This is a genomic window from Nonomuraea sp. NPDC050451 (genome assembly GCF_044458585.1).
This window is the reverse complement of record NZ_JBITHZ010000008.1, coordinates 40,351-96,693: the sequence shown is the minus strand read 5'-3', so window position 1 is coordinate 96,693 and position 56,343 is coordinate 40,351. Positions and strand designations below refer to the sequence as shown.

The following is a 56,343-nucleotide window of genomic DNA, read 5'->3' as shown; positions in this document are numbered from 1 at the left end:
GTGTCTCCGCGGAGACCAGGGCGCGCATCCAGGCGATCGCCCAGGAGATCGGCTGGCGGCCCAACCTGGCCGCGCGCTCGCTCAGCGGCGCCAGGGCCGACGCCATCGGCCTGGTCCTGTGCCGCCCCGCGCGGTTCCTCGGCGTGGAGCCGTTCTTCATGGAGCTGATCAGCGGCATCGAGGGCGAGCTGGCGGCCAGCTCGTGCGCGCTGATGCTGCAGGTGGTGGCCGACCACGAGGCCGAGATCGCGGTCTACCGGCGCTGGTGGGGCGAGGGCCGGGTGGACGGCGCGATCCTGGTCGACCTGCACGCCGACGATCCCCGGGTGCCGGTGGTCGAGCGGCTGGGCATGCCGGCGGTGGTGACCGGGCACCCGTCGGGCGTCGGCTCGCTGCCCGCGGTGTGGTCGGACGAGGTGGCCGTGCTGCGCGAGGTGATCGAATATCTCGCGGCGCTCGGCCACCGGCACATCGCCAGGGTGGCCGGGCTGCCGGCGCTGCTGCACACCAGGATCAGGGACGAGGCGTTCGCGGAGATCTGCGCCGAGTCGGGCGTCGGCGAGCATCCGGTCGTCCACACCGACTACACGGGCGAGCAGGGCGCCCGCGCGACCAGGCGGCTGCTCAGCTCCCGGGCCAGGCCCACCGCGATCGTCTACGACAACGACATCATGGCGGTGGCCGGGCTGTCGGTCGCCCAGGAGATGCGCCTGGACGTCCCCGCCGAGCTGTCGATCGTGGGCTGGGACGACTCGCCGCTCTCCCAGGTGGTGCGGCCGTCGCTGACGGCGGTGACGCGGGACATCCCCGCCTGCGGCGCGCACGCCGCCCAGACCCTGCTCCGGCTGATCAGGAGCGGGGAGACGGGGAGCCTGGAGGGTCCGCCGGCACGCCTGCTGCCCCGGGGCAGCACCGCCCCCGCGGGCCGTGACCGAACCGTTTCACGGGCGATGTAGCCACAGGTCAGCGGCCCCATATGGGGAAACATTTCAGCAACCTCTAAGGCTGGCTATTGTAACTTACCCGTTTAAGTGGTGAGATCCCTACACCATTGATTTTGGGCGCCAGTCGTGGGGATGCCCTCGCACATCCGCACGCCCCTTCGCAGGGGAGTCCCGGCGCCCATCCGACCGATAGATCGGATAGCCCCATGCGACGAACGATGGCAGCGTGCAGCGCGGTCCTGCTGACGGTCCTGAGCGCGGCCTGCGCCACGAGTGGCCAGACCGAGACCAAGCAGGCAGACCAGAACGCCCCCGCGACCCTGTCCTTCTGGTCCACGGGCGGCGATGACGAGACCGCGACCTTCCAGAAGGCGGCCGACCTCTACCACCAGAAGCACCCCAACGTGACGGTCAAGGTGCAGACCCTGTCGTGGAGCGACGCGTACGCCAAGTTGCTGGCGGCGGCCACCAGCCGCAACGGACCCGACATCATCTCCGGCGGCATGACCTGGACCATCCAGTTCGGCACCAGGGGCGCCATGGTGGACCTGCGCAAGTACGGCGCCGACTCGCTCAAGGCACAGGCGCTGCCCGCCCAGTGGGAGTCGGCCATCTCCCCCGACGGCTCGGTGTACGGCGTGCCGCTGGACATGTCGACCCTCGCCCTCTACTACCGCACCGACCTGCTGGAGAAGGCCAAGGTCGAGCCGCCCAAGACCTGGGAGGAGCTGACCGCGGCCATCGACAAGCTCAAGGCGGCCGGCGTGAAGAAGCCCTACAGCCAGGACTGGGGCAACCTGGACTGGATCGGCTACTTCAACTACCTCTACCAGGCGGGCGGCTCGTTCTACACCGCCGACTGCAAGCCCTCGCTCAACACCCCGCAGGCCGAGCAGGCGCTCACGTACTGGGCCGACCTCTACAAGAAGCACGGCGCTCCCACCGCCACCGTGGAGGGCTCCGACGCGCTGGACACCGGCACCGCGATGGTGGTGGCGGGCAACTGGATCGCCAAGGGCATCGACATCAACAAGCCGAAGCTGAAGGGCAAGTGGGGGATGGCCACGATCCCCGCGGGGCCCGCCGGGCCGACCGCGTTCATCGGCGGCCGGGCGATCGGCGTGACCTCCTTCAGCAAGTACGTCGAGACGGGCGCGGACTTCGTCAAGTTCATGTACAGCGACGAGGCCATCGCCGCGATCTCGGACGAGGCCAGGAAGCGGAACATCTCCTACATCTCGCCGCGGGCCGACAAGATCGTGAACGGCTCGGTGTTCGCACCTGAGCAGGCTCAGGTGTTCGAGGCGTCGATCAAGACGGGCAAGGCCGCGCCGGGCTGCCCGGGCTGGGACGAGAGCGCGCCGGACGTGACCAAGCAGCTCCAGTCGGTCATCCTGGGCAAGTCGGATGCCAAGACCGCGCTTGCGGAGGCCGCCAAGGTCATGGAGCGCAACGCCGGTTAGCCGCTCGCCGGGACCGGCGCGGCCCGGTCCCGGCGCCGATGATCCAGGAGTCTGATATGGCCTCCCCCATCCCCCTGCGCAGCAGGCTGCGCCGCTACGGCACCTCGTACGCGATGCTGCTGCCCTTCCTCGCGCTGTTCGCGGGCTTTCTGATCTGGCCGCTGGCCAACTCTCTCTATCTGAGCTTCACGAAGTTCGACGGGATCAACCCCGCCGCGTTCACCGGCCTGGACAACTTCCAGCAGCTGGCCTCGGACGCCAGGTTCCGCCACGCGCTGGGCAACACGGCCCTGTACGTGGTGGCGTCGGTCGTGTTCGGCACGCTGCTGTCACTGGGCCTCGCCCTGGCCTTCAACGGCACCGGCTGGTTGCACCGGATCATGCGCACGGTGTTCTTCCTGCCGTCGGTGACCTCCTCCATCGCGCTCATGCTGATGTGGAAGTGGGTCCTTTACCCCAGCGACGTGGGCCTGGCCAACACCATTGTGAGCTGGTTCGGCGGCAAGGCGGTCGCCTGGCTGGCCACGCCGGGGCTGACGATCCCGATCCTGGTGGTGATGTCCGTCTGGGGCGGCATGGGCTACGGCATGGTGCTGTACGTGGCCGGCCTCGGCTCGATCCCCGAGGAGTACTACGAGGCGGCCAAGATCGACGGCGCCTCGACCTGGCATCGCTTCCGCCACATCACGCTGCCCCTGCTGCGCCCCGTCACCACGTACGTGGTGGTGACCGGCCTGATCGGCGCCTTCCAGGTGTTCGAGGCCGTCTACATCGTCTTCTCGACGGGCGCCAACACCATCGGCGGCGTGCTCGACTCGGGCCTGATGATCGTCCCCTACCTCTACGACCAGGGATTCACCCACTTCAGGCTGGGCTACGCCTCGGCGATCGCCTGGGTGCTCTTCCTGATCATCTTCGTGCTGAGCCTCGTCAACCTGCGCGTGGGCCGCGCCATGAAGGAGCTGTGATGGCCGTCGCCCCGATGGACACGATCGCCCCCGCGCCGCCGTCCCGGCACGCGGCCCCGGCAGGCGGCAACCGGCGTGCGAAGATCAACGGGCATCTGCTGCGCCTGCCGTTCTACCTGCTGGCGCTGACGATGATCGCGCCGTTCTACTGGCTGCTCATCACGGTGTTCAAGCCGCCGAGGGAGCTGGCCAGGACGCCGCCGTCGTTCGTGCCACAGGCTCCCACGGTGGCCAACTTCTACGACACGGAGTGGACGCCCAAGGGGATCAACCCCGGCCACCTGGCGGGCATCTTCCAGCGCTACCAGGTGGACCTGGGGTTCTGGCGATTCATGATCAACAGCCTCGTCATCACCACCGCCATCACCGTCGGGTCGCTGCTGATCTGCTCGCTGGCCGCGTACGTGATCTCCAAGCACGACATCAAGGGCCGCCGGACGATCTTCCTGCTGATCATCGCCTCGATGATGGTGCCCTGGCAGACGACGCTGATCCCCAACTACGTGATCATGCGGAACCTGGGCTGGCTGGACAACTACGCCGCCTACATCGTCCCGGCGCTGGCCAAGGCGTTCGTGCTGTTCTTCCTGGTGCAGTTCCTGCAGTCGCTGCCGAACGAGCTGATCCAGGCGGCCAGGGTGGACGGCGCCGGGGAGTGGCGGATCTGGTGGAAGATCGTGCTGCCGCTGCTGCGGCCGGCGCTCGCCGCGATGTCGATCTTCATCGTGCTCGCGGAGTGGAACAACTTCCTCTGGCCGCTCATCATCGTCCAGAGCGACGAGATGGCGAACATACCCGTCGCACTGGCCAGGCTCAACTCCTACTACGTGGGTCCCGATCACCAGGGCGCGATCATGGCGGGCGGGCTGCTCGCCTCGGTCCCGACGATCGTGTTCTTCGTGATCTTCCAGAAGTACTTCACCCGCGGCATCGCCCTCAGCGGCCTCAAGGGCTGACCCGGTGCGCCTGGAGCAGCTCCAGGAGATCCCTGTCGACCAGGAATCCGTCGAGCTGCTCGAAGCGCGCACCGGGCCGCCGGTGCCCGATCACCCCGAACGGCCCCTCGAACTGCCACAACGCGTACCCCCAGCCGAACGAGGCGAACACGCCGAGCACGTCGGACAGCCAGCGCAGCGCGACGTCGTTCGGCGTGTGGTCGTAGCAGCCGAACTCGCCCACGTGGACGGGCACGCCCTGCGCCGCCACCTCGCGCCACGGGGCGTAGAAGTCGCGCAGCGCGGCCCGGTCCCAGTGCCGCCCCTCGTAGTCGCAGGGGTAGGTGGGCTCGGCCAGGCCCTGTGAGCCCGGCCACCACTCGGCCCGGTAGTGGCTGACGCTCATCGGCGCGTAGCCGCGCGTGCTGTGGACGACGCCGAGGTCGGCCAGCTCCGGCATCGCCAGGTGGCCGCCGCCCAGCCCGTCGATCACGATCGGCCGGTCCGGGTCGGCCCGCCGGAGTTCCGCCACCACGCGGCGGATCACCGTCTCGTGCGCCGCCCTGGTGAACCCCCGCTCCCCCACGGAGGGCGGCTCGTTGACCAGGTCGAACGAGAGCTCGTCGCCGGGCACGCCCCGGTAGCGGCGGGCGAAACCGGTCCAGATGGCGGCGAAGCCATCCTGCGCCTCACGGTCGGCCCAGAGGTTGTGGTGCTCGCTCTCCCAGCCGGTGATGACGTAGCCGGGGGCGCGGTGGAGGTTGAGCGAGAGGTGCAGGCCGCGCTCGCGGCAGGCGTCGAGGTAGGTGTCCAGCACCTCGAGCACGCGCTCGTCGGGGTGGGCGTAGTCGAGCCCGTCGGTCCAGAAGCGGTAGTCGCACGGCATGCGCACGAAGTCGAAGCCCCACCCGGCGATCGCGTCCAGCACCCGCTCGTCGACGGGCGCGGGCTTCACCCCGGGGTCCTTCCAGAACATCCACTGCAGGTTGAACCCGTAACGCCTCATCACCATGCTCATTGCCTCCACTCCGTGGAGGCGGCTCGGTCGCCCTGGAGCCGCCGCCTTCCCTCGTCGCTCTGGTCGCTCCGCTCCCGCCGCTCCTCAGTCCGGGCGGCGGCGCTCCCTCGCACCACCACATCGTTGACACAGCGCAACACCGGCGCGCGTACGAGGGCCCGCTCGTCCAGGCCCGCCGTGCTGATCAGGAACTCGGCCCGCTCGCCCGGCAGCAGCGTGACGAGCTGGTCGTCGGCCTGGGCGGCCGGGTCCAGCCGGTCGGGGAAGACGGCCAGGTCGCGCAGGAGCGTGCGCGCGGTGACCGTCAACCGGAGCCCGCCGGGGGTGGCCTCGGCCGCGGTGTCGTAACGCGGCTCGGGCAGGCGCAGGTCCCGGTCAGGCGCGAAGAACCACAGCGCCCGACCCACCGCCGGGTCGCCACCGCCCGGCCCGGTGATCCCGGCGGTGATCGGCTCGCTCGCCCGGTCGTCCAGCCCGATGACCGTGGCGGTGATCAGCTCGCTCGCCGGGTCGCCCGGCTCGGCGACGGGCGCGGCCAGCGGGAGGGTGACGACCGCCCGGGGCGGCACGTCCAGCGCGAGGTCCTGCGCCGCGAGCGCGGTGCCGTCGAAGCCGTGCCGTGCGGCCCGCGCCGACGCCCGCCACGGCCGCGCGCTGTCGTTGACGGCGACCAGCGCGAGGCCGCCGTCGCGCGGCTGCACGGTCAGCAGCCGATCGGCGTACGCCCTGCGCAGCGCGTGGAACAGCGGCTTCCTGCGCCCGTCCCCGTCCACGGCCGACCACGACGTGACCGGCCAGCAGTCGTTGAGCTGCCACACCACGCTGCCCGCGCAGTGCGGCCACAGGGCCCTGAAGTGCTCGACCCCGAGCTGGATGGCACGCGCCTGGTTGACCTGGGTGAGGTAGTGCCAGTCGTCGAAGGTCCCGGGGACCGGGAAGTGCGGCTTGAGCCCGGCGGCCAGCTTGAGGTTGCCGTCGACGGCCTTCTGGTGGTGCAGCAGGCCCCGGGAGTCGGGCAGCAGCGGCTCGTCGCTGATGGCGCGGCGGATCGTGGCGTACGCGGCGGGCCCCTGGAAGCCGAACTCGGCGGCCATGCGGGGCCGGTAGCCGCGGTAGACGGTGTAGTCGCGCTCGTTCCACACGTCCCAGATGTGCATGGTGCCGCGGGCCGGGTCGTTGGGCGGCAGGTCCATGGACCCCGAGTAGGGGCTGCCCGGCCAGTACGGGCGGGTCGGGTCCAGCTCGGCCACGACGCGCGGCAGCGTCTCCAGGTAGAAGCCGCCTCCCCAGCTGCGTCCCTGGAGCGGCTCCTGCCAGCCCCAGTCGGCGTAGCCCTCGATGTTCTCGTTGTTGCCGCACCACAGGACCAGGCTCGGGTGCGCGCTAAGCCTGGCGACCTGCTCGCGCGCCTCCGCCTCCACCTCGGACCCGATCGGGTCCTCCTCGGGGTAGGCGGCGCAGGCGAACGGGAAGTCCTGCCAGACCATCAGGCCGAGCCGGTCGCACAGGTCGTAGAAGTCCTCGCTCTCGTACAAGCCGCCGCCCCACACGCGGACGAGGTTGACGTTCGTCTCGCAGGCCTGGGCGAGCCGGGCGGCGTAGCGGTCGCGGCCCACCCGGGTGGGGAAGCAGTCGTCGGGGATCCAGTTCACCCCTCTGACGAACACCTCGACCCCGTTGACGGCCAGGGTGAACGCGCCGTCCTCGGTGCGCAGGCGCACCTCGCGCAGCCCGATCTCGCGGCGCCACACGTCCTCGCCGGCCGTCACCTCGAGCTCGTAGAGCGGCTGCTCGCCGTACCCTCTCGGCCACCACAGCTCCGGGTCGGGCACCTCCAGCGTGAGCACGGCCTCGTCGCCGTCCTCGGGGATCACGGCGCTGACCGACACCCCCTTGATCGCCGCGCTCACCTCGGCGGCGCCCGTCTTCTCCACCCGGACGTGGACGTCCACCCTGGCCGTCCCGTCCTCGACGGTGACCAGCGGCCGGACCTCGGCGATCCTGGCCCCGCTCCACTCGTGCAGCCCGATCGGCCGCCAGATGCCCGCCGTGATCAGCGTCGGGCCCCAGTCCCAGCCGAAGTTGCAGGCCATCTTCCTGATGAAGTTGTAGGGCTGGGTGTAGGCGCCCGGCCGGTGGCCGAGCTCCTCCCGCAGCCGCTCGGCGTATTCGAGCGCCGAGGCGAACGTGACCGTCAGCCGGTTGCTCCCGGTCCGCAGCGCGTGGCGCACGTCGAACCGGTACGAACGGTGCATGTTCGCGGACTCGCCCACCCGGACGCCGTTGAGCTCGACGGCGGCCACGGTGTCGAGCCCCTGGCACACGAGGTCGACGTGCTCGTGCCCGGTGCCGTCCCACGAGAACTCCGTCTCGTAACGCCACTCGGTGCGCCCGATCCAGGCCAGGCGGGTCTCGTTGTCGTCGAGGTAGGGATCGGGGATCAGCCCCGCGGCGAGCAGGTCGGTGTGCACGCAACCTGGGACGGTGGCCGGGGCCCGCACGTCGCCGCTCGCGGAGCGGACGGTCCAGGCTTCATGAAGGGGGCGGAACGGGCTCATCAACCCTCCGGGCTCGAGCAGCGGGGAATTGTCATCGCATCACTAAACCCGTTTAGTTTCAATGTTTCCGGTCACTCACTGAACGGGTTCACGAACCGGGGCGGTGCTGCCCCTGCTGACCATGCGCGGGTTGGCCTGGCGCGCGTCGGCCACCTCGCGGCCCTGGACCAGGTCGAGCAGGGCGCGGGCGGCGTGGGCGCCGCAGGCGGCGATGTCCCTGCTGACCGCCGTCAGGTGCGGCCGGGCCAGCAGGCACAGGGCGGAATCGTCCCAGGCCACGACGGACAGCTCGCCGGGCACCGAGATCCCGGCCTCGCGGGCGGCGGCGGTGCCCGCGACCGCCATGACGTCGTTGTCGTACACGATGGCGGTGGGGCGGTCCGGCCCGCGCAGGAGGTCGAGCGTGGCGCGCTCGCCGCTCTCGCCGCTGTAGTCGGCGTACACGGTGACGCTCTCGACGCCCAGCCTGGCGGCGGTCTCCCGCATGGCGGCGGTCCTGACGCCGGTGTGCATGAGCTCCTCGGGGCCCGCGATCCTGGCGATCCTGCGGTGCCCCAGCCCGGCCAGGTGCTCGATCACGGTGGCGAGCGCGCCGCCGTCGTCGATCCACACGGCGGGCAGCCGCCCGGTCCCGCCGGGGCCGCCGATGACCACGGCGGGCAGCCGCAGCTCCTCCAGCACGGCGATCCTGGCGTCCTCGACCCGCAGGTCCACGACGAACACCCCGGCGACCCGGTGCTGGGCCCACCATTTCCGGTAGATCGAGATCTCGGCCTCGTGGTCCTCGGTCATCTGCAGCAGCAGCCCGACGGACGCGGCCGACAGCGTGGCCTCGATGCCGGAGATCAGCTGCATGAAGAACGGCTCCAGCCCCAGCGTGCGCGCCGGGCGGTCCACGACCAGGCCCAGCACGTCGGGCCTGCCGTCGAACAGCGCCCGCGCCAGGCTGTTGGGCTGCCAGCCCAGCTCGGCGGCGATGGCCTGGATGCGGCGGCGCGTCTCGCTGGAGACGCCGGGACGGCCGTTCAGGGCGAACGACACGGCCCCCTTCGAGACGCCGGCCCTGCGCGCGATGTCGTCGATCGTGGGTCGCTTCATCGGCCGCCCCTTGGATTTACCGGTTCATATATGCCGCCATGCGCGACTCTACGGCAAATGACACCGCCCGCCGCACCCCTTTCGGGGTCCGGCGGGCGGGTGGGAGATGAAGCGGCGGGTCAGCGCTCGAAGCGGCGACCCGAGTTGCGGCGGTAGCCGCCGCCGCCGTTGCCACGCTCGTCCGAGCGGCCGCCGCCGGAGCGGTAGCCGTCGCGCGGGGCGCGCTCGTCGGAGCGGTAGCCGCGCTCGCGGTCGGCCGAGAACGGGCGGCTGCGGTCGGAGGCGTAGCGTCCGCCCCGGTCGTCCGAACGGTAGGCGCCCCCACTGCGCTGGCCGCGGTCGTCCTGGCGGAACGGCCGGTCGTCCGAGCGGTAACCGCCGCGCGGCCGGCTGTCACGGCGCCGGTCGTCCCCGAAGGTACGCGGCTCCTGCGAGCGCCCGAACGGCCGCTCACCCTCGGCGTGCCGCCGGGGACGACGGTCCTCGCCGGAGTTGACGGGCCGCTCGCCGTCCTCGTAACGGCGCGGACGACGGTCGTCGCCCGAGCCGAAGGAACGCTCGCCGTCCTCGTGACGCCTCGGACGACGGTCCTCACCCGAGCCGAACGAACGCTCGCCGTCCTCGTGACGCCGGGGGCGGCGGTCGCCGTCGAAGTCACGGCGCGGGCGGCGGCCGTTGCGGCGCTCGCCCTGGCCGCCGCCGCCCTCACGGCGGGGGCGGAGAGGCTTGCGCACGTCCGGCTCCCAGACCGGGATGGCCTCGCCGCTCGGCGTGCGGGCGCCGGTCACCTCGGCCACCCGCGGGTGACCGGGCGCGGCCTTCAGGCGGAACGGGTGGATGCCGGCCCGCCGGGTGAGCGCGTCGGTGGAGCGGCGCTCGCTCGGCAGCACCAGCGTGACCACGGTGCCCTTCTCACCGGCGCGGGCGGTACGGCCGCCCCGGTGCAGGTAGCTCTTGTGGTCCTGGGGCGGGTCCACGTGCAGCACCAGGCTGATGTTGTCGACGTGGATGCCGCGCGCCGCGACGTCGGTGCAGACGAGCACGTTGATGGCGCCCTCGCGGAACTCGGCGAGGATGCGGGTGCGCTGGTTCTGGCGCTTGCCGCCGTGCAGGCCACCCGACTTGACGCCGACCCTGGCCAGCTGCTTGCAGAGCCGGTCGACGCCGTGCTGGGTGCGGACGAAGATGATCGTACGGCCCTCACGGTTGGCGATCTCGGCGACGACGTCGAACTTCTCGTCGCGCGTGACCTGCATCACGTGGTGCTCCATGGTGTCGACCGGCGAGGTCGCGGGGGCCACGGAGTGGGTGATCGGGTTCTTGAGGAAGCGCTGCACCAGCTTGTCGACGTCGCCGTCGAGCGTGGCGGAGAACAGCAGCCGCTGCCCGTCGGCCGGGGTCTGCGCGAGCAGGTCGGTGACGACGGGGAAGAAGCCGAGGTCGCACATGTGGTCGGCCTCGTCCAGGACGCTGACCTCGACGTCGGCGAGCGAGCACTCGCCCTGCCGGATGAGGTCGCCGAGCCGGCCGGGCGTGGCGATGACGATGTCGACGCCGCGCCGCAGCGCCTCGATCTGCTTGCCCATGGACATGCCGCCCACGACGACCTTCATGCGCAGCCCCAGGCCGCGGCCGAGCGGCTCCAGAGCGTCGTGCACCTGGAGGGCGAGCTCACGGGTGGGCACGAGGATCATCGCGCGGGGGTGGCCGGGAGCCGGCCGCACGCCCGCGAGGCGGGCCATGGTGGGCAGTCCGAACGCGAGCGTCTTGCCGGAGCCGGTCTGGCCGCGGCCGAGCACGTCGTTGCCGGCGAGCACGTCGGGAATCGTCGCGCTCTGGATGGGGAACGGGCTGTCGATGCCCTGCTTGGCCAGCCCGTTGATGAGCGGCTTGGGCAGGCCCAGCAGCTCGAACTCCGACGGCCTCGGGTCGGCGTCTCTGCCAGAGGCCGAGGCCGTGGGGCCGGAAGGGGCCGGCGAGTCGGAGGCCGCCGCACCGGCGGTCTCGTCGAACGCGGGCATGACAGCGTCAAGCATGGTCACGAAAGTCGTGCCTTTCCGTCGAAGTGGCACGTCACTTCTGCGAAAGGACGAGCCGGGACGTGCGGCGCACGCCGCACAGGGGTTCTGGTCACCCGCCGTACGGGCGGGTCAAATCATTTAAGGGGGGAACACACCGGGCACCGGCCGCAGGCGATGCAGACGCGCGATGAGACGTCAGGTGCGTTTGGTACCAACGCCGGGATGCTATCTGAAATTCCCCGGACGGGCCCGGACCTTCCGCAACCCTCTATGGCACGCTGAAACGGCTGACGAGTCAACGTCAGCCGTTTCAACAGAAAAGATCAGACATTGAATCCTAGCATACGGAGCTGCTCGCGCCCCTCGTCGGTGATCTTGTCCGGGCCCCACGGCGGCAGCCAGACCCAGTTGATCTTCACGTCGGACACCATGCCGTCGAGCGCCGAATGGGCCTGGTCCTCGATGACGTCGGTCAGCGGGCAGGCCGCGCTGGTCAGCGTCATGTCGATGGTGGCCACGGGCCGCGCGCCGTCGGCGGGGTCGAGGTTGAGCCCGTAGATGAGCCCAAGGTCGACCACGTTGATGCCGAGCTCGGGGTCCACGACGTCCTTGAGCGCCTCCATGACCTCTTCGACGGTGGTCTCACCGTCGAAATCGGTCGGAGTCTCCACGGGCTTACTCATCGGGCACTCCTCACTACCGCATCCTTATAGGCCATCCACGAAAGCAACGCGCATTTGACGCGCGCCGGGAACTTGGCCACGCCCGCGAACGCGACCGCGTCGCCGAGCACCTCTTCGTCCGCCTCCACCTGTCCCCTGCCCTGCATGAGCCTGGTGAACTCGTCGACCACGGAGAGCGTCTCCTCGACCGTCGAGCCGGTGGCGAGCTCGTGCAGCACCGAGGCGGCGGCCTGGCTGATCGAACAGCCCTGACCGTCGTAGGAGACGTCCAGGACCTTGCCGCCGTCGCCCACCTTCACCCTGAGCGTGATCTCGTCGCCGCACGTGGGGTTCACGTGGTGAACCTCGGCGTCGTACGGCTCACGCAGCCCCCGCCCCTGCGGGTGCTTGTAGTGCTCCAGGATCAGCTCCTGGTACATCGACTCGCCGATCATGGCTATGCGAACACCTTCTGAACGTGATGGAGGCCGCGGACCAGGGCGTCGATCTCGCCCGTGGTGTTGTACAGGTAGAACGACGCCCGCGTGGTCGCCGGTATTCCAAAGCGTAGGTGCAGGGGCCGCGCGCAGTGGTGACCGACGCGTACGGCGACGCCGAACTGGTCGTCGAGGATCTGACCGACGTCGTGCGGGTGGATGCCCTCCAGCGTGAACGACACCGTGCCGCCCCGCTGCTCCAGCGAGTCGGGCCCGATGAGGCGCAGGGTGGGCACCTCGCGCAGGGCGTCGAGCGCGTAGGCCGTCAGTGTGCGCTCGTGCGCCTCGATGGCCCCCATGCCGACCTCGGTGAGGTAGTCGACGGCCGCGCCCAGCCCGATGGCCTCGACGATCGGCGGCGTGCCGGCCTCAAACTTGTGCGGCACCGGCGCGTACGTCGAGCGGTCCATCCAGACCGCCTCGATCATCTCGCCGCCGCCCAGGAACGGGGGCATGGCGTCGAGCAGCTCGGCCTTGCCCCACAGGACGCCGATGCCCGACGGGCCGACCATCTTGTGGCCGGTGAAGGCCACGAAGTCGGCGCCCAGCTCGGTGACGTCGACCGGGTGGTGCGGCACGGACTGCGACGCGTCCAGCATGATCAGCGCGCCGACCTCGTGCGCCCGCCTGGCCACCTCGGCGACCGGGTTGACGGTGCCGAGCACGTTGGACTGGTGGGCGACCGAGACGATCTTCGTCCGCTCGGTGATCACGGACGGGTCGTAGTCGAGCCGCCCGTCGTCCGTGACGCCGAACCACTTCAGCGTCGCCCCGGTGCGCTGCGCGAGCAGCTGCCACGGCACGATGTTGGAGTGGTGCTCCATCTCGGAGATGACGATCTCGTCGCCGGCCCCGAGCGTGAAGCGCGGATCGGTGTTGATGGGGTTGCCGAAGGCGTACGCGACGAGGTTGAGCGCCTCGGAGGCGTTCTTGGTGAAGATCACCTCGTCGCGTGACGGCGCCCCGACGAACGCGGCGACTCTGTCGCGGGCGCTCTCGTAGGCGTCGGTCGATTCGGCGCCGAGCACGTGCATGGCCCGTCCGACGTTGCTGTAGTGCAGCGCGAAGTGGTCACGCATGGTCTCGATGACCTGGGTGGGCTTCTGTGAGGAGTTGCCCGAGTCGAGATAGACGAGCGGGCGCCCGTCGGGCAGCTCGCGGGAGAAGACCGGGAAGTCCTTCCTGATCTTCTCCACGTCAAAGCTGATCTGAGTCATGCAGACGCCTTCGTGTACTGCTCGTAGCCCTCGGCCTCGAGCTTCTCGGCCAGCTCCGGGCCGCCCTCCTCGACGATCCGGCCGCCCGCGAAGACGTGGACGAAGTCCGGCTTCACGTAGCGCAGGATGCGGGTGTAGTGCGTGATCAGCAGCACGCCGGTCTCGCCGGAGGCGCGGAAGCGGTTGATGCCCTCCGACACCACGCGCAGCGCGTCGACGTCGAGGCCGGAGTCGGTCTCGTCGAGCACCGCGATCTTCGGCTTGAGCAGCTCGAGCTGGAGGATCTCGTGACGCTTCTTCTCACCGCCGGAGAAGCCCTCGTTGAGGTTGCGCTGGGCGAAGGCGGCGTCGATGGACAGCGCGTCCATGCCGCTCTTGAGGTCCTTGGCGAACTCGCGCAGCTTCGGCGCCTCGCCGCGGACCGCGGTGACGGCCGAGCGCAGGAAGTTCGAGACCGACACGCCGGGGACCTCGACCGGGTACTGCATGGCCAGGAACAGGCCCGCGCGGGCCCGCTCGTCGACCGACAGCTCCAGCAGGTCCACGCCGTCGAGCAGCACCTGGCCGCCGGTGATCGTGTATTTCGGGTGGCCGGCGATCGCGTAGGCGAGCGTCGACTTGCCCGAGCCGTTGGGTCCCATGATGGCGTGGGTCTGGCCCGAGTGGACGGCCAGGTTGACGCCGCGCAGGATTTCCTTGTCCTCGACGGCGACGTGGAGGTCGCGGATCTCAAGGGTGGACATTGTTGTTATGACTCCTTCGAGAGCGAGACGAGGACGTCATCGCCGTCGATCTTGACTGTGTAGACGTTCACGGGCTGGGTCGCGGGCGGGCCGGTGGGCTTGCCGGAGCGCACGTCGAAGCACGAGCCGTGCAGCCAGCACTCCAGGGTGCCGTCGTAGACCTCGCCCTCGCTGAGCTTCACCTCGGCGTGGGAGCAGACGTCGCGCAGGGCGAACACCTCGCCGCCCTTGCGCACGAGCGCCACCGGCGTCTCGTCGACCTCCACCCCGATGACTCCCCCGTCGGGGATGTCGTCGAGCTTGCACACCTTCTCGAACGAACTCATCGCGCGAGCTCCGCCTCCAGCGCGCTCAGCACGCGCTCGCGGATCTCCTCGACCTCGATCTTCTCCACGAGCTGGCCGAGGAAGCCCCTGATGACCAGGCGGCGGGCCTCGTCGTAGGGGATGCCGCGGGCCTGGAGGTAGAAGATGTGCTCGTCGTCGAGCCGGCCGGAGGCGGAGGCGTGCCCCGCCCCGGCGACCTCGCCGGTGAGGATCTCCAGGTTGGGCACCGAGTCGGCGCGGGCGCCGTCGGTCAGGATGAGGTTGCGGTTGAGCTCGTAGGTGTCGGTGCCCTCGGCCTCGACCCTGATGATCACGTCGCCGATCCACACGGCGTGCGCGTCCTCGCCCTGCAGGGCGCCGCGGTAGTCGACGTTGCTCTTGCAGTTGGGCTGCGAGTGGTCGACCAGCAGGCGGTGCTCCAGGTGCTGCCCGGCGTCCACGAAGTAGACGCCCGACATGTCGGCGTCGCCGCCGGGTGCGGTGTAGGACACGTTGGGCGACAGGCGTACGAGGTCGCCGCCGAGCGTCACCACGAAGCTGCGGAAGGTCGCGTCCTTGGCCAGCTGGGCGTGGTGGTGGGAGACGTGGACCGCGTCGTCGTCCCAGTCCTGCAGGCTGACGACCCTGAGCGAGGCGCCGTCGCCGACGACGAACTCGATGTTGTCGGCGTAGACCGCGCTGCCCTTGTGGTCGAGCACTACCACGGCCTCGGCCAGCGGCTCCACCTTGACCACGATGTGGCCGTACGCGGCGCCGTCGCCCGAGCCGATGAGCGTGAGCACGGTCGGCTTGGAGGTGACGGCCTCGCGCGGCACCGTGATGACGGTGGCCTTCTCGAAGCTGTTCCACGCCTGGGCGCTGACCCGGTCGGTGGGCATGAAGGCCTTGCCGACCCGGGCGTCGTCGCGGCCGACCGTCTCGACGGTGACCTCGGGCGCCGCGTCGACGTCGACCCGCACGTGACCGACGGCCTCGGCCTTGCCGCTGTGCAGGCCCTTGAGGCGGGAGAGCGGCGTGAAGCGCCACGCCTCCTCGCGCCCGGTCGGGACCTCGAAGTCGCCCAGCTCGTAGGACGCCTTCTCGTGCAAGGTCGACAGGGGCTTCTCGTTCAGGCCCATCAGCCGACGGCTCCTTCCATCTGCAGCTCGATCAGCCGGTTGAGCTCGAGCGCGTATTCCATGGGCAGCTCACGCGCGATCGGCTCCACGAAGCCGCGCACGATCATCGCCATCGCCTCGTCCTCGTCGAGCCCGCGGCTCATGAGGTAGAACAGCTGGTCCTCGCTGACCTTGGAGACCGTGGCCTCGTGGCCCATCTTGACGTCGTCCTCGCGGACGTCGACATAGGGGTAGGTGTCGGAGCGGCTGATCTGGTCGACCAGCAGGGCGTCGCACTTGACGGTGCTGGCGCTGCCGTGGGCGCCCTCCTCGATCTGCACGAGACCGCGGTAGGAGGTGCGGCCGCCGCCGCGCGCCACCGACTTGGAGATGACGCTGGAGCTGGTGTTGGGCGCCAGGTGCACCATCTTGGAGCCGGCGTCCTGGTGCTGGCCCTCGCCCGCGAACGCGACGCTCAGCGTCTCGCCCTTGGCGTGCTCGCCCATCAGGTAGACGGCCGGGTACTTCATCGTGACCTTGGAGCCGATGTTGCCGTCGATCCACTCCATGGTCGCGCCCTCGTAGGCGACGGCGCGCTTGGTGACCAGGTTGTAGACGTTGTTCGACCAGTTCTGGATGGTCGTGTAACGGCAGCGGGCGTTCTTCTTCACGATGATCTCGACGACCGCGCTGTGCAGCGAGTCGGAGGAGTAGATCGGCGCGGTGCAGCCCTCGACGTAATGGACGTAGCTGTTCTCGTCCACGATGATCAGGGTCCGCTCGAACTGGCCCATGTTCTCGGTGTTGATCCGGAAGTAGGCCTGCAGCGGGATCTCGACCTCGATGTTCGGCGGCACGTAGATGAACGAGCCACCGGACCACACCGCGGAGTTGAGGGCGGCGAACTTGTTGTCGCCCACCGGGATGACCGAGCCGAAGTATTCCTGGAAGATCTCCGGGTGCTCCTTCAGGCCCGTGTCGGTGTCGAGGAAGATGACGCCCTTCTCCTCGAGGTCCTCACGGATCTTGTGGTAGACGACCTCGGACTCGTACTGGGCGGCGACACCGGCGATGAGGCGCTGCTTCTCCGCCTCGGGGATGCCGAGCTTGTCGTAGGTGTTCTTGATGTCGGCGGGCAGCTCGTCCCAGGAAGCGGCCTGCTTCTCGGTGGAGCGCACGAAGTACTTGATGTTGTCGAAGTCGATGCCGGTGAGGTCAGAGCCCCAGGTGGGCAGCGGCTTGCGGTCGAACAGGCGGAGGCCCTTCAGGCGAAGGTCGAGCATCCACTCCGGCTCGTTCTTGAGAGCGGAGATGTTGCGGACGACCTCCTCGGACAGGCCGCGCTTGGCCGCCGCCCCGGCGGCATCCGGGTCGGCCCAGCCGAACTTGTAATTCCCGAGGCCTTCCAGCTCCGGGCGGTCGGTGACAGTCACCTTCCGGTCTCCTTGCTCTTGTCTCTATGTGCGGATTCACCCAGCGACTGTGGGCTCACATGTGTCGTGCAGACCCCGTCGCCGTGGGCGATCGTGGCCAGGCGCTGCACCGGGGTGCCGAGCAGCTGCGCGAACGCCTCCGTCTCGGCCTCGCAGAGCTGCGGGAACTCCGCAGCCGCGTGGGCCACCGGGCAGTGGTGCTGGCAGAGCTGGTCGCCGCCCGACTTGGCCTTGCTGGCCGAGGCGGCATACCCCTCCGCCGACAGCGCCTGCGCCAGCACTTGCACGCGCTGGTCCGCCGGCACCGTCCGCATGACCGGCTCCAACCGCTTGAGCAGGCTCGAGACCTGCAGGCGGGCGAAGTCGGCCACCGCTTCCTCTCCCATGCGCTCGGCCAGGAAGCGCAGCGCGCTCCCGGCGAGGTCGTCATAGGCGTGCTCGAAAGCACTGCGCCCCGCGTCGGTGATCGCGAACAGCTTGGCGGGGCGTCCGCGCCCGCGCTGCCCGCGCGGCCCGACCGTGCGAGGCTCTATCATCCCGTCAGCCAGCAGCGCGTCCAGGTGACGGCGGACGGCGGCGGGGGTCAACCCCAGCCGCTCGCCCAGCGCGGCGGCCGCGACGGGACCATGCTCAAGGATCAGCCGGGCGACGCGGGCACGCGTGCTCCGCTCGCTTCCTGGCTCGATCCCTGGCACGTTTTTCACAACATCAGTGTGCCGTAATTCCTTCCCGGTTCACAAACGGATCTGAGCAGCCCGGGAATGGAATTTCTCACGCAGGGTAGCCTTACCTAACCCTTCCGCAGGAAGGCGAAGGTCAGGCTTGAGCAAAGGATCAGGCCCAGCATCACGCAGGCCATCGGCACGGCGCTGGCGGCGCCCACGAGGCCCACCAGCGGAGCGGCGGCGGCGCCCAGCGCGAACTGCAGCACGCCGAGCAGGGCCGAGGCACTGCCGGCGATCTGCGCGGGCTGGCTGGCCAGGGCCAGCGCGCCGGTGGCCGGCATGACCAGGCCCTGGCCGAGCATGATGACGAACAAACCGCCCACGATGCCCCACAGGCCGAGCCCGGTGAGCGCGGCGGTCAGCAGCAGCGAGGCGCCGGTCAGCGCGACGGCGAGCCCGGCGACCACCAGCGTCACCGGCGGCACCCGTCCCGACAGCCGGCCGCCGAGCTGGGCCATGGCGGTCAGGCCGAAGGCGTTGAGGCCGAAGATGAGCGAGTACTGCTGGGGCGTGGCGCCGTACACCTCCTGGAGCACGAACGGCGAGCCGGAGATGTAGCCGAACATGGCCGCGAACGCCAGGCTCGCGGTCAGCGCGGTGCCCATGAACGTCCGGTCGCGCAGGAGCCTGCCGAACGTGCCGACGGTGTGCTTGAGCCCGCCGCTCTCGCGCTCGGCCGCGGGCAGCGTCTCGCGCACGCCCGAAAGGACGGCCAGCAGCAGCACCACCCCGGCGACGCTGAGCGCCACGAACACGCCGCGCCACGAGGTGAACGCCAGCAGCTGCGCGCCGGCGATGGGCGCGAGGATCGGCGCCAGGCCGCTGACCAGCATGAGCGTGGCGAAGATGCGGGCGATGGCGGCGCCGTCGTACAGGTCGCGGACGACCGCCCGCACGATCACCAGGGCCGCGCCGCCCAGCACGCCCTGCAGCAGGCGGAAGGCGATGAGCATGGGCACCGACGGCGCGAACGCGCACAGCAGCGAGGCGACCATGAACCCGGCCACGCCCACGATCAGCGGAGTCTTCCGGCCGCGCACATCGCTGACCGGACCGGCGATCACCTGGCCGATGGACACGCCGATGAGGCAGGCGGTGAGGGTGAGCTGGACCTGCGCCGGCGCGCTGAGCATCTCGGAGGTGATGGCGGGCAGCGCGGGGAGGTACATGTCGATGGACAGGGGCCCGATCGCCGACAGAGCGCCCAGGATCACCAACAACAGTCCGCGGCTGCCCCTCCTCGACTCGACGACGATGGTGGACGTGGACGTGGCTTCGGCCGCCACGGACATGCGTGATCCCCTCTCCCTCGCAGGCCTTTGGCCCACGAGGGCCGAGTGATCAAACCAGGATCCGGTCCTCCTAATTCCCGGTTATCAGATATTTCATCCGATTTCGTGAAGCTGGATGACGGAGAACGTCGCGCCCTGGGGGTCGGCGAGCATCGAGAACCGGCCGGGCGGCGCCTCCATCCCCCGCACCAGCACGTTCGCGCCGGCTGCCTCGGCCGCGGCCGTCGTGGCCTCGAGGTCGGCGACCGCGAAGTACGTCATCCAGAACGACGGCGTCGCGGCGGGATAGCCGGAGAACATCTCGACCATGCCCGCGACCGCCCGCTCGCCCAGCTGCCACTCCGTGTACTTGACCCCCTCCATCTCCTGCAGCCGCGGCGTCCAGCCGAAGACGGTCGCGTAGAAGCTCTCGGCGGCCTGCGGGTCGCGCGTGACCAGCTCGTTCCAGCAGAAGGAGACGGGCTCGTTGACCAGCTGCGCGCCGTGGTGGTTGCCCGCCTGCCAGGCGGCCGCGTACGAGCCGTCGGGGGCCTGGAAGACCGTCATGACGCCTTCGTCGAAGACCGCCATCGGCTCCATGGTGACGGTGCCACCGGCGTTCCTGACCCGCTCGGCGAGCGCGCCGGCGTCGTCGGTGGCGACGAACATGTTCCAGAACGAGGGCGGCTCCCCGCTCATGACCGGCCCCAGCCCGGCGACCTGCTTGCCCTGGTGGACGAACATGCCGTAGCCACCGGCCTCCGGATCGTCGATCATGTCGGCCTGCCAGCCGAAGACCTCGCCGTAGAACCGGGCGGAAGCTTCGACGTCAGTGCTGGAAAGGTCCACCCAGCACGGGACTCCCGGGTCGTACCCACTGCGTTGCGACATTGCGCCCTCCTGCTACACGGAGCTCGTCGTCAGACTTTCACCTCTGTTGGCAGCTTTCTGGGAAACGGCCGGGTCAAGACATGTCCAAATCCGGCCAACCCCACCTGCGGCTCGAACTGCCTGCCCCAGTCCCTAAACTCGTGGCCATGGAGTCCCCAGCCGTCGAGATCATCGGCCTGGTCAAACGCTACGGCGGCATCACGGCCGTGGACGGCCTCACGCTGCGCGCCGAGCGGGGCGCGGTGACCGCCGTGCTCGGGCCCAACGGCGCTGGCAAGACGTCCACGGTGGAGATCTGCGAGGGGTTCCGCAGGGCCGACGCGGGCACCGTCCGCGTGCTCGGCCTGACGCCCACGCTGCCCGAGCTGCGGCCGCGGGTGGGGGTCATGCTGCAGTCGGGCGGCGTGCCGCCCGCCATGCGCTGCGCCGAGTGGCTGCGCCTGGTCTCGCGCTTCTACGCCCGTCCCCTCGACGCCGGGGCCCTGCTGACGCGGCTGGGACTGACCGATCACGGACGCACCCCCTACCGGCGGTTGTCGGGCGGGCAGCAGCAGCGGCTGTCGCTGGCCGCGGCCGTCATCGGGCGGCCCGAGCTGGTCTTCCTCGACGAGCCGACGGCCGGGCTCGACCCGCAGGCCCGGCACGCCTGCTGGGAGCTGGTGGGCGAGCTGCGCGGGGCGGGCGTGTCGGTGGTGCTGACCACGCACCACATGGACGAGGCCGAGCGGCTGGCGGACCAGGTGGTGATCATCGACAAGGGCCGGGTGGTGGCCGAGGGCAGCCCGGCCTCGCTGACGGGGGCCGAGCGGCAGCTGCGCTTCCGGGCCCGGCCGGGGCTCGCGCTGGAGGAGCTGCTCAACGCGCTCCCGGCGGGCAGCGCCGCCAAGGAGTCGCCCGCCGGGCACTACATCATCGAGGGTCAGGTGGGTCCCGAGCTGCTGGCCACGGTGACCGCCTGGTGCGCGGCCGAGGGCGTCACGGCCGACGACCTGCGCATCGAGCGCCGCACGCTGGAGGACGTCTTCCTGGAGCTGACGGGCAGGGAGCTGCGATGACCGGATCGGAGCGCGGCCCCGCCGGGCAGATCGCGCTGGACTTCACGCCCGCGCCCGGGGCGGCGCCGTTCCCGCGCATGGTCCTCGCCCAGACGGGCGCGGAGATCCGGGCGATGCTGCGCAACGGCGAGCAGCTGCTGCTCACCCTGATCGTCCCGGTGCTGCTGCTGACCGGGTTCTCGCTGGCGCCGCTGATCGACATCGGCGGCGGCAGACGCATCGACTTCCTGGCGCCCGGCGTGCTGGCGCTGGCCGTCATGTCCACGGCCTTCACCGGCCAGGCCATCGCGACCGGCTTCGAGCGCCGCTACGGCGTGCTGAAGCGGCTGGGCGCGACCCCGCTGTCCAGGGCCGGGCTCATGCTCGCCAAGACGTCCGCCGTGGTGGCCGTGGAGGTCATCCAGGCCGTGGTGATCGTGTGCGTCGGCCTGGCGCTGGGCTGGCGGCCGCACGGGTCGTTCCTCAGCGCGGCGCTGCTCATCGTGCTGGGCACGGCGGCGTTCAGCGGGCTGGGGCTGCTCATGGCCGGCACGCTGCGCGCGGAGGCCACGCTGGCCGCCGCCAACCTCGTCTACCTGGTGCTGCTGGGGGCCGGCGGGGTGATCTTCCCGCTGTCGAAGTTCCCCGAGGGCATGCGCCAGGTCCTGGAGCTGCTGCCCATCTCGGCCCTGACCGGCGGCCTGCGCGCGGTCCTCGCCCAGGGCGCCGCGCTGCCTCTGGGCTCGCTGGCCGTGCTGGCCGCGTGGGCGGTGCTGTCGCTGGGGCTGGTCTCGCGCACGTTCCGCTGGGAGTAGCTCACCCGGCCTGGGGCCGCTCGGCGTGAACGATGCCGTAACGGCGCCTGGTGAGGGCGGCCGTGACCGTCAGCGGGATCGCGGCGGCGGCCGCCAGGCCGAACAGCAGGGCGTAGCGGCCGTGCTCGGCCAGAGGGCCCGCCGCCCACGACGAGACCGCGCTGCCGACGAAGAGCGCGGAGGCGAAGAAGGCGATCGTCGTCCCCCTGGCCTCGGGCACCACCGAGGTGGCCCACGTCTGCAGCGAGGAGTGCAGGAAGGACCAGCCGCCGCCGAGCAGCAGCGCCGTGACCGCCACGGTGGCCATGTCCACGTGCACGGCGACGATCGCGAACCCGGCGCAGAGCTGCGCCCCGCCCACCGTCATCAGCACGGGAGTGGGCCAGCGCCCCGACAGCCGCCTGACGAGCTTCGTGAACGACCACAAGCCCAGCCCGTACGCGGTGATGGCGAGCCCGGCCACGGCGGCGGCGTATCCCGCGTGCTCCAGCGCGGTGGCCAGGAACGGCATGGCGCCGAGCATGATGGCGCCCTCGACGAACGCGAGCCCGAACACCAGCAGCGCCCAGCCGTGCCCGAGCACCGCGCCCAGGTACCGGCCGACACCGACCCCCCGGCCGATGCCCGGACCGTACGGAAGGGCGCGGGACGGCTCCGGCAGCGAGCGCAGCGCGAGCGCGCAGGCCAGGGCGCAGGCGGCGGGCACGGTGAACGCCACCCGCCAGTCCACCAGGCCCGCGAGCACCCCGCTCAGCCCGGTGGCCAGGGCCGTGCCGAGGGCGGCGGCGCCCATCAGATCGGTCAGCGCGCGCTGCCGGGTCGACGGCTCCACGGTGTCGCCCACGTACGTCAGCCCGGTCGGGATCACCGCGCCGAAGCAGGCGCCCGTCACGACCCTGGCCACCACCAGCGCCCCCAGGACCGGCATCAGCGCCGACGCCAGCCCCGCCAGCGCCGCGCCGAACAGCGTCCCGCGCATCACCCGCACGCGGCCGAACCGGTCGGACAGCAGCCCCCACAACGGCTGCGTGAGCCCGTAGGCGAGGTAGTAGCCGCTGGCGGCCGCGACGGCGGCGGACAGCGGGACCTCCAGGTCCACCGCGATCAGCACGAGCATGGGGCTCACGGCGAAGCGGTCGAAGCTGCTGACGAACGAGGCCGCGGACAGGGCCAGCGGCGGCCGGGCGAGACTCGCGGGGGACTTCATACGATCAATGATCCAAGAGCCATCCAGAACACCCTATGTCGGGTCATGTCGCAGGCCACGAGTACGCTCTGACCGTCATCCCCTTGAAGTCCGTGAGGAGTCCTGTGACCGCGTTCGCCCTCGACGATCCCTTCGATCGCGGCTCCGGCCTGCCCAGGCCGGGGAACCTGCTGCGCACGGCCGCCGACTCGATCCCGCCGTCCGGGCTCGTGCTGCTGGCCATCGTCTCGGTGCAGCTGGGCGCCGGGTTCGCGAAGGAGCTGTTCGCGGCGCTGCCGCCGAGCGCGGTGGTGTTCCTGCGGATCATGGCCGGGGCGCTGATCATGGGGGCGCTCGTCCGGCCCCGGCTGAAGGGCCTGTCCTGGCGCGACTGGGCGGTGGGGATCGGGTTCGGGGTGACGCTCGCCCTGATGAACCTGACCTTCTACGAGGCCCTGTCGCGGCTGCCGATGGGGATCGCGGTGGCCATCGAGTTCCTGGGGCCGCTGGGCGTGGCCGTGGCGGCCTCGCGGCGCAGGATCGACCTGCTGTGGATCGGCCTGGCGGGAGCGGGCGTGGCGCTGTTCGCGCCATGGGGGCAGTCGGCGTCGGTGAGCTGGCTCGGCATCGGGTTCGCGATGCTGGCGGCCGTCGGCTGGGCCGGCTACATCCTGCTGTCGGCGGCGGCCGGGCGGCGTTTCCCCGGCACGAGCGGGCTGTCGTTCGCGATGATCGTGTCGGCCCTGGTGGTCGCCCCCGTCGGGGTCGCGTCGGGCGGGGCGGAGCTGCTGCAGCCGGAGCTGCTGCTGATCGGGCTCGGCGTGGGCCTGCTGTCGTCGGTGATCCCGTACTCGCTCGAACTCCAGGCGCTGCGGCGGATGCCCAAGCACGTGTTCGGGATCCTCATGAGCCTGGAGCCGGCCGTGGCGGCGCTGATCGGCGTGGTGCTGCTGAACGAGGTCCTGCACACGCAGCAGTGGGCGGCGATCGTCTGCATCGTGGCCGCCAGCCTGGGCTCGACCCGGCGGCGCAAGGTCTGACGCGGGGGCTGTGGCGGGCCGCCGCGCGCCCGTGGGATGGGGTCTCGGGCGCGCGGCGGGGGGCTCGGCTTTCGGTGGGCGGGGTAGGCCGAGCCCATGGAAGGTCAGCGGAGTGCGGGTGTCCGCTTGACCAGGCATGCGCCACCCACCGGAATCGGTGGTGGCCGGTCCGCTGGGGACCTGGACGACGGGGCCGCCGGCGGACGCTCTGGGCGTCGCTCTTTCGACCCGAGACGAGCGTACCTCTATCGCCGTGCGCGCGATCCCTAAATGTCAGAACTTAGTGTGCCGAAAGCGGACGAGTCCCCCAGAGGGCTGCTCAGTGCTCGGCCCAGATCCCCCGCACGTGGCCGATGTGCTCCTTCATGAGGTGTTCGACGGCCTGGCGGTCGCCGCTCTTGAGTGAGTCGAGCAGCGCCAGGTGCTCCCTGGCCGACTCGCCCAGCACGTCGCGCTCCCGGAGCTGGGACAGGCCGTAGAGCCTGGCCCTGTTGCGCAGGTCGCGCACCACCTCGACCAGGTGGGCGTTGCCCGCCAGGGTCAGCAGCTCGACGTGGAAGCGCAGGTCGGCGTCCACGTACGCGAGCAGGTCACCGCGTTCGGCGGCCGAGACGATCTCCTCGGCGACGGGCCTGAGCCGCTCGAACTCCTCCTCCCGCGCGCCGCCCGCCAGCCTGGCCACGGTGGGCACCTCGATCAGCTGGCGGATCTCGGTGAGCTCGTCGAGGTCGCGGTCGGACAGCTCGGTCACCCGGAAGCCCTTGTTGCGCACCGCCTCGACCAGGCCCTCCTTGGCGAGGTCGAGCATGGCCTCGCGCACCGGCGTGGCCGAGACGCCGAACTGGGCGGCCAGCACCGGCGCGGAGTAGACCACTCCCGGCCGCATCTCGCCGGTGATCAGCGCGGCACGCAGCGCGTGCGCGACCTGCTCGCGCAGGCTCTGCCGCTCCCCCACCATCGGCAGGTCGAGCCGGTCCTCGGCAGCCATCCGCATCTCCTTCCTTGCTCACAAGAAACCTGCTCATCAGCCTGCCGCCCTACTGTGGCACCTCGGGCGAAGCCGCAGCGGCAGGCCGCTTCGCAGATTTCTCATGAGATCTCCACGCCTCGTACACGGCGGCCGCGACCACGAGGTCCTCCCAGGCCATGCCCGTGCTCTTGAACACGCGCGGCCCCGTGCCGGCGACCACCCGCCCCGCGACGAGGTCGGCGAGGTTGCCCGCGAGATGCCCGGCGTTGATCGTGCCCTCGCGGATCGGGATGAGCAGATCGCCCGCCTCCTCCAGGGCGGCCGCCCTGGCCTCGACGACCACGGTGGCGCGGGCGACGAGGTCGCCGTCGAGCTCGCGGGCGCCGGGCTCGTGCGACCCGACCGCGACGACGGTGACGCCGTCGCGGGCGAGCTTACCTGGGAACAGCGGTTCTCTCGCTGTCGTGCAGCACGCGACGACGTCGGCCCCGGCCAGCGCTTCCGCTGAATCCTCCTGCCGGAGGGCGCGGGCGGTCAGGCCGAGCGCGCGGCAACGGCCGGTGAGCGCCTCCGCGCGCTCCTGGTCGCGCCCGATCACGGTCACGTCCTCGATCGGCCGCACCTCCCGCAGCGCGAGCACGTGCCCCCACGCCTGCGGGCCGCTCCCGAACACCACCAGCCGCCGGGCGTCCCCGTCCGCCAGGTGGCTGACGGCAAGCGCCGAGACGGCGGGGGTGCGCAGGGACGTGAGCGCGATCCCGTCGAGGGCCGCGAGCGGGGTCAGGGTGTCGCCGTCGAACAGCAGGTACGTCCCCTGGATCCGGGGCAGCTCGCGATCGGGGTTGTCGGGCGCGATGGTGACGGCCTTCACCCCCGCGTAGCGTCCGGCCGCGGCGGGCATGAGCAGGAGCTGCCCGGCCGGCAGGTCCACGATCGGCCGCTGCGGCGTGGCCTCGGGGTCGAGCCCGGCGCGCAGGGCGTCCTCCAGGATCCGTACGGCGCGCCCCATCGGCACCAGCCGCTCCATCGTGGCGGCGTCGAGATATGGCAGTCCGGTCATCGCAGCGTGAACCCCACACCCATCGGATCGTCGGGATCGAGCTCGAAGACGTGCCGGCCGGTCCGGTAGGCCATGCCCTCGATCTCCGGTACGACTCCCTCGTCGCGCACCTCGGCCACCCGCGCCCGGAAGGTGCTCCCGACGACGCTGTCGTGGATCAGGGGCGCGCGCAGCCCCTCGTCGTGCAGCAGCGCCATCCGCGCCGCCGTGCCCGATCCGCAGGGCGAGCGGTCCACCTCCCCGTCGGCGAAGACCGTCACGTTCCGCTGGTGCGCCGCCCCGTCCTGGTCCGGCAGCTCGTCGTAGAAGATCACGCCGTAGACGCCGGACAGCCGGTCGTCGGACGGGTGCCGGGCGGCCGGATGGTCCGCCAGGTCGGCCTTGATGCGGCGGGCGTGGCCGATGAGCGCCGTCAGGTTCGCGGGCTGCACGGACAGGCCCACCGCCGCGGCGGGCAGCGACGCGTAGATCGCGCCGCCGTACGAGACGTCGACCTTGGTCCTGCCGGCGGCCACGTCCCGCGCCACCACGAACGACGGCACGCTGACGAACGTCACCCCGGTCACCTTGCCCCCGGAGCGGCGCACCCGCGCCGTGACGCGCCCCGACGGCACGTCGATGACCACGTCCGTCTCCCCGTCGGGGTCGGCGGCCACCAGCCCCTCGTGCACGGCGTAGGCGCCGAGCGCGATGGTGCCGTGGCCGCAGGCGGTGGAGAACCCGTCCTTGTGCCAGAACAGCGTCCCGAACGCGGCCCCCGGGTCGTCCGGCGGGACGAGGAAGCACCCGTACATGTCGGCGTGACCGCGCGGCTCCTGGCACAGCAGCCGCCGCGCGTCGTCGAACCGGGGGTCGGCGATGGCGGTGGAGCGGCGCGACAGCACGTCCGCCCCGGGGATCTCCGGCACGCCGCCGGTCACGATCCGGAACGGCTCGCCGCCCGTGTGGTAGTCGGTCGTCGTGATCGTGGTCCCGGCCAGGCCGGAACCACGGTCGTCACGCTCGCTCACAGCTCGAACCCGGCGGGGAAAGGGTCGCGCGGGTCCAGGAAGTACTGGGCGGTGCCGGTGACCCAGGCGCGGCCGGTGATCGAGGGCACGACGGCCGGCCCGCCGCCCACGGAAGTCTCCTCCAGCAGCCGCCCGATGAACCGGGTCCCGATGAACGACTCGTTCACGAAGTCCCGGCCGAGCGGCAGCTCGCCCCTGGCGTGCAGCTGCGCCATCCGGGCGCTGGTGCCGGTGCCGCACGGCGAGCGGTCGAACCAGCCCGGGTGGATGGCCATGGCGTGCCGCGAGTGCTGGGCGTCCGAGCCGGGGGCGGCGAAGTAGACGTGGTGGCAGCCGCGGATGCGGTCGTCCTCGCGGTGGACGGGCTCGTCGGCCGCGTTGATCGCCTCCATGGTGGCCAGGCCGGCGGCGATGATCTCGTTCTTGGCCCTGCGGTCGAAGGGCAGGCCGTAGGAGTCGAGGTCGACGATGGCGTAGAAGTTGCCGCCGTACGCGAGGTCGTACGGGATCTCCCCGAACCCCGGCACCTTCACGACGGCGTCGAGCCGGTCGGAGTAGGAGGGCACGTTGCGCAGCGTCACCGACATGGCCTGGCCGTCCTCGACGGCCACGTCCACCTCGACGAGCCCCGCGGGCACCTCCAGGCGCACGGTGGTGACCGGCTCCACGACCTCGACCATGCCCGTCTCCACGAGCACGGTGGCCACGCCGATGGTGCCGTGCCCGCACATCGGCAGCAGCCCCGACACCTCGATGAACAGCACGCCGTAGTCCGCGTCCGGCCTGGTGGGCGGCTGCAGGATGGCGCCGCTCATGGCGGAGTGGCCGCGCGGCTCGGTCATCAGCAGGGTGCGGATGTGGTCGAGGTTGTCGCGGAAGTAGACGCGCCGCTCCGCCATGCTCGCGCCCGGGATCACGCCGATCCCGCCGGTGATGACGCGGGTGGGCATGCCCTCGGTGTGGGAGTCGACGGCGTGGAAAACGCGTTTTGTCCTCATCGCAGCCCTTCTGCCAGTGCCTTCTCGGTCGCCGCACGCACGATAGCGGCCTGCTCGTCCGTCAGCGGCTGCCTGGGCTGCCTGCACGGCCCGCCGTGGCGGCCCGCGAGGTCCATGGACAGCTTGATGGCCTGGACGAACTCCGTCTTGGAGTCCCAGCGCAGCAGGGGGTGCAGGGTCCTGTAAAGAGGCAGCGCGGTCTCCAGGTCGCCGGCGACGGCTGCGCGGTAGAGCGCGGCGTTGGAGACGGGCAGCGCGTTGGGGTAGCCGGCGATCCAGCCGACCGCCCCGGCCACGGCGAGTTCGAGCAGCACGTCGTCGGAGCCGATCAGCAGGTCAAGGTCGGGGGCCAGCTCGGCCAGCTCGTACGCGCGCCGCACGTCCCCGCTGAACTCCTTGACCGCCACGATCAGCCCCTCCTCGTGCAGCTTGGCCAGCAGCGCGGGAGTCAGGTCCACCTTGGTGTCGTACGGGTTGTTGTAGGCCACGACGGGCAGGCCCGCCTTGGCGACCTCGCGGTAGTGCGCGAGGACGGCCCGGTCGTCGGCGCGGTAGGAGTTGGGGGGCAGCAGGAGCACCGAGCCGCAACCGGCCTCGGCCGCCTGCTCGGCCCACCGGCGCGACTCCGCGGCGCCGTACGCGCCCACCCCGGCCATCACCCTGCGCCCGCCCACGGCCTGGACGGCGGTCTCGACCACCTTGGCCCGCTCCTGCGAGGTGAGCGTCTGGTACTCGCCCAGCGAACCGTTGACCGCGACGCCGTCACAGTCGTTCTCGACCAGCCAGCGGCAGTGGTCGGCGTAGCCGTCGTAGTCGACGGAAAGGTCGTCGCGCAGGGGCAGCGCGGTGGCCACCATGATGCCGTGCCAGGCTTTGGTGCGATTGTCCATCGGAAAGTCCTCCATGTCAGGGTCAGTGGGCGGGGGGAACGTCGGGTCCATCGGAAACGTCTGGAAGGTCGGCCAGGGCGCCGAGGGTGACGGGCTGGGCGATGGGGCGGCGGGGCGGCCGCTGCGGCTCCCCGGCCAGACAGGAGACGGCGTAGCCGCAGATGCGGCCCTGGCACCAGCCCATGCCGGGCCTGGCCAGCAGCTTGATCGAGCGCGCGTCGGTGGCGCCGAGGTCCTGCGCCTCGCGTACGCGGGCCAGTGGCACCTCCTCGCAGCGGCACACGAGCGTGTCGTCCCGCAGCCAGCCCTGCCAGCCGGGCTTGACGGGGTACGCCCGCTGCAGCGCCTCCCCGAAGGCCCGCCCGCGCTCCCGGCGCCGCAGCAGCAGCCCCGACTCCGCCCGCGAGCCGCGCGAGTCGGCCACCACGGCGCGGCCGGCGATGCGGCCCTCCGTCTCGGACAGGAGCCAGCCGCCCACGCCCGTGGGCTCCCCGGCGGCCCAGACCCCGGGGACGGAGGTGCGCTGGGCGGCGTCCACGTCGAGCACGGGGCTGCCGTCCACGTCGTCGCGGGTGGCGCAGCCGAGCTGGGTGCCCAGTTCGATCTGCGGCACGAACCCGTATCCGACGGCCACCGTGTCGCACTCGACGACGCGGGTGGCGAGAACGTTCCACTCCTGGTCGAGGCGGGCCACGGTGACGGCCTCCACCTCGCGCTCCCCGTGCGCCGCGACCACCGCCTGGCGCGTCCGGTACGGCACGCGGTGCCTGGCCAGGCTCGCGGCGTACCCGGCGGCCTCCCCGGCCTTGCCCAGGGCCAGCAGCGGATGCCTGGCCAGCCCGAGCCCGCCGTTCGCCTCGAACACCCCGAGCACCCGCGCCCCCGCCCCGGCCAGCCCGGTGGCCACGGGCAGCAGGAACGGGCCGGTGCCGGAGACGACGATCCGCCTGCCCGCCACGACGCCGTTGCCCTTGAGCAGCGCCTGCGCGCCGCCGGCGGTCAGGACTCCGGGCAGGTCCCACCCGGGGAACGGCAGCGGCCGGTCGTGCGCGCCGGTCGCGATCAGCAGCCGCCGCGCCCGCAGGACGACCTGCCGCTCCACGGAGTCCGCGCCGCGGGTGACGCAGTGCACGACCAGGTCCCCGTCCGGCTCGCGGGTGACGCTCCACACCTGGTGCCGCAGCAGCACGTCGGCGCGGGCGTCCAGGGCCCGCGCCTGACGCAGGAACCGCTCCAGGCCGGGCGCGGGCTTGGGGTCGGCGGCGTGGCGGAAGTACTGGCCGCCGAGCCGTACGGAAGAGTCCAGGAGCGCCACCCGCAGTCCGGCCAGCGCCGCCGTGAGCGCGCCGGCCACCCCCGCGGGCCCGCCGCCGATCACCAGCAGGTCGTACGTCACGACGTCGTCACCTCGTCACCGGGCGCGGCCTCCAGCAGGCAGGCCCGCTCGGGCGCCCGCCCGTTGACCGAGATCAGGCAGTCGAAGCAGACCCCGATCCCGCAGAACAGCCCGCGGGGCCGCCCGTCGAAGCGGGTGCTGCGCCACGACCGCACCCCGGCCGCGTGCAGCGCCGCCCCGATCGTCTGCCCGGGCACGACGGGTACCGGACGCCCGTCGATCGTGATGTGGAACGTCAAGAGGACTCCTCCGCGAAGCGATCCGGCCGGAAGGGCCGCAGGTCCAGGTCGGTCGGGGAGCCGGTGAGCACCTGCGCGAGCAGATGACCGGTCGCCGGGGCGAGCCCGATGCCCGCCCCCTCGTGCCCGCAGGCGTGATAGAGCCCGGGAACGCGCGGATCGGCGCCGATGACGGGCAGGTGGTCGGGGCAGTATGGCCGGAACCCGCAGTACGACCTGATCGCCCGCACCTCGCGCAGCGCGGGGAACAGCGCGACGGCCTGCTCGGCCAGGCGGGCGAGCACCGGCACCGACATCGTCCGGTCGAACCCGACCCGCTCCCTGCTGGCCCCGATGAGCACGGTGCCCGCGGGCGTGCCCTCCACGACCGCCGACGTCTCCAGGCCCTCCGAGTCGCTGGCCACGTTCGTGACGTAGGCGGCGGTGTAGACCTTGTGCCTGATCAGCGGCCGCGGCAGCGGCTCGGTGACGAGGATGAACCCGCGCCTGGGCAGGATCGGCAGATCGACCCCCGCCAGCGCGGCCACCTCGCCGCCCCAGGTGCCCGCCGCGTTGATCACCGCGTCGCCGAGCACGTCACCCTGGGAGGTGCGCACGCCCGCGATCCGGTCACCTTTCCGGATGAACCCGGTCACCGCCGCCCCGAGGCGCAGCCGGAGCGTTCCGTGGCCGAAGCTCTCCACGCCGTGCCTGAGCAGGCGCGCGGCGGCCAGCATGGGCTGCACCTGGGCGTCATCGGGGTAGTACACCCCGCCGGCCAGGCCCTCGGCCAGGTGCGGCTCGTAGTCGCGCAGCGACTCGGCGGGCACCAGGGTGTGCTCCACGTCCTGCTTGGCGGCCAATTCGGCGAGCTGGCGCTGGACCTCACCGGTCTCGGCGACCACCAGGCCGCCCTTGGGCTCGAACTCGAACCCGCCGAGGTCGGCCAGCGAGCGCCAGAGCCGGTTCGACAGCAGGGCCAGCTCCAGCTCGGGGCCCGGCTCCTTGTCGGACACCAGCACGTTGCCCTCGCCCGAGCCGGTCGTGCCGCCCGCCACGGGGCCACGGTCGACCACGGTCACGTCGAGACCTGCGCGCGCGGCGTAGTAGGCGCATGCGGCGCCCACGACTCCGGCGCCGACCACGATGACGTCGGACATCCATCACCTCCCAGGTCTGTAATATGTCACATACCCCGCTCTCTTGAGAAGGCCCTTTCCACCGGTCGGACGACACCACCGCGCCCGCCCCCGCCGCTACCCACCGACGGCATATCACCACCTCACCGCCTGCCCTTCAGGGAGGGCACCCAAAGCACCACCGCGCTTCGGCCGGGGTCCCTTCGGGAAGGAGCGGCCGAAGAGCCACCGCCGCCCGCTCGGCACCACTGCCCGCTGCCACCCCACGACCCCGACGCGCCCGCCCGCGCGGTGCACCCAGCGGTGCCGCCCCGCAGTGACGCCCCGCAGTGACGCCCCGCAGTGACGCCTCGTGGTGCCGTCCGGTCGCGCGTCGGGTGTGGCCCGTGGGAGGAGGGGTGCCGCCATCTGTGCGTCATCATCGTCGCGCAGCGCGGTCGTCCGTGGTCAGGGGCGGGGGTGACCGGTGGTGGGACCGGGTGGGTGGGCCCGTAACATCGATGGCGTGAAGCTACCCACGGACCACCCCAACCGACACGTGCGCAGCCTGTTCTCCTTCTGGGCGCCCACGACGGGGTCGATGCGGGCCTGGGCGATGGCGTCCGTGGTGGTCAACGCAGGCATCGCGGTGACGGGCGCGGGCGTGCGCGTCACCGGTTCCGGGCTGGGCTGCCCGACCTGGCCCAAGTGCACGCCGGACAGCTTCATCCCGGTCGCGCACCCCGAGGTGTCGATGCTCAACATGCTCGTCGAGTTCGGCAACCGGCTGCTGACGTTCCTGGTCCTGGCGGTCGGCGTGATGTGCGTGCTCTCGGCGTTCCGGCTGGTCCCGCGCAGGCGCTCGCTGATGGGGCTGGCGCTGCTGCAGCCGGCGGGCGTCCTGGCCCAGGCGCTGTGGGGTGGCCTGGTGGTCAACACGATGCTCAACCCGTTCACGGTCGGCATGCACTTCCTCATCTCCACCGGCCTGATCGCCGCCTGCTGGATGCTGTACGCCCGCGCGGGCGAAGGCGACGGCCCGGCGCGGCGGGTGGCCCACCGCGACATCCGCAGGCTCGGCTACGCGCTGCTCGCGGCCGTGTTCGCGCTGCTGGTGGTCGGAGTCGGGGTGAGCGGCACGGGCCCGCACTCCGGCGACGAGATGGCCTCCCGCTTCGACTTCGACATCGAGGCGGTGGCCCGGCTGCACGCCGACGTCGCGTACGTCGTGGTGGGGCTGACGTTCGCGCTGCTGTTCGCCCTGCACGTGAGCAATGCGCCGCGGCCCGCCCGGCGGGCGGCGCTGGCGCTGCTGGCCGTGGAGCTGGGCCAGGGTGTGATCGGCTACACGCAGTACTTCCTGGCCGTGCCCGCCGCGCTGGTGCTGCTGCACGTGCTCGGCTCCACGCTGGTCTGGACCGCCGCGCTCAGGGTGGTCACCTCGCTGCGCACCCGCACCCCGCAGACCGCCCCCGCCGACCACTCCCCCGCCGAAGCCGCCGGAGCGCCCGCCGCCGTCTGAGTAGATATGCCAGGGTATGAGGGGATAGGTCCGCCACTCCCCCACCCCCTGGAGGGTGTGATTTGTCACTGAAAGTCCGCCCCACTCGAAAGGCCCTGCGGCGCGCGTACCAAACTCTGGTGCTGGTCAGCGTGCTCTCCCTGGCGCCCATGACGTGGGCCTGGCTCGGCAGCTCGGCGCACCGGGTGACGGCCGTGGGGAACGACTGGCTCGGGCGGGTTCCCACGGCGCAGGCCGCGCTGGTGCTGGGCGCGGGCCTGTACGGCACGCAGCCCACCCCGATGCTGGCCCACCGGCTCGACATCGCCGCCGAGCTCTACCGGGCGGGCAAGGTACGGGCCCTGCTGCTGTCGGGCGACAACAGCCGCAAGGAGTACGACGAGCCGACGGCCATGCGCGACTACCTGCTCCGCAGGGGCGTGCCGGACCAGGTCATGGTGCTGGACTACGCGGGCTTCGACACGTGGGACTCGTGCGTGCGGGCGCGCAAGGTGTTCGGGGCGCGGCAGGTGACGGTCGTGACGCAGGAGTTCCACCTGCCCAGGGCCGTGACGCTGTGCCGGACGGCCGGTCTGGAGGCGTTCGGGGTGGGTGACGACTCGACCAGGGACTTCGCCGCGCCCACGTACGCCTACGCCACCCGCGAGCTGCTCGCCACCGCCAAGGCGTTCGCCGACGCGATGGTGTTCCACTCCGACCCGGTCTATCCGGGCCCGCGCGAAGTCTCCCTGACGAACATCCTGGCTCAGCCCGGCGCGCCGGGGGCGTAGCCGGGCGGCGGGGTGCCCCGCGCGACCGACCTGGCGTGCGCCGTCGGCACCGGGAAGTCCGCCCGGGCCGTGCTCATGCACTCCAGCAGCGCCCGCTGCTCCTCGTGGAAGCCCTGCTCGTCGACCATGTGGCGGGCCGCCCGCTCGTGCAGCAGGCCCAGCTCGGTGGCGGCCAGCTGGTAGTCGCGCATGGCGCGCAGCCCGCGCTTGCCGCCGTGGACCCTGGCCCACTGCCTGGCCTGGCGCCTCCTGGAGAACGTCGACAGCATGTAGATGTCGGCCTGGGTGACCAGCTTGGTCGGCTCGTACGGCGGCAGGTAGCGCTGGATCAGGGCCACGATGCGCCGCCGGTCCTTGAACACCACGCCGATCAGCACGATCAGCACGGCCAGCAGCGCCAGGTAGGCCACCACGAGCCCGGGGAAGCCGCCGTAGGAGGCCAGGCCGTTCCACAGGCCGTGCAGGATCATCGCGCCCGACCAGCCCGCCAGGATGTAGAAGACCCGCTCGGGGCCGCCGCGCTGGGCGGCGTAGGCGACCGCGATGCCGATCATGGAGCTGAAGAGCGGGTGGGCCAGCGGCGACAGGATGCCGCGCAGCACCACGGTGACCGCCAGCCCCTTGAAGCCGGAGTTGGACAGCGCGGCCAGGTAGTAGCTGACGTTCTCGCTCATGGCGAAGCCGAGCCCGACCATGCTGGCGTAGATGATGCCGTCGGTGGGGCCGTCGAGCTCGGCCCTGCGGAACCTGAGCAGCCCGAGCAGCACCAGCCCCTTCATCGTCTCCTCCACCACGGGCGCGCCGAAGGTGGCCGCGACGTTGCGGGCGCTGGCCTCCGACAGCTTGGCGGTGTCGATGATGTAGTGCAGGTTGAGGTAGTTGATCAGGCCGGCCACCAGCACCGCGACGCCCGCGCCCCACGCGAAGGCGAAGATCAGGTTGCTGCGCGGCTCTGGCTCCATCCGGTCGAGCGCCAGCACGGCCGCCAGCAGCAGCGGCACCGGCGCGAGCGCCAGCATGAGCGCGATGAAGAACTGCACCGGAGCGCCGTTGATCACGTCGAAGGAGAACGAGACCAGAGCGCAGACTCCGGTGAGGACGAGCCCGATGATCAACGCGAACGACGGGCGGTCCTTCAACACCCAGCGTGGATCACGGGTCGCCATACGGTGACTTTAACGGATCAGAGGGCCGGGGTCCGTGCCGGTCAAGACAGCGTCACCGTCCGGACACTCGGCCGCATGGCGGTCAGGCCAGCAGCGGGTCAATGGCCACGGCCAGGAACAGCAGCGCCAGGTAGGCGTTGGACCAGTGGAAGAAGCGCATGGGGCGCAGGTCGACGCCGCTCTTGCCGGCGTTGAGCCGGGCCAGCAGGCGGTGGACCTCCCACAGGCACATGGCGCCGAGGACGGCGGCCACGACCGGGTAGAACAGCGTGGTGCCGGCCACCGGCCACAGCGCCAGCGAGCACAGCACGGTCGCCCACGTGTAGGCGATCGACTCCAGGATCACCCGCCGCTCGGTGGCCACGACGGGCAGCATGGGCACCTTGGCCGCCGCGTAGTCCTCCTTGTAGCGCATGGCCAGCGTCCAGGTGTGCGGCGGCGTCCAGAAGAACACCACGCCGAACAGCACCAGCGGCGCCCAGTCGAGCCGCTCGGTGATGCCCGCCCAGCCGATCATCACCGGCATGCAGCCCGCGATGCCGCCCCACACGATGTTCTGGGCCGTGCGGCGCTTCAGGAGCATCGAGTAGACCAGCACGTAGAACAGGATCGCGGCCAGCGACAGCACGGCGGCCAGCCAGTTGGTGGTGACCCAGAGGCCGGCCGTGGACAGCACGCCGAGCACGATCCCGAAGATCAGCGCGCCCCGCGGCGACACCTGGTGCCTGGCCAGCGGCCTGCGGCGGGTGCGGCGCATCTTCTGGTCGATGTCGCGATCCACGTAGCAATTGAGCGCGTTGGCACTGCCCGCCGATAGGGTGCCGAACACCATGACCGAGATCGACGTCCACAGCGGCGGCAGGCCGCCCGCCGCCAGGAACATCACCGGCAGCGTCGTGATCAGCAGCAGCTCGATGATCCGCGGCTTGGTGAGCGCGATGTAGGCCTTGACGATCATGCCGATCGAGCGCGGCCCCTCCACCTGCGGAGATCGGGCCGTCGCCTGCCTGTTGGTCAGCACCGTCAAGGCGCTTCCAGCCTGTGCGGAGTCAACGCGTAACCTCTGATTAGAGCGGATCCATGGGTGGGCGCCGTGACGCCCCTGCGAACAAACAAACTGTAGTCGCAGGGGCGGCCGGTCCGGCCAATGGGGGGCTTGCGCCGCACATGGACACGTGCGGGTGGGATGGGAATCGTTCGCCAGCTCCACTCGGTTAGGGTCCCGTGTGGGCGGGATAGCCAATCAATGACAACTAGATTCCGGAGATCGAGCACTTGAGCACCGAACTCGTGCCAGCCCTCGAATGGACCGACCTGGACAAGCAGGCGGTCGACGTCGTTCGAGCCCTGGCCATGGACGCAGTGGAGAAGGCGGGCTCGGGTCACCCCGGCACCGCCATGAGCCTGGCTCCCGCCGCATACCTGCTGTTCCAGCGTGTGATGCGTCACGACCCGACCGATCCCAAGTGGGCCGGGCGCGACCGTTTCGTGCTGTCGTGCGGACACTCGAGCCTGACGCTCTACATCCAGCTTTACCTGTCCGGCTACGGCCTCACGCTCGACGACCTGCGCCGGCTGCGCCAGTGGGACAGCCTGACGCCGGGTCACCCCGAGTACGGCCACACGGCCGGCGTCGAGACCACCACGGGTCCGCTCGGCCAGGGCCTGGGCAACGCGGTCGGCATGGCGATGGCGGCCCGCCGCGAGCGCGGCCTGTTCGACCCCGACACCGAGGCCGGCAGCTCGCCGTTCGACCACCACATCTGGTGCATGGTCAGCGACGGTGACATCGAGGAGGGCATCAGCCACGAGGCCAGCTCCCTCGCAGGCCACCAGAAGCTGGGCAACCTCATCGTCATCTGGGACGACAACCAGATCTCCATCGAGGACGACACGCTGATCGCCAAGTCCGAGGACGTGGTCAAGCGTTACGAGGCCTACGGCTGGCACACCCAGAGCGTCGACTGGACCGAGACCGGCGAGTACGCCGAGGACGTCCAGGCGCTCTACGACGCGCTGCAGGCCGCCAAGGCGGAGACCGACCGGCCGTCGTTCATCCGGCTGCGCACGATCATCGGCTGGCCGGCCCCGAACAAGAAGAACACCGGCAAGATCCACGGCTCGGCCCTGGGCGAGGCGGAGGTCGCCGCCACCAAGGAAGTCCTCGGCATGGACCCGGCCAAGACGTTCGACGTCCCGGCCGCGGTGCTCGAGCACGCCCGCGGCGTCGCCCAGCGCGGCCGCTCCGAGCACGCCGAGTGGGACAAGGGCTACGCCGAGTGGCGGCTGGCCAGCCCCGAGCGGGCCGAGGAGTTCGACCGCATCTCCCAGCGCGAGCTGCCCAACGGCTGGGCCAGGGCGCTGCCGTCGTTCGAGGCGGGCGCGTCGATCTCGACCCGCAAGGCCTCCGGCGAGGTGCTCAGCGCGCTGGCGCCGGTGCTGCCCGAGCTGTGGGGCGGCTCGGCCGACCTGGCCGAGTCGAACAACACCACGATGAAGGGCGAGCCGTCCTTCATCCCCGAGGAGTTCCAGACCAAGGAGTTCCCCGGCAACCGCTACGGCCGCACGCTGCACTTCGGCATCCGCGAGCACGCCATGGGCGCCATCCTCAACGGCATCGCCCTGCACGGCGGCACCCGCCCGTACGGCGGCACCTTCCTGGTCTTCTCCGACTACATGCGCCCGTCGGTGCGCCTGGCCGCGCTGATGAAGCTGCCGGTCACGTACGTCTGGACGCACGACTCCATCGGCCTCGGCGAGGACGGCCCCACCCACCAGCCGATCGAGCACCTGTGGGCGCTGCGCGCGATCCCCGGCCTCGACGTGGTGCGCCCGGCCGACGCCAACGAGACCGCCTACGCCTGGAAGGCCGTGCTCAAGCACACCGACCGGCCCGCGGCCCTGGCTCTGACCAGGCAGAACCTGCCGGTCGTCGAGGGCACCAGCGCCGAGGGCGTGGCCCGCGGCGGCTACATCCTGCGCGAGGCCTCCGACGGCCAGCCCAAGGTCATCCTCATCGCCACCGGCAGCGAGGTGGAGATCGCGCTGGAGGGCCGCGAGCTGCTGGAGGGCAGGGGCATCCCGACGCGGGTCGTGTCGATGCCGTGTGTCGAATGGTTCAAGGGGCAGGACATCGCATATAGGCAGACGGTTCTGCCTTCGTCGAACCGGGCTCGGGTCGCGATCGAGGCCGGCATCGCGCTCGGCTGGCACGAGTTCGTCGGCGAATGCGGCGAAGTGGTCGGTCTCGAACACTTCGGTGCCTCCGCCCCGTACAAGACTTTGTACGAGCTGTTCGGGCTGACGGCGGAGCGCGTGGCGGCGGCGGCACATGCGAGCCTGGCCAAGCTTGGTCAGGAAAAGGGCGAGACGACGGGAAACTGAAGAGAAGATGAGCGAGATCCTCAAGAACCTGTCCGGCCAGGGCGTTGCCATCTGGCTCGACGACATCAGCCGTGAGCGACTGCGCACCGGCAACCTGGAGCAGCTGATCCGCGAGAAGAACGTCGTCGGGGTGACCTCCAACCCGACGATCTTCGCCAACGCGCTCAGCAAGGGTGACGCCTACGCCTCCCAGCTCCACGACCTCGCCGTACGCGGCGTGGAAGTGGGCGAGGCCGTGCGCGCCATCACCACCTACGACATCCGCTGGGCCGCCGACGTGCTGCGCCCCGTCTTCGACGCCACGGGCGGCGTGGACGGCCGCGTGTCGCTGGAGGTGGACCCGCGCCTGGCCCGCGAGACCGAGAAGACGGTCGCCGAGGCCCGGGCGCTGTGGTGGATGGTCGACAGGCCCAACCTGTTCATCAAGATCCCGGCCACGGTCGAGGGGCTGCCCGCGATCACGCAGGCGCTCTCGGAGGGCATCAGCGTCAACGTCACGCTGATCTTCTCCCTCGAGCGCTACCGCGCGGTCATGGACGCCTGGCTCGCCGGCCTCGAGGCGGCGCAGGCCAAGGGCCTCAACCTCGCCTCGATCGAGTCGGTGGCCTCGTTCTTCGTCAGCCGCGTCGACACCGAGATCGACAAGCGGCTCGACAAGGTGGGCAAGCCGGAGCTGAAGGGCAAGGCGGGCATCGCCAACGCGCGCCTGGCGTACGCGGCCTACGAGGACGTGATGAACTCCGAGCGCTGGCAGCGCCTGCGCTCGGCGGGCGCCCGTCCGCAGCGGCCGCTGTGGGCCTCGACCGGCGTCAAGAACCCCGACTACTCCGACACCATGTACGTCGACCAGCTCGTCGCCCCCGGCACCGTCAACACGATGCCGGAGAAGACGCTCGACGCCACGGCCGACCACGCCAACGTCACCGGCGACACGGTCCGCCCCTTCTACGAGCAGGCCTGGAACACCATGGCCGCGCTCAAGGAGGCCGGCATCGACTACGACGACGTGGTGAAGGTGCTGGAGGACGAGGGCGTCGAGAAGTTCGAGGCGTCCTGGAACGAGCTGCTCGAGAGCGTCACCAAGAACCTGGTTCCGTGATGGAAGTGTCCTACCGCGAGGAGGGGGTGGCCTCGGCCGCTTCCTCCGTCGCGGGGCGCCTCGTCGCCGACGGCGTGCCCGCGCGGCTCGCCGCCGGCGACCCCACGCTGTGGGGTGAGGACGCCGAGCGGGAGGCGGCGGTCAGGCTCGGCTGGCTGACCCTGCCCCGCTACTCTCGCGAGCTGCTGCCCGTGCTGGGCGGGCTCGCCGAGCGGGCCCGCGCCGCGGGCCTGACCAACGTGGTGCTGGCCGGGATGGGCGGCTCGTCGCTGGCGGCGGAGGTCATCTGCGCCACCGCCGACGTGCCGCTCACCGTGCTGGACACGACCGACCCGGGGCAGGTTCGGCGCGCGCTGGCCGAGCAGTTCGACGCCACGGTGGTGGTCGTGTCCGGCAAGAGCGGCTCGACCGTGGAGACCGACTCCCTGCTGCGGATCTACGAGCAGCTGTTCGCGGACGCGGGCCTGGCCCCCGCCGGCCGCGTCGTGGTCGTCACCGACCCGGGCTCGCCGCTGGAGAAGCGGGCCGTGGAGGCCGGTTACGACCTGGTGCTCGCCCAGCCGGACGTCGGCGGCCGGTTCTCGGCGCTGTCGGCGTTCGGGCTCGTGCCCAGCGCGCTGGCGGGCGCCGATGTGGCGCGGCTGCTGGACGAGGCCGGGGAGGTGCTGCCGCTGCTGTCGCGCGACACCGGCAACCCGGGGCTCGACCTGGGTGCCGCGCTCGGCGGCGCGGCGCTGGCCGGGCGCGACAAGCTGCTGCTGGAGGACCAGCTCTCGGCCATCACCGGGCTGCCCGACTGGATCGAGCAGCTCGTGGCCGAGTCCACCGGCAAGCAGGGCAGGGGGATCCTGCCCGTCGTGGGCGCCGACCCCAACGAGAGCGGCGACGAGCTGGTCGTCGCCATCGAGACCGACGTCGGGGACGTGCGCGTGGACGGGCCGCTGGGCGCGCAGTTCCTGGTCTGGGAGTACGCCACCGCCCTCGCGGGGCTGCTCCTGGAGATCAACCCGTTCGACCAGCCGAACGTGGCCGAGTCGAAGGAGAACACCGCGGCGCTGCTGGCCCTGCCTGACCTGCCGGCCGGCGCGCCGTCGTTCGTGGACGGGCCCGTCGAGGTGTACGGCGCGGCCACGGCCCGGGACCTGCCCGGGGTGTTCGCCGAGGTGCTTCACGCGATACCGGCGGACGGCTATCTGTCGATCACGGCTTTTCTGGACCGGCTGGCGGCCTTCGACGCCCCGGTGCCCGACGGGGCCGACTTCGAACAGATGACCGACGCCTGGATGATGGCCGATCCGGCGACGCTGCGGGCGCTGCTCGCGCTGCGCACGAACCGGCCGGTGACGTTCGGGTGGGGGCCACGCTTCCTGCACTCGACGGGGCAATACCACAAGGGCGGGCCGCAGAACGGGGTGTTCGTGCAGATCACCGGGGCGGTGGCCGAGGACGTGACGGTCCCCGGCCGGCCGTACACGCTGGGGCGGCTGCAGCTGGCCCAGGCGCTCGGCGACCTGGGGGCGCTGGAGACCCGCGGACGGCCCGCCGTACGACTGCATTTGACCGATCGCGCGGCGGGTGTCGCGCGTTTGCTCGCAGCAGCACAGGAGGCTTGACATGACTGACCCGGCAGCACCCGTGGAGGAGGCCGTCACCGCTGCGGCCGCCGTCGCGGGCACCGCCACCACCGAGGAGGTGGCCGCCGCCAACCCGCTGCGCGATCCGCGCGACAAGCGGCTGCCGCGGGTTGCGGGACCGTGCGTGATGGTGTTGTTCGGCGTGACGGGTGACCTGGCCAAGCGCAAGCTGTTGCCGGCGATTTACGACCTGGGCAACCGGGGGCTGCTGCCGCCCGGCTTCTCGCTGGTCGGCTTCGCCCGGCGCGATTGGAAAGACCAGGATTTCGCCCAGTTGACGCACGACGCCGTCAAGGCGCACGCCAGGACGCCCTTCCGCGAGGAGGTCTGGAAGCAGATCCGCGAGGGCATCCACTTCGTGCCCGGCGAGTTCTCCGACGACGGGGCGTTCGACGCGCTGGCCATGGCGCTGGCGGAGATCGACGAGACCCGGGGCACGGGCGGAAACTACGCGTTCTACCTGTCGGTGCCGCCGAAGTTCTTCCCCGTGGTGGTGGAGCAGCTCAAGCGGACCGGGCTGGCCGACGCGCCCGACGGGTCGTGGCGCCGCGTGGTCATCGAGAAGCCGTTCGGGCACGACCTCAAGTCTGCCCACGAGCTGAACGAGATCACCAACTCGGCCTTCCCGGAGAGCTCGATCTTCCGGATCGACCACTACCTGGGCAAGGAGACCGTCCAGAACATCATGGCGCTGCGGTTCGCCAACAACCTCTACGAGCCCATCTGGAACCGCGGCTTCGTCGACCACGTGCAGATCACCATGGCCGAGGACATCGGCATCGGCGGGCGCGCGGGCTACTACGACGGCATCGGCGCGGCCCGCGACGTGATCCAGAACCACCTGCTCCAGCTCCTCGCGCTGGTCGCCATGGAGGACCCGACCTCGTTCGATGCCTCGGCGCTGCGGCGCGAGAAGGAGAAGGTGCTCAAGGCCGTGCGGCTGCCGGGCAACCTGGCGCTGAACACGGCGCGGGGCCAGTATTCCGCCGGCTGGCAGGGCGGCGAGAAGGTGGTCGGCTACCTGCAGGAGGACGGCATCTCGCCCGAGTCCACGACCGAGACCTACGCGGCCGTCAAGCTGGAGATCGCCAACCGCCGGTGGGCGGGCGTGCCGTTCTACCTGCGCACCGGCAAGCGGCTGGGCCGCCGGGTGACGGAGGTGGCCGTGGTCTTCCAGCGGGCGCCGCACCTGCCGTTCAGCAAGGACGACACCGAGATCCTGGGCCAGAACGCGCTGGTGGTGCGGGTCCAGCCGGACGAGGGCATCACCGTGCGGTTCGGCTCGAAGGTGCCGGGGACCGCCATGGAGGTCCGGGACGTCTCCATGGACTTCGCCTATGGCGAGTCGTTCCTGGAGTCGTCTCCCGAGGCGTACGAGCGGCTGCTGCTCGACGTGATGATCGGCGACCCGCCGCTCTTCCCGCACCAGCGGGAGGTCGAGCTGTCGTGGAAGATCCTCGACCCGATCGAGGAGTTCTGGGCCACGCAGGGCCAGCCCGAGCCTTACGAGTCCGGTTCGTGGGGGCCGCCGTCGGCCGACGCGATGATGGCCCGCGACGGCCGCGTCTGGAGGAGACTCTAGTGATCGAGCGCAGCGAGAGAACAATCGGACACAGCACGACAGTCGTCGCGAGTCCGACGAAGGAGGACTCGTGACGACCTTCATGCTGTCGGACACGACGGCGGGGAAGATCTCGGCGCAGTTCACGCATCTGCGCCACCAGATGGGCGCGCCCGCCATCGGCATGGTGTTGACGCTCGTGGTGGTCTGCGAGGAGCGCCACCAGTACGACGCGCTGCGCGCGGCCACCGACGCGGCCCGCGAGCACCCGTCGCGCATCATCGTCGTGATCAACCGCGAGGCCGACGAGCCGATCAGGCTGGACGCGGAGCTGCGCATCGGCGAGTCCACGCCGGGCGAGGTCGTGGTCCTGCGCCTGTACGGCGAGCTGACCCAGCACGCCGACTCCGTGGTCAGCCCGCTCCTGCTGCCCGACACGCCGGTCGTGGTGTGGTGGCCGGGCGCGGCGCCCGACGTCCCGGCCAAGGACGCGGTCGGCGCCCTCGCGCAGCGCCGGATCACCGACGCCAGGGGTTTCGACGACGGCGGCGTCAAGTCGCTGGTCACCAGGGCCAAGGGATACTCCCGCGGCGACACCGACCTGTCCTGGGCCCGGCTGACGCCGTGGCGCAGCCTGCTGGCGGCCGCGTTCGACCAGCCGGTGGGCAAGGTCCGCAAGGGCGTGGTGGAGGCCTCTCCGGGCAACCCGAGCGCGCCGCTGCTGGCCTCCTGGCTGTCGGACCGGCTCGGCGCCCCGGTCAAGGTCGTCGACTCCGCCGGCCCCGGGCTGACGGCCGTGCGCCTGCAGCTCAACGACGGCGAGCTGACCGTGGTGCGGCACGACGCCCGCCTGGCCACGCTGTCTCGGCCGGGCCAGCCCGACAGGAACGTGGCCCTGGCCCGGCGCCAGACCGCCGAGCTGATGGCGGAGGAGCTGCGCCGGCTCGACCCCGACGAGATCTACGAGTCCGCGGTCAAGCGGTTCGCACGCACGTACAAGGGATGACTTGGGACCGCAGTGGCTGAGAAAGTAGTACCTGTGAGTGTTCCCAGCGTGGTCGTCCACCGCGATGCCGACGTCCTGGCCAAGGCCGTGGCGGCCCGGATCATCACCCGCCTGGTCGACGTGCAGTCGGCCAAGGGCTCGGCCTCGCTCGTGCTCACGGGCGGCACGGTCGGCATCGCCACGCTGGCGGCGATCGCCGCGACCCCCGCCCGTGACGCCGTCGACTGGCGCCGGCTGGACATCTGGTGGGGCGACGAGCGCTTCCTGCCCTCCGGCGACAAGGAACGCAACGAGACCGGCGCCCGGGAGGCTCTGCTCGACCACGTCGACGTCAAGCCGGAGCGGGTCCACGTCATGCTCGGCCCCGACTCGGGCCTGACGGCCGAGGAGTCGGCCGAGTCCTACGCGGCCGAGCTGCGCAGGGCGGCCCGGCCGGAGGACCACGGCCCCGTGCCCGGCTTCGACGTGATGCTGCTCGGCATGGGCCCGGACTCGCACGTGGCCTCGCTGTTCCCGGGCATGCCCGCGCTGTACGACACGCGCGCGGTGGTGGCCGTCCACGGCGCGCCGAAACCGCCGCCGACCCGCATCTCGCTGACGTTGCCCGCCATCCAGTCCTCGCGCGAGGTCTGGGTGGTGGCGGCCGGTGAGGAGAAGTCGGGAGCCGTCCGGCTGGCGCTGTCGGAGTCCGGGCACGTCCAGGTGCCCGCTTCGGGTGCCAGAGGGCGGGCGCGGACGCTGTTCCTGCTGGACCGGGCGGCGGCGAGCAAGATCCCGCCGGAGCTCGGGCGCATCTCGTCCCCTTGAGGCCGGGCCCTGATTCCGGGCCCTGATTCCGGACAGGGCGGGGGCCGCGCGGTTCCCGCCCTACCCGGCCAGGGCGTCGATCTCCTCGATCAGCGCCTGCTTGCGCTCCTCGGCCAGGTACGACGCCCGCACGCCGTTCCTGGCCAGCTGGGCCAGCTCCGGCTTGCCGAAGCCGAAGGCCCGGGCCGCGGCCCGGTACTCGTCGGCCAGCGTCGTGGCGAACATGGGCGGGTCGTCGCTGTTCAGCGTCACGTACAGGCCCTCTTCCAGCATCCTCGGCAGCGGGTGCCCGGCGAGGTCGGCGACCTGGCCGGTGCAGACGTTCGAGGTCGGGCAGACGTCCAGCGGGAGCTGGGTGTCGCGCAGGTGGGCGACCAGGCGCGGGTCGGCGAGGCAGTTGATGCCGTGGCCGATGCGTTCGGCGCCGTAGCCCTCGATGACCTCCCAGATCGTCTCGGGGCCGGACATCTCACCGCCGTGCGGGACGCTGTGGAGGCCGGCGGCGCGGGCGGCCGAGAACGCTGAGCGGTACGCGTCCCGATATTTCGGGCGCTCCTGCTCGATGCCGCCGATCCCGAAACCTACCAGCGCGGCGGGAGGTTCCTGGAGGGCGTGCTCCACCGTCACCTTGGCGGCCTCCTCTCCGTACTCGCCGGGGATGTCGAAGATGTACGCCATCTCCACCCCGTGATCGGCCAGCGAGCGGGCGGCGGCCAGGTCGAGCGCCTCCGTCACCTCGCGCATGGGCATGCCGACGATGTGGTGGGCGTACGGGGTCACCTGGAGCTCTACGTAGCGGGCGCCCTGCGGGGCCAGGTCGCGCGCCAGGCCGAGGACGAGGGTCGCCACGTCCTCCGGCTCCCTGACGAGCGCGTTGACGGCCCGGTACACCTGGGCGAAGTGCGGGAAGTCGCGGAAGGTGTAGAAGCGGCGCAGCTCCTCCTCGGTGGTGGGGACCGTGCTGCCGGGGTGGCGGCGCGCGAGTTCGAGCACCGTGGGGACCGAGGCCGAGCCGATCAGGTGCACGTGGAGCTCGACCTTGGGGAGCGCGTCGATGAAGGCGTCGATGGTCATGGCGACGACCATATGAGCGATATTTCCCGAAAAAATAGCCTTCATGGGGAAATCTCACAGAAGAATGTCAGGTTCAGCGGCTGGGATAGGGTGGAGGTCGTGACCAACGCCGAAGCGTACGATCGCGGCTTCGCCCAGCTGAGCTCCCACACCGTCGGCCCCCTGCTCGACCGGGCGTGCGCGCCCCGACTGCTCGACATCGGCTGCGGCACCGGCGTGGTCACGGCGGCGGCGCTCGCGTTAGGCGCCGAGGTCACGGCCGTGGACGCCGATCCCGGCATGCTCGAGCTGACCGCCCGCCGCCATCCGTACGCGACGATCCGCCAGGCCGCGCTCCCCAATCTCCCCTTCGACGACGGGGAATTTGACGCTATAGCCGGAAATTTCGTCATCAATCATGCGCCCGACACGGCCAGGTCGCTCAAGGAGCTCCACCGCGTGCTGCGCCCGGGCGGCACCATCGCCCTGACCTGGTGGAAGTCCGACGAGATGACCGCCACCAACGTCTTCACCGACGCCATCGCCGCCGCCGGGGTCCCCTACGAGCCGCCGGCCCGGCCGTTCACCGGCAACGACACGCCGGGGCGCTTCACGGAGCTGCTGGAGACGGCGGGCTTCGAGGCGGCGGCCGTCGATCCGGTGCGCTGGCGCCACCGGGTCGACCTCGCCACGTGGTGGGACGACATCGTGCAGACGGCCGGCCCGCGCTTCGCGGTGATCGCGAAGCAGCCGCCGGAGACCGTCGAGCGGATCAGGGCCTGCTACGCCCGGCTGGCGGCCCCGTACGAGCGGGAGGGCTTCCCCGTGTGCGCCTACCTGGCGCACGCCGCCCGCTCAGGCCTTTGACCAGGCGGTCACCAGCGGCATCAGCACCCCGTCGACGGACTCGGCCACGAACTCCGGCCCGAACGGCGGCCCCGCGAAGATCATCCGATGCCAGACCAGCGCCTCGGCGAGCGTGAAGAGCCGCCCGGCGTCGACGGGCCCGGACAGCTCCCCGCGCTCCGTGGCCCGCTCCAGCAGGGCCCGCACGTCGTCGAGGTCCTTCGCGGGCATGTGCTCGCGCAGCGTGCGCGCCAGCTCCTGGTTGGACACCAGCGTCGAGGACAGGCCGATGACGAGCGTGTGCTTGCGCTCCACCGCCTGGCACAGCCCGCGGAAGATGGAGACCAGGTCGCCGCGGAGCGACCCGGTGTCCTCCCCCGCGGGCGCGTCCATGTCGAAGCGCCGACAGATGACGTCGACCACCAGCTCGGGCTTGCCCGCCCAGCGCCGGTAGATGGTGGCCTTGCTGGCCCTGGCCCGCTTGGCGATCTGGTCGACCGACATCCGGTCGTAGCCGACCTCCGACAGCAGCTCCATCGTGGCGTCGAGAATGGCCCTGTCGCGATCAGGGTCTAGTGGAGCCACGCACACGTCCTTCAGCTGTAGGCGATTTCATCGAATCGTACGCCCGTCAGCTCCGTGGAGACGTCCCAGAGCCGTCTGGCGTCGGCCTCCGACCGCGCCCTTTCCGAGGGCGTGAGGCGCTTGAGCTTGGGGCCGATGAACTCGCCGCCGCGGATGTCCGGCGAGGTCGCGGCGTAGAGCGAGGACACCGCCCCGGCCGCCGCCGACTTGAAGAGCAGGCCCATGAGGGGCTGTAGCGGCCCGAGCTTGACGATGTTCGTGGCGGTGGTGCCCGGGTGGGTGGCGACGCTGATGAGGCCCGTACCGGCCCTCTCAGCGCGCCGTTGGAGCTCCAGGGTGAAGAGCAGGTTGGCGAGCTTGGAGCGCCCGTACGCGCCGAAGCGGCTGTATCCGCGCTCCAGGCCGAGATTGTCGAAGTCGATCCTGCCCATGGCGTGCGCGTCGCTGGAGACGTTCACCACGCGGGCGGCGGGGGCGGCCAGCAGGAGCGGCAGCAGCAGGCCCGTGAGCGCGAAGTGGCCCAGGTGGTTGGTGCCGAACTGCATCTCGAAGCCGTCCTTGGTCTCCTGCCGGGAGATCATGCCGATGCCCGCGTTGTTGACCAGCAGGTCGAGCCTGTCGACGCCCTCGGCGAACCGCCTGACCGAGGCCAGGTCCGCGAGGTCGAGCCGGCCGTACTCGACGCGGCCGCCGGGCACCGCCCGCAGGATCTCCTCGACGGTCGCCTCCCCCTTCTCGGGCGAGCGCGCGGCGACGATGACGCGGGCGCCGTGCCTGGCCAGCTCCAGCGCGGTGGGCCGGCCGATGCCGCTGTTGGCGCCGGTCACGACGGCGGTCTTGCCGGTCAGGTCGGGGATGGAGTCGGGGGTCCAGCCAGTCATCGCCACTCCTCGGGTCTTGGTGCACGAATCGCTGAGCTCATGGGTGTACGAAACCGTTTCGTACACCCCACCCTAGCCCAATCTCTGCCGCGCGTGCCGCTCCTCGCGCCGGGCGACTTCCAGCCGCTGCTCGCTCTCGGTGAGTCTCTTGCGGGCCTTGGCCAGCTTCCCCTCCAGCACCGCCACCCGCTCGGCGCGCTCGTCGCGCTCCCGCTCGGCGGATTCCAGCGCCGCCTGCCACTCCCGGTGCGCGGCCTCGGCCTCCTGGCGCTCCCTGGCCCTCCTGGCCTCGGCCTCCTCGCGCTTCCTGGCCTCGTCCTCGGGGGGCGGCCGCTTGGCGGGCCGTTCGCGCGGGACGGGGGCGGGGGCGAAGCCGCTGTAGCTGAGCGGCTTGACCAGGCAGCCGCGGCGCACCTGCCCGGCCGCGTCGGCGTCCACGATGGCGGACTCCAGCGTCTGGTCCACCTCGGCCGCCGCCGCGGGCGACAAGCCGCCCTCCTGCCTGACGAGCCTGCCCACCTTGCCCATGACGCCGGCGCGGCGCCGGGTCAGCTCGGCCAGCGCGTCGGCGTCCTGCTCCTGCCAGGCCGCGCGCAGCCGCTCCCCCACGTCGAGCAGCTCGGCCAGCTCGTCGGGGTGCTCGCGGGCGACCCGGTTCACGGCCCAGGCGGACACCGTGGGCTTGCGGAGCTTCGCTATCTCGCGGGCGAGCCCCGCCTCACCCGCGTCCTTGGCCGCACGGGCCTCGGCCTCGCGCGCGGCGGTGAATTCGGACGGCGGCAGGGCGTAGAGCCGGCCGGCCACCTCGGCAAGATCCACACTGGACAAATACCCCACATCCGCTGGTTTGTAGCGCATAGTGGAGGCAGTGGCAGTCGAACGGAGGCCCCCCGTGTTCGAACGCTTCACCGACCGTGCGCGACGGGTCGTCGTCCTCGCCCAGGAGGAGGCGCGGATGATGAGCCACAACTACATCGGCACGGAGCACATCCTGCTCGGCCTGATCCACGAGGGCGAGGGGCTGGCCTCCCTGGTGCTCGACGGCTGCGGCGTGGAGCTCGACCACGTACGCGCCTTCGTCGAGCGGGAGGTGGGCCACGGCGCCAAGTCGCCCAGCGGGCACATCCCCTTCACCCCGCGCGCCAAGAAGGTCCTGGAGCTGTCACTGCGCGAGGCCCTGCAGCTGCGCCACAACTACATCGGCACCGAGCACATCCTGCTCGGGCTGATCAGGGAGGGAGAGGGGCTGGCGGCCCAGGCGCTCGTGGACGCGGGCGCGGACCTGGCGGACGTACGGCAGCGCCTGCTCGACCGGGTGGGCCGCGGCTCCAAGGAGCGCCCCACCGAGATGTTCTTCGCCGGCGGCTCCGTGCTGGGCGAGCGGCTCACCCGCATCGAGGAGAGCCTGGAGCGCATCGAACGCCACCTGGGCATCCAGCCGCAGGCCGGCAAGCCGTCGGAAGAGCCGCCGCGCGAAGAGGGCCTAGGCTGAGACCATCGTGCCGACCGGCAGCCTGCCCTCCATCACCCCGGGGTCCTCGGTGTAGCCGAGGGTGGCGCCCAAGGAGATCAGCAGCCTGCGCATCCTGGCGTTGTCGGACAGCATGGTGGCCTTGACCTCGGCGTACCCCAGGTCGCGGGCGCTCCTCACGAGCATCCTGGCCATCTCCGTGCCCAGACCGCGCCCCTGCCAGCGGTCCTCGACCAGGAAGGCCATCTCCGCGATGCCCGGGTCGGGGGTGAACATGAGGTTGGCCATCGCCACGACCTGCCCGTCGTGCCCGGCGACCAGCGAATATCCCCTGCTCCTGTCGCACAGCCGGTCGAAGGTGCGCGCCGGCAGCGCGGGCATCGAGGTGAAGTAGCGGAACCGGCGCGACTCGGGCGAGCACCTGTCGTGCAGGTCGCGTACGGCCTCGCGGTAGATCGAGGTGAGCGGCCGGACCGTGACCTCCACGCCGTCGGAGAGCTTGATCGCGCGCTCGGCGGTGCTCGGCTCCGCGGGCTGGGCGAGCCGGGCGAAGGAGGCCGCCCTGGCCGCCTCGGTCAGCGTGAACGGCAGCTCCGCGCGGCGCAGCCGCACCGCCCGCCTGGGGGCCACGGGGACGACGAGCTGGGTCGGGTCGGGAAGATCACTCACCGCTTCACCATAGATCCACCTGGCGTCGTCCGCGCGCAGCAGCTCGGCCAGCAGCTCGGGCAGCCGCCACGGCATGGAACGCAGCCTGGAGGCCAGCAGCAGCGCCCTGGTGGGCTCGTCCGTCAGCTCGTGAGCGGTTGCGGGGACCACCTGGACACGGCGGCCACCGACCGCTTCCAACGCCTCGCGCACCGTCTCGGGACTGGCGGGGATGTCGGCGACGAACTCGTCGACGGTGCCGTCCGCGTCGGACTGCACGCTCAGGCCGAGGATGTTGCCGCCCCTGGCCGCCAGGGCCGCGGCGAGTGAGGCCAGCCGGCCGGGTCGCTCGTCCACCGTGGTGCGGATGCGCAAGAATCCCATGGCTTGAGCATGCCTGGCAGCTGTTACGCATCCGCTAACGATGTGTTTCATCGCGACTTATCCCGATATGTCCCTCTACCGTCCGCGCCGCACCAGCGGGCGGGCTGGGCACGATCACGCGTCATGGCCGCCCGCTCGACGTTTGCGTGCCGCCGGGGGTCTTGCCTTTTGAGAGCGTAAACGAAAGGAAGAATCATGGCGGAATATCGCGATCAATCCGTTCCCGCGGCGGAAGCCGTGACGCCTGAGGCCGAGGCCGTCGCCCATGACGGCTTCGTCACCTACGACGAGCTCGCGGGGCCCGGCCTCGACGCCGCGCTCTGGAGCCCGGCGCGCCTGCCGTTCCCCGCCGGCGGCGAGCACGTCGCGCTTGACCCCGCCGCGGAGCTGGCCGTCGGCGGGGGCGAGGTGCGGGTGACGATCCCGCGCTTCTCGGTGTCGCACGACTCCTTCCAGCCCGCCGACAGCGCCAAGTACCTCGTCTTCTCGACGCGCCGGTTCGAGCTGCCGCCGGACCGGCCCGCGACGTTCGCCGCCGATCTCGCGGTCACGGACATCGGCGGGGATCCGGGCGACTACCGCCGGGGCATGGCCGCCTTCCAGGCTTTCGACTTCGGCGAGAGCAAGCGCGTGTTCGCCGTCTGCGGCACCTCCACCCGGGTGCTAGCCCTGCACGAACAGCTGGGCGCGTGGGGCGCCGGCGAGCCGTTCTACCACGTGGTCGAGTCGCCGTACGAGGACTTCGACGACGACTTCACCCGCCTGCGCACGTGCGAGATCACGCTCGACCGGGGCAGATCGACCGCGACGTGGCGGGTCGACGGCCGCAAGGTGTACGAGGCCCACGGCACCCTCGTCCCCGAACGCGTGGGCCTCGCGTTCGGGATCTGGACGATGCTGCCGATCCGGGACGGCCGCAGCCGGTCGCTCCACGGCCAGGGTCTGGCCGCGCGCTGGCGCCGCTTCCGCGTACGCGGGGCCGACCCGGTCGCTCCCTGAGCGCGGCGAAAACCGCGGGCACCCTCGGCGGACCGGTCTCCATGGCCGCCGATCGCGTGGCGACGGCGTCGGACGTCGATGAGCCGCACGGGACTCCGGCGCCGTCACGGGCCCGTCGTCAGCCCAGGCCGCCCCGCTTGTCGCAGGTCACCGGGCCGGGCGGGAAGATGTACGGCGGGCTCGGAGCGCGCGAGCCGGATTCACCACAGAAAGGAACCCCATGAACATCCTCTTCCGAGGAGGCCGCGTCTTCACGCCGGGCGGCGTACGGGCCGAGGCCGTGCTGGTGAGCGACGGCGTGATCGCCGCGGTGGGGCCGGAGGGCGAGCTGGCCCGCCAGGCGCCGTCCCACGAGACGGTGGATCTGGATGGCGGCCTGCTGGTGCCCGGCTTCACGGACGCGCACATGCACCCGGTCCAGGCGGGCCTCGAACGAGCAAAGTGCGACTTGTCGGAAGATTTCGGCCTTGATGCGTACATAGCCGTGATAGCCGACTATGCCGCGAAAAATCCGTCTAAAGAGTGGATCGATGGTGGCGGCTGGGACATGTCGGCGTTCCCCGGCGGCCTCCCCCACCGCGACCAGCTCGACTTCCTCGACCGCCCCGCGTACCTCATCCAGCGCGACCACCATGCCGCCTGGGTCAACACGCGGGCCCTCCGGCTGGCCGGCATCACGAAGGACACGCCGGACCCCGCCGACGGCCGCATAGAGCGCGACGCCGCGGGCGAGCCCACCGGCGTGCTGCACGAGGGCGCGATGGACCTGGTCGGCCTGCTCACCCCCCGCCCGACCGCCCAGGACCTGGAGGACGCGCTGGAGGACGCGCAGCGGCACCTGTTCTCGCTGGGCATCACCGGCTGGCAGGACGCCATCGTGGGCTCCTACGCGGGCTCCCAGGACCAACTGCCCACCTACCTGTCCGCGGCCCGCTCAGGCAGGCTCAGGGCGCGTGTGGTGGGCGCCCTGTGGTGGGACAGGACGCGTGGCCTGGACCAGATCGAGGAGCTGGTCGAACGCCGTGCCGCCGCCGAGGGTCTCGACCGCTTCAGGGCGACCTCGATCAAGATCATGCAGGACGGCATCACGGAGAACTTCACGGCCGCCACCCTGGAGCCGTACTGCCTCTGCGGCGGCACGGGCCTGTCGTACGTGGACCCGTACAAGCTCAAGGAGTACGTCGCCGAGCTGGACCGGCTCGGCTTCCAGGTGCACTTCCACGCCATCGGCGAGCGGGCCGTGCGCGAGGCCCTGGACAGCTTCGAGGGCACGGACCCCGGCAACCGCCACCACATCGCCCACCTGCAGATCATCGAGCCGTCGGACGTGCCGCGCTTCGCCGCGCTGGGCGTCACGGCCAACCTGCAGCCGCTGTGGGCCACGCACCACGCCCAGATGGACGAGCTGACCCTGCCCTACCTCGGGGAGCCGCGCTCGTCGTGGCAGTACCCGTTCGCGGACCTGCTGGCGCACGGCACCCGCTTCTGCGCGGGCAGCGACTGGCCGGTCTCCAACGCCGACCCGCTGCAGGGCATGCACGTCGCGGTCAACCGCACGGAGCCCGGCGGCTCGGTCCACGCGGACTACCCGACCGCGCAGACCCCGTTCCTGCCCGGCCAGCGCATCGACCTGGCCGCCGCCATGACCGCCTACACGGCGGGCTCGGCCTGGATCAACCGCTCTCCGGCCGGCGCCGTCGAGCCGGGCCGCCCGGCCGACCTGGTGGTCCTGGACCGCGACCCGTTCGAGCTCCCGCCGGGCGAGATCTGGACGACGCGGGCGCGACTGACGTTCGTGGACGGCGACGTGGTCCACGAAGACCGCTGAGCGGCCGCGGAAACGGCGAAAGGGCCTCGGAGAACCGAGACCCTTTCGCCGAACCCAGCCACTACCAGGGGGACTTGTTGTTCCTCAGGCGCTCCAGTGCCTCCTCGAGGATCGCCTTGCCGTCCTTGTCGCTCCTGCGCTCCTTCACATAGGCAAGATGCGTCTTGTACGGCTCGTTCTTCGGTGGGGCAGGCGGGGCCGACTCGTCCTGTCCGGCAGGGAGGCCGCAACGTGGGCAGTCCCATGTCTCGGGGACCGCCGCGTCACTGGCGAAACTGGGGCGCGTCTCGTGCATGTTGGCGCACCAGAACGAGACCCGCACTCTCGGAGCTGCCTCGCCGCGCTCGGCCTCCCCCATAGGGCCGGCGCCGACTCGGCTGCCACGGATCGCGTTGCCACTACCCACGGATGAACTCCTCGCTCGATCGCCCCGCGCGCAGGCACGGGGGGAGAATCACTGTCACGCGTTAACTTGTTTGCTCAGGGCTTCATCAGAAGGCCGAGAGCGATGATGCAGACGAACCAAATCGTGCCGGTGATGATCGTCAGCCGGTCGAGGTTGCGCTCCACCACCGAGGAACCACCGAAGTTCGACGAGAAGCCACCGCCGAACATGTCAGACAAGCCGCCACCCTTGCCCTTGTGGAGCAGCACGAGCAGGATCATGAGACCGCTCGCCAGGATGAGGGCGATGGAGATTCCGATTTCCACGGTATGCCTGTTCCTTCGATGCTTTGTTACGCGTGACGATTCAGACTTGCCTTCTGAGGGTACGGCCTGTTGTCAAGTCGCACCCCCAGAACGACTCAGTTAGCCTGGCATATCGGAGAAACGGCAGATCTTCGCGAACTCCCCGGCATCGATGCTGGCACCGCCCACGAGCGCGCCATCGACATCGGGTTGAGCCATGATCCCCGCGATATTGCCCGACTTGACCGAGCCACCGTAAAGGATACGGACCCCAGAGGCCACTTCGGTGTCGTAGAGCTCAGCGAGTCTCACTCGCAGCGCGCCACAGACCTCCTGCGCGTCCTCCGGGGTGGCCACCTCGCCGGTGCCGATCGCCCACACCGGCTCGTAGGCCACCACTATCGATTTTGCCTGCTCGGCGCTGATTTTGCGCAGCGCGCCGTCGAGTTGGCCAAGACTGTGCGCGATGTGACCGCCCTCTTGACGTACTGACAGGCCCTCCCCGACGCACAGGATCGGGGTGAGGGAGTGCCGGTAGGCGGCCTGCACCTTGGCGTTGACCAGGTCGTCGTCCTCGTGGTGGTACTGCCGCCGCTCCGAGTGGCCGATCACCACGTAGGTGCAGCCGATCTTGGCCAGCATGGCGCCCGAGATCTCACCGGTGTAGGCGCCGGCCTCGTGCTGCGACAGGTCCTGGGCGCCGTACACGATCCTGAGCTTGTCGCCGTCGACGAGCGTCTGCACGCTGCGCAGGTCGGTGTACGGCGGCAGGACGGCGACCTCGGTCCTGTCGAAGTCCTTGTCGTTGAGTGCGAAGGCCAGCTTCTGGACCAGCGCGATGGCCTCGAGGTGGTTGAGGTTCATCTTCCAGTTGCCGGCGATGAGCGGCTTGCGCTTGCTCATGGGTAGCTCAGTCCTCCAGGGCCGCGAGTCCGGGGAGGGTCTTGCCCTCAAGGTATTCGAGACTGGCCCCGCCACCGGTGGAGATGTGCGAGAAACCGTCCTCGGGGAGCTCCAGCTTCCGCACGGCCGCAGCCGAGTCGCCGCCGCCCACCACGGTGAAGGCCCCTTCACTGCCGGTACGGGCGATCAGGGCCTCGGCCACCGCCCTGGTGCCGCCGGAGAACGCGTCGAACTCGAACACGCCCATGGGGCCGTTCCAGAAGACGGTCCTGGCGTCGGCCAGCTTGGAGGCGAACAGCTCGCGCGTCCTGGGCCCGATGTCGAGCCCCTCCCGGTCGGCCGGGATCTCGGTGGCCGCGACCACGTCGTGCTCGGCGTCCGGCCCGAACGTGACCGCCGCCAGCACGTCGACCGGCAGCACGAGATCGACGCCGCGCTCGGCGGCCGAGTTGAGGAAGCCGCGCACCTGGTCGAGCTGGTCCTCCTGGAGCAGCGACTTGCCGACCTCGTAGCCCTGGGCCTTGAGGAACGTGTACGCCATGCCGCCGCCGATCAGCAGCCGGTCGACCTTGGTCAGCAGGTTGGCGATGACGCCGAGCTTGTCGGAGACCTTGGCGCCGCCCAGTACCACCACATAGGGCCGCTCGGGGCTCTCGGTCAGCTTCTTCAGCACCTCGACCTCGGCCACGACCAGCCCGCCCGCCGCGTGCGGCAGCAGCTTGGGCACGTCGTAGACGCTGGCGTGCTTGCGGTGCACCGCGCCGAACCCGTCGCCCACGTAGAGCTCGGCCAGCCCTGCCAGCTTCTCCGCGAACGCGGCCCGCTCGGCGTCGTCCTTGGACTCCTCGCCCGGCTCGTAGCGCAGGTTCTCCAGCAGCGCGACCTCGCCGCCCTGGAGCGTCTCAACCGTGCCATGGGCGCTGTCACCGACCACGTCGGTCGCGAACGCCACCTCCTGGCCCAGCAACTCACCCAGCCGCTTCGCCACCGGCTTGAGCGAGTATTTCGGGTCGGCCTTGCCCTTGGGCCTGCCCAGGTGGGCACAGACGACGACCTTGGCGCCCCGTTCCACCAGCGTCTTGATCGTCGGCACCGACGCCCGGATGCGGCCGTCGTCGGTGATCGTCTCCCCGTCGAGGGGGACGTTGAGGTCGGCGCGCACAAGCACGCGCCGCCCCTTCACGTCGAGATCGTCGAGCGTGCGCATGCTCATGCTCCCTATTCATGGCCTCCGCTCCGCGGAGGCAGGCTCGGTCGCCGGGAAGCCGTCGCCTTCCCTCGTCGCTCCGGTCGCTTCGCTCCCGACGCTCCTCAGTCCAGGCAACGGCGCTCCCTCACCTGCTTACGGCCTCCACTCCGTGGAGGCAGGCTCGGTCGCTCCAAGCCGTCGCCTTCCCTCGTCGCTCTGGTCGCTTCGCTCCCGACGCTCCTCAGTCCAGGCAACGGCGCTCCCTCACCTGCTTACGGCCTCCACTCCGTGGAGGCAGGCTCGGTCGCTCCAAAC

General features: G+C 71.1%; 52 protein-coding genes and 1 pseudogene (1 of these 53 only partly in view). 19 read left to right on the top strand and 34 right to left on the bottom strand.

What is annotated here, in order from left to right; all coding sequences use genetic code 11:
- From ACIBI9_RS25415 to ACIBI9_RS25400, 4 genes are all read left to right on the top strand, one after another.
- On the top strand, positions 1-956 hold the 3' portion of the coding sequence (locus tag ACIBI9_RS25415) for a LacI family DNA-binding transcriptional regulator (RefSeq protein ID WP_397224888.1). It extends 85 nt beyond the left edge of the window; only the last 956 of its 1,041 coding nucleotides appear in the window; its start codon lies off the left edge, out of view; its stop codon occupies positions 954-956.
- Between the two features lie 206 nt (positions 957-1,162).
- A complete protein-coding gene (locus ACIBI9_RS25410) occupies positions 1,163-2,407 on the top strand; it encodes an extracellular solute-binding protein (protein ID WP_397224886.1) in 1,245 nt (414 codons plus the stop codon).
- Positions 2,408-2,463: 56 nt separating this feature from the next.
- Positions 2,464-3,375, top strand: coding sequence for a carbohydrate ABC transporter permease (locus ACIBI9_RS25405; protein WP_397224883.1), 912 nt, complete (start codon positions 2,464-2,466; stop codon positions 3,373-3,375).
- Positions 3,375-4,331: a carbohydrate ABC transporter permease gene (locus ACIBI9_RS25400; RefSeq protein ID WP_397224881.1), complete on the top strand. Its 957-nt coding sequence runs from the start codon at positions 3,375-3,377 to the stop codon at positions 4,329-4,331. The genes ACIBI9_RS25405 and ACIBI9_RS25400 overlap by 1 nt, the downstream gene beginning before the upstream one ends.
- Here the strand turns inward: ACIBI9_RS25400 and ACIBI9_RS25395 are convergent.
- The 14 genes from ACIBI9_RS25395 to ACIBI9_RS25330 all read right to left on the bottom strand — a co-directional run bounded on the left by ACIBI9_RS25395 (position 4,321) and on the right by ACIBI9_RS25330 (position 19,867).
- On the bottom strand, positions 4,321-5,328 hold the full coding sequence (locus ACIBI9_RS25395; protein ID WP_397224879.1) for a glycoside hydrolase family 5 protein: 1,008 nt from the start codon (positions 5,326-5,328) through the stop codon (positions 4,321-4,323). The two genes, ACIBI9_RS25400 and ACIBI9_RS25395, sit on opposite strands and share 11 nt — an antisense overlap.
- Positions 5,325-7,886 carry a glycoside hydrolase family 2 protein gene (locus ACIBI9_RS25390; RefSeq protein ID WP_397224876.1) on the bottom strand — a complete coding sequence of 854 codons (2,562 nt, stop codon included), beginning with the start codon at positions 7,884-7,886 and terminating at the stop codon, positions 5,325-5,327. Before ACIBI9_RS25390 ends, ACIBI9_RS25395 begins: the two co-directional genes overlap by 4 nt.
- A 75-nt stretch (positions 7,887-7,961) precedes the next feature.
- The gene (locus tag ACIBI9_RS25385) at positions 7,962-8,984 is read right to left on the bottom strand and encodes a LacI family DNA-binding transcriptional regulator (protein WP_397224874.1); all 1,023 of its coding nucleotides are present in this window, start codon (positions 8,982-8,984) and stop codon (positions 7,962-7,964) included.
- Positions 8,985-9,103: 119 nt separating this feature from the next.
- Positions 9,104-11,020 (bottom strand): DEAD/DEAH box helicase, encoded by a 1,917-nt coding sequence (locus ACIBI9_RS25380; RefSeq protein WP_397224872.1) that lies wholly within the window; start codon positions 11,018-11,020, stop codon positions 9,104-9,106.
- 308 nt (positions 11,021-11,328) lie between these two features.
- Positions 11,329-11,688 (bottom strand): metal-sulfur cluster assembly factor, encoded by a 360-nt coding sequence (locus ACIBI9_RS25375; RefSeq protein ID WP_185076963.1) that lies wholly within the window; start codon positions 11,686-11,688, stop codon positions 11,329-11,331.
- The gene (gene sufU / locus ACIBI9_RS25370; RefSeq protein ID WP_350740058.1) at positions 11,685-12,122 is read right to left on the bottom strand and encodes a Fe-S cluster assembly sulfur transfer protein SufU; all 438 of its coding nucleotides are present in this window, start codon (positions 12,120-12,122) and stop codon (positions 11,685-11,687) included. The genes ACIBI9_RS25375 and sufU overlap by 4 nt, the downstream gene beginning before the upstream one ends.
- 2 nt (positions 12,123-12,124) lie before the next feature.
- Positions 12,125-13,381 carry a cysteine desulfurase gene (locus ACIBI9_RS25365; RefSeq protein ID WP_397224869.1) on the bottom strand — a complete coding sequence of 419 codons (1,257 nt, stop codon included), beginning with the start codon at positions 13,379-13,381 and terminating at the stop codon, positions 12,125-12,127.
- Entirely contained in the window at positions 13,378-14,124 is a 747-nt protein-coding gene (gene sufC / locus ACIBI9_RS25360; protein ID WP_397224867.1) for a Fe-S cluster assembly ATPase SufC, read from the bottom strand. The genes ACIBI9_RS25365 and sufC overlap by 4 nt, the downstream gene beginning before the upstream one ends.
- A gap of 5 nt (positions 14,125-14,129) precedes the next feature.
- Complete coding sequence (locus ACIBI9_RS25355) at positions 14,130-14,450, bottom strand: non-heme iron oxygenase ferredoxin subunit (RefSeq protein WP_350740049.1); 321 nt, start codon at positions 14,448-14,450, stop codon at positions 14,130-14,132.
- Complete coding sequence (gene sufD, locus ACIBI9_RS25350) at positions 14,447-15,568, bottom strand: Fe-S cluster assembly protein SufD (protein ID WP_397224865.1); 1,122 nt, start codon at positions 15,566-15,568, stop codon at positions 14,447-14,449. The genes ACIBI9_RS25355 and sufD overlap by 4 nt, the downstream gene beginning before the upstream one ends.
- Positions 15,568-16,980 carry a Fe-S cluster assembly protein SufB gene (gene sufB, locus ACIBI9_RS25345; protein ID WP_350740043.1) on the bottom strand — a complete coding sequence of 471 codons (1,413 nt, stop codon included), beginning with the start codon at positions 16,978-16,980 and terminating at the stop codon, positions 15,568-15,570. Before sufB ends, sufD begins: the two co-directional genes overlap by 1 nt.
- Positions 16,977-17,675 (bottom strand): metalloregulator ArsR/SmtB family transcription factor, encoded by a 699-nt coding sequence (locus tag ACIBI9_RS25340; RefSeq protein ID WP_185079281.1) that lies wholly within the window; start codon positions 17,673-17,675, stop codon positions 16,977-16,979. Before ACIBI9_RS25340 ends, sufB begins: the two co-directional genes overlap by 4 nt.
- Before the next feature lie 95 nt (positions 17,676-17,770).
- A complete protein-coding gene (locus ACIBI9_RS25335; RefSeq protein ID WP_397224863.1) occupies positions 17,771-18,997 on the bottom strand; it encodes a multidrug effflux MFS transporter in 1,227 nt (408 codons plus the stop codon).
- Positions 18,998-19,090: 93 nt separating this feature from the next.
- The gene (locus tag ACIBI9_RS25330) at positions 19,091-19,867 is read right to left on the bottom strand and encodes a VOC family protein (RefSeq protein WP_397224861.1); all 777 of its coding nucleotides are present in this window, start codon (positions 19,865-19,867) and stop codon (positions 19,091-19,093) included.
- A gap of 146 nt (positions 19,868-20,013) precedes the next feature.
- On the opposite strand from ACIBI9_RS25330, the gene ACIBI9_RS25325 reads away from it, so the two are divergent.
- The gene (locus tag ACIBI9_RS25325) at positions 20,014-20,922 is read left to right on the top strand and encodes an ABC transporter ATP-binding protein (RefSeq protein ID WP_397224859.1); all 909 of its coding nucleotides are present in this window, start codon (positions 20,014-20,016) and stop codon (positions 20,920-20,922) included.
- The gene (locus ACIBI9_RS25320) at positions 20,919-21,716 is read left to right on the top strand and encodes an ABC transporter permease (protein ID WP_397224857.1); all 798 of its coding nucleotides are present in this window, start codon (positions 20,919-20,921) and stop codon (positions 21,714-21,716) included. The genes ACIBI9_RS25325 and ACIBI9_RS25320 overlap by 4 nt, the downstream gene beginning before the upstream one ends.
- 1 nt (position 21,717) lies before the next feature.
- Here the strand turns inward: ACIBI9_RS25320 and ACIBI9_RS25315 are convergent, their stop codons facing one another.
- Positions 21,718-22,923 (bottom strand): MFS transporter, encoded by a 1,206-nt coding sequence (locus tag ACIBI9_RS25315; protein ID WP_397224855.1) that lies wholly within the window; start codon positions 22,921-22,923, stop codon positions 21,718-21,720.
- Between the two features lie 104 nt (positions 22,924-23,027).
- Here ACIBI9_RS25315 and ACIBI9_RS25310 point away from each other — a divergent pair, with 104 nt between their 5' ends.
- Positions 23,028-23,942, top strand: a complete 915-nt coding sequence (locus ACIBI9_RS25310) for an EamA family transporter (protein WP_397224853.1) — start codon at positions 23,028-23,030, stop codon at positions 23,940-23,942.
- A gap of 319 nt (positions 23,943-24,261) precedes the next feature.
- Here the strand turns inward: ACIBI9_RS25310 and ACIBI9_RS25305 are convergent, their stop codons facing one another.
- Genes ACIBI9_RS25305 through ACIBI9_RS25270 form a run of 8 tightly spaced genes read right to left on the bottom strand, consistent with a single transcriptional unit; the run spans position 24,262 to position 31,644 of the window.
- Positions 24,262-24,930: a GntR family transcriptional regulator gene (locus ACIBI9_RS25305; RefSeq protein WP_397224851.1), complete on the bottom strand. Its 669-nt coding sequence runs from the start codon at positions 24,928-24,930 to the stop codon at positions 24,262-24,264.
- Between the two features lie 49 nt (positions 24,931-24,979).
- Entirely contained in the window at positions 24,980-25,972 is a 993-nt protein-coding gene (locus ACIBI9_RS25300) for an ornithine cyclodeaminase family protein (RefSeq protein WP_397224849.1), read from the bottom strand.
- Positions 25,969-26,982, bottom strand: a complete 1,014-nt coding sequence (locus ACIBI9_RS25295; protein ID WP_397224847.1) for a proline racemase family protein — start codon at positions 26,980-26,982, stop codon at positions 25,969-25,971. The genes ACIBI9_RS25300 and ACIBI9_RS25295 overlap by 4 nt, the downstream gene beginning before the upstream one ends.
- Positions 26,979-27,980, bottom strand: a complete 1,002-nt coding sequence (locus ACIBI9_RS25290) for a proline racemase family protein (RefSeq protein WP_397224845.1) — start codon at positions 27,978-27,980, stop codon at positions 26,979-26,981. Before ACIBI9_RS25290 ends, ACIBI9_RS25295 begins: the two co-directional genes overlap by 4 nt.
- Complete coding sequence (locus ACIBI9_RS25285; protein WP_397224843.1) at positions 27,977-28,870, bottom strand: dihydrodipicolinate synthase family protein; 894 nt, start codon at positions 28,868-28,870, stop codon at positions 27,977-27,979. The genes ACIBI9_RS25290 and ACIBI9_RS25285 overlap by 4 nt, the downstream gene beginning before the upstream one ends.
- A 22-nt stretch (positions 28,871-28,892) precedes the next feature.
- On the bottom strand, positions 28,893-30,266 hold the full coding sequence (locus ACIBI9_RS25280; RefSeq protein ID WP_397224841.1) for an NAD(P)/FAD-dependent oxidoreductase: 1,374 nt from the start codon (positions 30,264-30,266) through the stop codon (positions 28,893-28,895).
- The gene (locus ACIBI9_RS25275; protein WP_397224839.1) at positions 30,263-30,505 is read right to left on the bottom strand and encodes a (2Fe-2S)-binding protein; all 243 of its coding nucleotides are present in this window, start codon (positions 30,503-30,505) and stop codon (positions 30,263-30,265) included. Before ACIBI9_RS25275 ends, ACIBI9_RS25280 begins: the two co-directional genes overlap by 4 nt.
- A complete protein-coding gene (locus ACIBI9_RS25270; protein ID WP_397224837.1) occupies positions 30,502-31,644 on the bottom strand; it encodes an NAD(P)/FAD-dependent oxidoreductase in 1,143 nt (380 codons plus the stop codon). Before ACIBI9_RS25270 ends, ACIBI9_RS25275 begins: the two co-directional genes overlap by 4 nt.
- 484 nt (positions 31,645-32,128) lie before the next feature.
- On the opposite strand from ACIBI9_RS25270, the gene ACIBI9_RS25265 reads away from it, so the two are divergent.
- The gene (locus tag ACIBI9_RS25265; RefSeq protein ID WP_397224835.1) at positions 32,129-33,124 is read left to right on the top strand and encodes a heme A synthase; all 996 of its coding nucleotides are present in this window, start codon (positions 32,129-32,131) and stop codon (positions 33,122-33,124) included.
- Between the two features lie 119 nt (positions 33,125-33,243).
- On the top strand, positions 33,244-33,894 hold the full coding sequence (locus tag ACIBI9_RS25260; RefSeq protein WP_397224833.1) for a vancomycin high temperature exclusion protein: 651 nt from the start codon (positions 33,244-33,246) through the stop codon (positions 33,892-33,894).
- Here ACIBI9_RS25260 and ACIBI9_RS25255 read toward each other — a convergent pair.
- Together ACIBI9_RS25255 and ACIBI9_RS25250 are read right to left on the bottom strand one after the other, a co-directional pair.
- Complete coding sequence (locus tag ACIBI9_RS25255; RefSeq protein WP_397224831.1) at positions 33,870-35,060, bottom strand: PrsW family intramembrane metalloprotease; 1,191 nt, start codon at positions 35,058-35,060, stop codon at positions 33,870-33,872. The two genes, ACIBI9_RS25260 and ACIBI9_RS25255, sit on opposite strands and share 25 nt — an antisense overlap.
- A gap of 82 nt (positions 35,061-35,142) precedes the next feature.
- On the bottom strand, positions 35,143-36,087 hold the full coding sequence (locus tag ACIBI9_RS25250) for a heme o synthase (protein ID WP_397224829.1): 945 nt from the start codon (positions 36,085-36,087) through the stop codon (positions 35,143-35,145).
- A 326-nt stretch (positions 36,088-36,413) separates the two neighbouring features.
- Here ACIBI9_RS25250 and tkt point away from each other — a divergent pair, with 326 nt between their 5' ends.
- The 6 genes from tkt (at position 36,414) to pgl (ending at position 44,551) form a co-directional block, all read left to right on the top strand.
- A complete protein-coding gene (tkt, locus tag ACIBI9_RS25245) occupies positions 36,414-38,444 on the top strand; it encodes a transketolase (RefSeq protein WP_397225417.1) in 2,031 nt (676 codons plus the stop codon).
- Between the two features lie 7 nt (positions 38,445-38,451).
- The gene (tal, locus tag ACIBI9_RS25240) at positions 38,452-39,543 is read left to right on the top strand and encodes a transaldolase (RefSeq protein WP_192785719.1); all 1,092 of its coding nucleotides are present in this window, start codon (positions 38,452-38,454) and stop codon (positions 39,541-39,543) included.
- Complete coding sequence (locus ACIBI9_RS25235) at positions 39,543-41,156, top strand: glucose-6-phosphate isomerase (protein WP_397225415.1); 1,614 nt, start codon at positions 39,543-39,545, stop codon at positions 41,154-41,156. Before tal ends, ACIBI9_RS25235 begins: the two co-directional genes overlap by 1 nt.
- Position 41,157: 1 nt before the next feature.
- On the top strand, positions 41,158-42,759 hold the full coding sequence (zwf, locus tag ACIBI9_RS25230) for a glucose-6-phosphate dehydrogenase (protein WP_397224827.1): 1,602 nt from the start codon (positions 41,158-41,160) through the stop codon (positions 42,757-42,759).
- Between the two features lie 70 nt (positions 42,760-42,829).
- Positions 42,830-43,744, top strand: coding sequence for a glucose-6-phosphate dehydrogenase assembly protein OpcA (locus ACIBI9_RS25225; RefSeq protein ID WP_397224825.1), 915 nt, complete (start codon positions 42,830-42,832; stop codon positions 43,742-43,744).
- A 33-nt stretch (positions 43,745-43,777) separates the two neighbouring features.
- Positions 43,778-44,551 (top strand): 6-phosphogluconolactonase, encoded by a 774-nt coding sequence (gene pgl / locus ACIBI9_RS25220; RefSeq protein ID WP_397224823.1) that lies wholly within the window; start codon positions 43,778-43,780, stop codon positions 44,549-44,551.
- Between the two features lie 60 nt (positions 44,552-44,611).
- Here pgl and add read toward each other — a convergent pair whose 3' ends face one another.
- Positions 44,612-45,625, bottom strand: coding sequence for an adenosine deaminase (gene add / locus ACIBI9_RS25215; RefSeq protein ID WP_397224821.1), 1,014 nt, complete (start codon positions 45,623-45,625; stop codon positions 44,612-44,614).
- 99 nt (positions 45,626-45,724) lie between these two features.
- On the opposite strand from add, the gene ACIBI9_RS25210 reads away from it, so the two are divergent.
- Entirely contained in the window at positions 45,725-46,471 is a 747-nt protein-coding gene (locus tag ACIBI9_RS25210; RefSeq protein WP_397224819.1) for a class I SAM-dependent methyltransferase, read from the top strand.
- Here ACIBI9_RS25210 and ACIBI9_RS25205 read toward each other — a convergent pair.
- The 3 genes from ACIBI9_RS25205 to ACIBI9_RS25195 all read right to left on the bottom strand — a co-directional run bounded on the left by ACIBI9_RS25205 (position 46,460) and on the right by ACIBI9_RS25195 (position 48,735).
- Positions 46,460-47,035, bottom strand: coding sequence for a TetR/AcrR family transcriptional regulator (locus ACIBI9_RS25205; protein WP_397224817.1), 576 nt, complete (start codon positions 47,033-47,035; stop codon positions 46,460-46,462). The two genes, ACIBI9_RS25210 and ACIBI9_RS25205, sit on opposite strands and share 12 nt — an antisense overlap.
- Before the next feature lie 11 nt (positions 47,036-47,046).
- Positions 47,047-47,916, bottom strand: a complete 870-nt coding sequence (locus tag ACIBI9_RS25200; protein ID WP_397224815.1) for an oxidoreductase — start codon at positions 47,914-47,916, stop codon at positions 47,047-47,049.
- 72 nt (positions 47,917-47,988) lie between these two features.
- On the bottom strand, positions 47,989-48,735 hold the full coding sequence (locus ACIBI9_RS25195) for a hypothetical protein (protein ID WP_397224813.1): 747 nt from the start codon (positions 48,733-48,735) through the stop codon (positions 47,989-47,991).
- Positions 48,736-48,808: 73 nt separating this feature from the next.
- Between ACIBI9_RS25195 and ACIBI9_RS25190 the strand changes: the two are divergent.
- A pseudogene (locus tag ACIBI9_RS25190) lies at positions 48,809-49,220 on the top strand (Clp protease N-terminal domain-containing protein); the annotation flags it as partial.
- Positions 49,221-49,399: 179 nt separating this feature from the next.
- Here the strand turns inward: ACIBI9_RS25190 and ACIBI9_RS25185 are convergent.
- Positions 49,400-50,419 (bottom strand): GNAT family N-acetyltransferase, encoded by a 1,020-nt coding sequence (locus ACIBI9_RS25185; RefSeq protein WP_397224811.1) that lies wholly within the window; start codon positions 50,417-50,419, stop codon positions 49,400-49,402.
- A 195-nt stretch (positions 50,420-50,614) separates the two neighbouring features.
- Here ACIBI9_RS25185 and ACIBI9_RS25180 point away from each other — a divergent pair, with 195 nt between their 5' ends.
- Positions 50,615-51,418 (top strand): DUF6081 family protein, encoded by an 804-nt coding sequence (locus tag ACIBI9_RS25180; protein WP_397224809.1) that lies wholly within the window; start codon positions 50,615-50,617, stop codon positions 51,416-51,418.
- A gap of 220 nt (positions 51,419-51,638) precedes the next feature.
- The gene (locus ACIBI9_RS25175; protein ID WP_397224807.1) at positions 51,639-53,246 is read left to right on the top strand and encodes an amidohydrolase; all 1,608 of its coding nucleotides are present in this window, start codon (positions 51,639-51,641) and stop codon (positions 53,244-53,246) included.
- Between the two features lie 61 nt (positions 53,247-53,307).
- On the opposite strand, the gene ACIBI9_RS25170 is transcribed toward ACIBI9_RS25175, so the two are convergent.
- From ACIBI9_RS25170 to ACIBI9_RS25155, 4 genes are all read right to left on the bottom strand, one after another.
- The gene (locus ACIBI9_RS25170) at positions 53,308-53,652 is read right to left on the bottom strand and encodes an RNA polymerase-binding protein RbpA (RefSeq protein ID WP_185103360.1); all 345 of its coding nucleotides are present in this window, start codon (positions 53,650-53,652) and stop codon (positions 53,308-53,310) included.
- 74 nt (positions 53,653-53,726) lie between these two features.
- A complete protein-coding gene (gene secG, locus ACIBI9_RS25165) occupies positions 53,727-53,957 on the bottom strand; it encodes a preprotein translocase subunit SecG (RefSeq protein WP_185076999.1) in 231 nt (76 codons plus the stop codon).
- Positions 53,958-54,056: 99 nt separating this feature from the next.
- Positions 54,057-54,839, bottom strand: coding sequence for a triose-phosphate isomerase (tpiA, locus tag ACIBI9_RS25160; protein WP_397224805.1), 783 nt, complete (start codon positions 54,837-54,839; stop codon positions 54,057-54,059).
- A 7-nt stretch (positions 54,840-54,846) separates the two neighbouring features.
- On the bottom strand, positions 54,847-56,046 hold the full coding sequence (locus tag ACIBI9_RS25155; RefSeq protein WP_397224803.1) for a phosphoglycerate kinase: 1,200 nt from the start codon (positions 56,044-56,046) through the stop codon (positions 54,847-54,849).
- Between the last annotated feature and the right edge of the window lie 297 nt (positions 56,047-56,343).

Coding starts and splice junctions, on each gene's coding strand:
- add (WP_397224821.1), bottom strand. CDS start 45,625: ATGACCATCGACGCCTTCATCGACGCGCTCCCCAAGGTCGAGCTCCAC.
- ACIBI9_RS25355 (WP_350740049.1), bottom strand. CDS start 14,450: ATGAGTTCGTTCGAGAAGGTGTGCAAGCTCGACGACATCCCCGACGGG.
- ACIBI9_RS25155 (WP_397224803.1), bottom strand. CDS start 56,046: ATGCGCACGCTCGACGATCTCGACGTGAAGGGGCGGCGCGTGCTTGTG.
- ACIBI9_RS25375 (WP_185076963.1), bottom strand. CDS start 11,688: ATGAGTAAGCCCGTGGAGACTCCGACCGATTTCGACGGTGAGACCACC.
- ACIBI9_RS25400 (WP_397224881.1), top strand. CDS start 3,375: ATGGCCGTCGCCCCGATGGACACGATCGCCCCCGCGCCGCCGTCCCGG.
- sufC (WP_397224867.1), bottom strand. CDS start 14,124: ATGTCCACCCTTGAGATCCGCGACCTCCACGTCGCCGTCGAGGACAAG.
- ACIBI9_RS25200 (WP_397224815.1), bottom strand. CDS start 47,916: ATGACTGGCTGGACCCCCGACTCCATCCCCGACCTGACCGGCAAGACC.
- ACIBI9_RS25305 (WP_397224851.1), bottom strand. CDS start 24,930: ATGGCTGCCGAGGACCGGCTCGACCTGCCGATGGTGGGGGAGCGGCAG.
- zwf (WP_397224827.1), top strand. CDS start 41,158: ATGACTGACCCGGCAGCACCCGTGGAGGAGGCCGTCACCGCTGCGGCC.
- ACIBI9_RS25385 (WP_397224874.1), bottom strand. CDS start 8,984: ATGAAGCGACCCACGATCGACGACATCGCGCGCAGGGCCGGCGTCTCG.
- ACIBI9_RS25285 (WP_397224843.1), bottom strand. CDS start 28,870: ATGGACAATCGCACCAAAGCCTGGCACGGCATCATGGTGGCCACCGCG.
- ACIBI9_RS25335 (WP_397224863.1), bottom strand. CDS start 18,997: ATGTCCGTGGCGGCCGAAGCCACGTCCACGTCCACCATCGTCGTCGAG.
- sufD (WP_397224865.1), bottom strand. CDS start 15,568: ATGGGCCTGAACGAGAAGCCCCTGTCGACCTTGCACGAGAAGGCGTCC.
- ACIBI9_RS25320 (WP_397224857.1), top strand. CDS start 20,919: ATGACCGGATCGGAGCGCGGCCCCGCCGGGCAGATCGCGCTGGACTTC.
- ACIBI9_RS25300 (WP_397224849.1), bottom strand. CDS start 25,972: ATGACCGGACTGCCATATCTCGACGCCGCCACGATGGAGCGGCTGGTG.
- ACIBI9_RS25315 (WP_397224855.1), bottom strand. CDS start 22,923: ATGAAGTCCCCCGCGAGTCTCGCCCGGCCGCCGCTGGCCCTGTCCGCG.
- ACIBI9_RS25185 (WP_397224811.1), bottom strand. CDS start 50,419: ATGGGATTCTTGCGCATCCGCACCACGGTGGACGAGCGACCCGGCCGG.
- sufU (WP_350740058.1), bottom strand. CDS start 12,122: ATGATCGGCGAGTCGATGTACCAGGAGCTGATCCTGGAGCACTACAAG.
- ACIBI9_RS25290 (WP_397224845.1), bottom strand. CDS start 27,980: ATGAGGACAAAACGCGTTTTCCACGCCGTCGACTCCCACACCGAGGGC.
- ACIBI9_RS25235 (WP_397225415.1), top strand. CDS start 39,543: ATGGAAGTGTCCTACCGCGAGGAGGGGGTGGCCTCGGCCGCTTCCTCC.
- ACIBI9_RS25180 (WP_397224809.1), top strand. CDS start 50,615: ATGGCGGAATATCGCGATCAATCCGTTCCCGCGGCGGAAGCCGTGACG.
- ACIBI9_RS25365 (WP_397224869.1), bottom strand. CDS start 13,381: ATGACTCAGATCAGCTTTGACGTGGAGAAGATCAGGAAGGACTTCCCG.
- tkt (WP_397225417.1), top strand. CDS start 36,414: ATGGACGCAGTGGAGAAGGCGGGCTCGGGTCACCCCGGCACCGCCATG.
- tpiA (WP_397224805.1), bottom strand. CDS start 54,839: ATGAGCAAGCGCAAGCCGCTCATCGCCGGCAACTGGAAGATGAACCTC.
- tal (WP_192785719.1), top strand. CDS start 38,452: ATGAGCGAGATCCTCAAGAACCTGTCCGGCCAGGGCGTTGCCATCTGG.
- ACIBI9_RS25390 (WP_397224876.1), bottom strand. CDS start 7,886: ATGAGCCCGTTCCGCCCCCTTCATGAAGCCTGGACCGTCCGCTCCGCG.
- ACIBI9_RS25270 (WP_397224837.1), bottom strand. CDS start 31,644: ATGTCCGACGTCATCGTGGTCGGCGCCGGAGTCGTGGGCGCCGCATGC.
- ACIBI9_RS25325 (WP_397224859.1), top strand. CDS start 20,014: ATGGAGTCCCCAGCCGTCGAGATCATCGGCCTGGTCAAACGCTACGGC.
- ACIBI9_RS25395 (WP_397224879.1), bottom strand. CDS start 5,328: ATGAGCATGGTGATGAGGCGTTACGGGTTCAACCTGCAGTGGATGTTC.
- ACIBI9_RS25405 (WP_397224883.1), top strand. CDS start 2,464: ATGGCCTCCCCCATCCCCCTGCGCAGCAGGCTGCGCCGCTACGGCACC.
- ACIBI9_RS25330 (WP_397224861.1), bottom strand. CDS start 19,867: ATGTCGCAACGCAGTGGGTACGACCCGGGAGTCCCGTGCTGGGTGGAC.
- ACIBI9_RS25380 (WP_397224872.1), bottom strand. CDS start 11,020: ATGCTTGACGCTGTCATGCCCGCGTTCGACGAGACCGCCGGTGCGGCG.
- ACIBI9_RS25175 (WP_397224807.1), top strand. CDS start 51,639: ATGAACATCCTCTTCCGAGGAGGCCGCGTCTTCACGCCGGGCGGCGTA.
- ACIBI9_RS25255 (WP_397224831.1), bottom strand. CDS start 35,060: ATGGCGACCCGTGATCCACGCTGGGTGTTGAAGGACCGCCCGTCGTTC.
- ACIBI9_RS25410 (WP_397224886.1), top strand. CDS start 1,163: ATGGCAGCGTGCAGCGCGGTCCTGCTGACGGTCCTGAGCGCGGCCTGC.